The sequence below is a fragment of the Leptospira mayottensis 200901116 genome (assembly GCF_000306675.2).
Classification (GTDB): Bacteria; Spirochaetota; Leptospiria; order Leptospirales; family Leptospiraceae; genus Leptospira; species Leptospira mayottensis.
In genome coordinates this window covers 3,060,001-3,105,000 of sequence record NZ_CP024871.1, presented here as the reverse complement: position 1 = coordinate 3,105,000, position 45,000 = coordinate 3,060,001, and the positions used below count along the sequence as shown (strand labels likewise).

General features: G+C 40.1%; 35 protein-coding genes, 2 tRNA genes, 1 pseudogene and 1 CRISPR repeat array. Of the genes and pseudogenes, 17 read left to right on the top strand and 21 right to left on the bottom strand.

What is annotated here, in order from left to right; all coding sequences use genetic code 11:
- Positions 1-533: 533 nt before the first annotated feature.
- The 5 genes from LEP1GSC190_RS14135 to LEP1GSC190_RS14115 form a co-directional block, all read right to left on the bottom strand.
- Positions 534-606, bottom strand: a tRNA-Ala gene (locus LEP1GSC190_RS14135).
- Positions 607-621: 15 nt separating this feature from the next.
- Positions 622-695: transfer RNA gene (locus LEP1GSC190_RS14130), tRNA-Ile, on the bottom strand.
- A gap of 73 nt (positions 696-768) precedes the next feature.
- Complete coding sequence (locus LEP1GSC190_RS14125; RefSeq protein WP_002748786.1) at positions 769-2,118, bottom strand: YncE family protein; 1,350 nt, start codon at positions 2,116-2,118, stop codon at positions 769-771.
- A 15-nt stretch (positions 2,119-2,133) separates the two neighbouring features.
- A complete protein-coding gene (locus LEP1GSC190_RS14120) occupies positions 2,134-3,306 on the bottom strand; it encodes an acyltransferase family protein (RefSeq protein WP_002748791.1) in 1,173 nt (390 codons plus the stop codon).
- Positions 3,303-3,917, bottom strand: a complete 615-nt coding sequence (locus LEP1GSC190_RS14115; protein ID WP_002724079.1) for a Crp/Fnr family transcriptional regulator — start codon at positions 3,915-3,917, stop codon at positions 3,303-3,305. Before LEP1GSC190_RS14115 ends, LEP1GSC190_RS14120 begins: the two co-directional genes overlap by 4 nt.
- A 707-nt stretch (positions 3,918-4,624) precedes the next feature.
- On the opposite strand from LEP1GSC190_RS14115, the gene LEP1GSC190_RS14110 reads away from it, so the two are divergent.
- The 5 genes from LEP1GSC190_RS14110 to LEP1GSC190_RS14090 all read left to right on the top strand — a co-directional run bounded on the left by LEP1GSC190_RS14110 (position 4,625) and on the right by LEP1GSC190_RS14090 (position 10,300).
- Positions 4,625-5,800: an acyl-CoA dehydrogenase family protein gene (locus tag LEP1GSC190_RS14110; protein ID WP_002760390.1), complete on the top strand. Its 1,176-nt coding sequence runs from the start codon at positions 4,625-4,627 to the stop codon at positions 5,798-5,800.
- Between the two features lie 20 nt (positions 5,801-5,820).
- Positions 5,821-6,861 (top strand): phosphotransferase family protein, encoded by a 1,041-nt coding sequence (locus LEP1GSC190_RS14105; protein ID WP_002748819.1) that lies wholly within the window; start codon positions 5,821-5,823, stop codon positions 6,859-6,861.
- Positions 6,851-7,246 (top strand): DUF6285 domain-containing protein, encoded by a 396-nt coding sequence (locus LEP1GSC190_RS14100; protein ID WP_002748826.1) that lies wholly within the window; start codon positions 6,851-6,853, stop codon positions 7,244-7,246. The genes LEP1GSC190_RS14105 and LEP1GSC190_RS14100 overlap by 11 nt, the downstream gene beginning before the upstream one ends.
- A 6-nt stretch (positions 7,247-7,252) precedes the next feature.
- Positions 7,253-7,987, top strand: coding sequence for a histidine phosphatase family protein (locus LEP1GSC190_RS14095; protein ID WP_002748813.1), 735 nt, complete (start codon positions 7,253-7,255; stop codon positions 7,985-7,987).
- Positions 7,988-8,167: 180 nt separating this feature from the next.
- The gene (locus LEP1GSC190_RS14090; RefSeq protein ID WP_002748837.1) at positions 8,168-10,300 is read left to right on the top strand and encodes an ATP-binding protein; all 2,133 of its coding nucleotides are present in this window, start codon (positions 8,168-8,170) and stop codon (positions 10,298-10,300) included.
- Position 10,301: 1 nt separating this feature from the next.
- Here LEP1GSC190_RS14090 and LEP1GSC190_RS14085 read toward each other — a convergent pair whose 3' ends face one another.
- Positions 10,302-10,958: a glutathione S-transferase family protein gene (locus tag LEP1GSC190_RS14085; RefSeq protein ID WP_002748815.1), complete on the bottom strand. Its 657-nt coding sequence runs from the start codon at positions 10,956-10,958 to the stop codon at positions 10,302-10,304.
- A gap of 111 nt (positions 10,959-11,069) precedes the next feature.
- Positions 11,070-11,216, bottom strand: a complete 147-nt coding sequence (locus LEP1GSC190_RS19865; protein ID WP_162882175.1) for a hypothetical protein — start codon at positions 11,214-11,216, stop codon at positions 11,070-11,072.
- 795 nt (positions 11,217-12,011) lie between these two features.
- Here LEP1GSC190_RS19865 and LEP1GSC190_RS14075 point away from each other — a divergent pair.
- Complete coding sequence (locus LEP1GSC190_RS14075; protein WP_002760461.1) at positions 12,012-12,332, top strand: DMT family transporter; 321 nt, start codon at positions 12,012-12,014, stop codon at positions 12,330-12,332.
- A 434-nt stretch (positions 12,333-12,766) separates the two neighbouring features.
- A complete protein-coding gene (locus tag LEP1GSC190_RS14065) occupies positions 12,767-13,918 on the top strand; it encodes an acyltransferase family protein (protein WP_002748920.1) in 1,152 nt (383 codons plus the stop codon).
- A 250-nt stretch (positions 13,919-14,168) separates the two neighbouring features.
- A CRISPR array of direct repeats spans positions 14,169-14,684; the repeat unit is 29 nt; unit sequence CGGTTCAACCCCACGCATGTGGGGAATAG.
- 29 nt (positions 14,685-14,713) lie between these two features.
- Here the strand turns inward: LEP1GSC190_RS14065 and cas2e are convergent.
- The 9 genes from cas2e to LEP1GSC190_RS20605 all read right to left on the bottom strand — a co-directional run bounded on the left by cas2e (position 14,714) and on the right by LEP1GSC190_RS20605 (position 24,511).
- Complete coding sequence (gene cas2e, locus LEP1GSC190_RS14060) at positions 14,714-15,097, bottom strand: type I-E CRISPR-associated endoribonuclease Cas2e (protein ID WP_002760379.1); 384 nt, start codon at positions 15,095-15,097, stop codon at positions 14,714-14,716.
- Positions 15,078-15,962, bottom strand: coding sequence for a type I-E CRISPR-associated endonuclease Cas1e (cas1e, locus tag LEP1GSC190_RS14055; RefSeq protein WP_002748836.1), 885 nt, complete (start codon positions 15,960-15,962; stop codon positions 15,078-15,080). Before cas1e ends, cas2e begins: the two co-directional genes overlap by 20 nt.
- 592 nt (positions 15,963-16,554) lie before the next feature.
- A complete protein-coding gene (gene cas6e / locus LEP1GSC190_RS14050; RefSeq protein ID WP_002748804.1) occupies positions 16,555-17,355 on the bottom strand; it encodes a type I-E CRISPR-associated protein Cas6/Cse3/CasE in 801 nt (266 codons plus the stop codon).
- 272 nt (positions 17,356-17,627) lie between these two features.
- Entirely contained in the window at positions 17,628-18,374 is a 747-nt protein-coding gene (gene cas5e, locus LEP1GSC190_RS14045; protein ID WP_002748744.1) for a type I-E CRISPR-associated protein Cas5/CasD, read from the bottom strand.
- Positions 18,375-19,448, bottom strand: coding sequence for a type I-E CRISPR-associated protein Cas7/Cse4/CasC (gene cas7e / locus LEP1GSC190_RS14040; protein WP_002748722.1), 1,074 nt, complete (start codon positions 19,446-19,448; stop codon positions 18,375-18,377).
- Positions 19,445-19,981, bottom strand: coding sequence for a type I-E CRISPR-associated protein Cse2/CasB (casB, locus tag LEP1GSC190_RS14035; protein WP_002748855.1), 537 nt, complete (start codon positions 19,979-19,981; stop codon positions 19,445-19,447). Before casB ends, cas7e begins: the two co-directional genes overlap by 4 nt.
- Positions 19,982-19,986: 5 nt before the next feature.
- Positions 19,987-21,588, bottom strand: a complete 1,602-nt coding sequence (gene casA, locus LEP1GSC190_RS14030; RefSeq protein ID WP_002748861.1) for a type I-E CRISPR-associated protein Cse1/CasA — start codon at positions 21,586-21,588, stop codon at positions 19,987-19,989.
- Positions 21,589-21,599: 11 nt separating this feature from the next.
- A complete protein-coding gene (locus LEP1GSC190_RS14025; protein WP_036048465.1) occupies positions 21,600-24,392 on the bottom strand; it encodes a CRISPR-associated helicase/endonuclease Cas3 in 2,793 nt (930 codons plus the stop codon).
- Positions 24,389-24,511: a hypothetical protein gene (locus tag LEP1GSC190_RS20605; RefSeq protein ID WP_272914454.1), complete on the bottom strand. Its 123-nt coding sequence runs from the start codon at positions 24,509-24,511 to the stop codon at positions 24,389-24,391. Before LEP1GSC190_RS20605 ends, LEP1GSC190_RS14025 begins: the two co-directional genes overlap by 4 nt.
- A gap of 1,821 nt (positions 24,512-26,332) precedes the next feature.
- Between LEP1GSC190_RS20605 and LEP1GSC190_RS14010 the strand changes: the two genes are divergently transcribed.
- The 9 genes from LEP1GSC190_RS14010 to LEP1GSC190_RS13965 all read left to right on the top strand — a co-directional run bounded on the left by LEP1GSC190_RS14010 (position 26,333) and on the right by LEP1GSC190_RS13965 (position 35,548).
- Entirely contained in the window at positions 26,333-27,712 is a 1,380-nt protein-coding gene (locus LEP1GSC190_RS14010) for a DUF389 domain-containing protein (protein WP_002748825.1), read from the top strand.
- 594 nt (positions 27,713-28,306) lie between these two features.
- Positions 28,307-29,074 carry a Fe-S cluster assembly ATPase SufC gene (sufC, locus tag LEP1GSC190_RS14000; protein WP_002748907.1) on the top strand — a complete coding sequence of 256 codons (768 nt, stop codon included), beginning with the start codon at positions 28,307-28,309 and terminating at the stop codon, positions 29,072-29,074.
- A 7-nt stretch (positions 29,075-29,081) separates the two neighbouring features.
- Positions 29,082-30,278, top strand: coding sequence for a Fe-S cluster assembly protein SufD (sufD, locus tag LEP1GSC190_RS13995; RefSeq protein ID WP_002748904.1), 1,197 nt, complete (start codon positions 29,082-29,084; stop codon positions 30,276-30,278).
- Positions 30,275-30,586, top strand: a complete 312-nt coding sequence (locus tag LEP1GSC190_RS13990) for a non-heme iron oxygenase ferredoxin subunit (protein WP_002748898.1) — start codon at positions 30,275-30,277, stop codon at positions 30,584-30,586. Before sufD ends, LEP1GSC190_RS13990 begins: the two co-directional genes overlap by 4 nt.
- A 5-nt stretch (positions 30,587-30,591) precedes the next feature.
- Positions 30,592-31,833, top strand: a complete 1,242-nt coding sequence (locus tag LEP1GSC190_RS13985; protein WP_002748817.1) for a cysteine desulfurase — start codon at positions 30,592-30,594, stop codon at positions 31,831-31,833.
- Entirely contained in the window at positions 31,817-32,251 is a 435-nt protein-coding gene (gene sufU, locus LEP1GSC190_RS13980; RefSeq protein WP_002748731.1) for a Fe-S cluster assembly sulfur transfer protein SufU, read from the top strand. Before LEP1GSC190_RS13985 ends, sufU begins: the two co-directional genes overlap by 17 nt.
- A 455-nt stretch (positions 32,252-32,706) precedes the next feature.
- On the top strand, positions 32,707-33,030 hold the full coding sequence (locus LEP1GSC190_RS13975) for a metal-sulfur cluster assembly factor (RefSeq protein ID WP_002748767.1): 324 nt from the start codon (positions 32,707-32,709) through the stop codon (positions 33,028-33,030).
- A 462-nt stretch (positions 33,031-33,492) separates the two neighbouring features.
- Positions 33,493-34,641 carry a TauD/TfdA family dioxygenase gene (locus LEP1GSC190_RS13970; RefSeq protein WP_036034706.1) on the top strand — a complete coding sequence of 383 codons (1,149 nt, stop codon included), beginning with the start codon at positions 33,493-33,495 and terminating at the stop codon, positions 34,639-34,641.
- Between the two features lie 4 nt (positions 34,642-34,645).
- Positions 34,646-35,548 (top strand): bile acid:sodium symporter family protein, encoded by a 903-nt coding sequence (locus LEP1GSC190_RS13965; protein WP_002748778.1) that lies wholly within the window; start codon positions 34,646-34,648, stop codon positions 35,546-35,548.
- Between the two features lie 4 nt (positions 35,549-35,552).
- On the opposite strand, the gene trhO is transcribed toward LEP1GSC190_RS13965, so the two are convergent.
- Complete coding sequence (trhO, locus tag LEP1GSC190_RS13960) at positions 35,553-36,656, bottom strand: oxygen-dependent tRNA uridine(34) hydroxylase TrhO (RefSeq protein WP_002748824.1); 1,104 nt, start codon at positions 36,654-36,656, stop codon at positions 35,553-35,555.
- Between the two features lie 311 nt (positions 36,657-36,967).
- Positions 36,968-37,291: pseudogene (locus tag LEP1GSC190_RS13955) on the bottom strand (hypothetical protein).
- Positions 37,292-38,044: 753 nt separating this feature from the next.
- On the opposite strand from LEP1GSC190_RS13955, the gene LEP1GSC190_RS13950 reads away from it, so the two are divergent.
- Positions 38,045-39,541 carry an ABC-F family ATP-binding cassette domain-containing protein gene (locus LEP1GSC190_RS13950; RefSeq protein ID WP_002748868.1) on the top strand — a complete coding sequence of 499 codons (1,497 nt, stop codon included), beginning with the start codon at positions 38,045-38,047 and terminating at the stop codon, positions 39,539-39,541.
- Positions 39,542-39,951: 410 nt separating this feature from the next.
- Here LEP1GSC190_RS13950 and LEP1GSC190_RS13945 read toward each other — a convergent pair whose 3' ends face one another.
- From LEP1GSC190_RS13945 to LEP1GSC190_RS13935, 3 genes are all read right to left on the bottom strand, one after another.
- On the bottom strand, positions 39,952-41,100 hold the full coding sequence (locus LEP1GSC190_RS13945) for a hypothetical protein (RefSeq protein ID WP_002748916.1): 1,149 nt from the start codon (positions 41,098-41,100) through the stop codon (positions 39,952-39,954).
- 1,114 nt (positions 41,101-42,214) lie between these two features.
- A complete protein-coding gene (gene trpS / locus LEP1GSC190_RS13940; RefSeq protein WP_002748926.1) occupies positions 42,215-43,183 on the bottom strand; it encodes a tryptophan--tRNA ligase in 969 nt (322 codons plus the stop codon).
- Positions 43,180-44,997 (bottom strand): hypothetical protein, encoded by a 1,818-nt coding sequence (locus tag LEP1GSC190_RS13935; RefSeq protein ID WP_002748800.1) that lies wholly within the window; start codon positions 44,995-44,997, stop codon positions 43,180-43,182. Before LEP1GSC190_RS13935 ends, trpS begins: the two co-directional genes overlap by 4 nt.
- Positions 44,998-45,000 lie beyond the last annotated feature (3 nt).

Below are 45,000 nucleotides of genomic sequence, written 5' to 3'. Positions count from 1 at the left end.
TCTACATATACACTGCCTGGAAATGATCGAAAAAAGACATCGACTTGATTGATCCACGAGCCGTAAGTCGACGTGAAATGAAGTATCAGTTCTTGTGTCGAGCATCCGTTCTTTTACTCGTTGCGCTTTGTGGGTTGAAAGATTATCAAGAATAATATGAATCTCATAATCCGCGGTTTACCCGCCCGTCTGTGAAACAAATCGAAATTTTCAGGTAAGTTTCTAACTCAAAGGAACGATTTCCGATTCTTGCAGATATTCTATTTCGGGTGATTGACCATTAGAACTTTTGAATTCGTTTTGTCGTGAACGGTCGTAATGGGTTTTTCTTTTAAAATTTCGGGTCGGACCTTTGTAAAATCCGGAAACAGACAAATATAAGTCGATTCCGATTGAAATGACTTTTGTATTTCTACTTTTCGATAGATAGATTCAAAAAATGGAATATATTTGAGAAAATCAAAAGTGGTGCTCGGATTTATATTTTAAAAAAAGAGAAATTGCTACCGAACCTAAGTAGTAGGAATTCGGTATGGAGCTTGTCGGGATCGAACCGACGACCTTCTGAATGCAAATCAGATGCTCTCCCAGCTGAGCTAAAGCCCCTTGTCAATACCGGATTGGGCCTGATGTGATTTGAACACATGACCCCACGCTTATCAAGCGTGTGCTCTAACCAGCTGAGCTACAGGCCCGGTAAGAGACATGTTTTTGGCTGAATTTCCAAATGCAACAGTTTTTTGTTAAAAAACGTTTTCTGGTCCGGAATTAAAAACCGTCTCTGCGGTAGACTCGAATCTGATGATCTAAAAAATCCGAGATTACTAAGTAGCGGTTGTCAGGTGAAATATCGAGACCTGTAGGTTGATTTCCCGCTTCCCAGAATTCTTTTACAGTGTCGGTTGTCGTATCGATTACGTACACTCTTCCGAGAACCAATCCTTTTTTGAGATACCCTTCGGTGGGATTATTTGGACCTCTGCAAGAAACGTAGAGGTATTTACCGTCCGGAGAAAGAGCAATCGTATTCGGTTTATCGAATACTGGGATCGTCTTCTGAACTTTTCTTTCTTTTAAATCGTAAACTTCGATCTTACTACAACACATGTCTGAGACGTATATTTTATTTTCCGTGTTGCCCGAAACGATATGGCGTTTGTTGCCAGGAGGGCCGATCGTATCGATCAGTTTTTCTTTTTCCATGGAATAGATTCCGAGCCTACCGCCTCCGGATTCCTGATTGCTCGCGGAAAATTGAGCGATGTATAATTCTTTACCGTCTTTGGAGAGAAGAAGACCTCGAGGTAAACCGATCTTATCGGTCTTTCGAATTTCCACTTTTGTTTTTCTATCAATGACGGAAATATCTTCGCTGATCCAATTCGAACAATAGACTAAATCTCGGATCGGATCGTAAAGAAGAATCTTAGACCATTTTCCTGTAAGGTCGATGCTCGTTTTATAAACGAGAGTTTTTAAATCGAAGACGTGAACAGCATTCGCCTGCATCTGGCTAACCCAGAGTTCGTTGTGTTTCGGAATTGCGATCGTTTCTACAAAACCCAATTTCTTTTTGTATTTTTCGGGAGGAGAGAGCCGGACCGTTTCGCCGGTTTTTATATCCAAAACGTCCATCCCTTCGTCTTCCAAAAGAGGAATTGCAAGTCTTGTGTTATCGATAAAACGGACACTTTTGGGTTGTATTCCGGTTTTGAATCTTGCAATAAAATGATGCGTTATGCCTTCTTTGTCGAGTGCAATTAGCTTATCGTTCAACTCGTTCGCGTTTTTTACGTGGAAAAAGGAGCTTTGGAAACCCGGAGAAGAAAATTTCAACTCGATACCGTTTTTGTAAATAGGCACTTCCATTTCTACGAGGGCGATGTTTTTATCAGTTTCTATAACCCTGAAAGGAATGGTCTTTTCTTCCGATTGGATCACGGTTCCTTTGTAAGGATGGACATTGAATTTAACAGTTGTAGTTTCGCTTTTTTCTTGGTTGGAGGGAAAGGAAATTAAGGGGGAATTTCCGCTTTTGCAACAGATAAGAAACAGAAGGATTGGAATCAAAAGTATTTTGTTTGGTTCGAAGAGTTTTTTTTCGGAATTCGAGTTCAAAGAGCGCTCCTAAAGTTATAAATTCTTTTTCGTATATGTTTGGTTTCCGAGAATCAAGTTGACCCAATAAAAAGGACGTATTAGAAAATGATAAATTGCAAATGTGATTCCGAACACAAGAAGGAGGTGCAGGAGAAATTTTTCGGCAAGTCCTAAGGAAGTATGAACCACGAAGTAACCCGTTAAAAGCGAAACAGGGTGGTGCACTAGATAGATCGGAAGACTCGCGGTCCTCATATATTCGGTTCCGTTGTTTTTAAAATCGAAAAATTTTTGAAAGAGTCCGATCAAAAGACGGATCATCAGCCAACCGGCGGCGCATTTGGAAAGTATGTGAAGGATTCTTCTCCAATCTCCCGTATAACCGAAGTAAGACCAGAACGGATCGATTCTGCTGATCTCGTAAAATCCCCAGAAAGTGAGAAAAGCGAGCGGGGCCCAAATCCAGAAACGGTTTGATCTAGGTTCCAAAAGGAGAATTTCGTTCGAAATCAAAAGACTTCCACAAAAAAAGAACGTGTAGTTGTAGATAAAGTTTACTGGTTCGATTGCAAACCAGGATTCGTCTTTCATAAAGTAAAAATTGATCATACAGGTTCCGACAAAGCTGATGAAAGTAAAAACGGTGATTGTCTTCCATTCCTGAGCGAAACCTTGTTGATCCGGTTCCTTTTTTAAAAACGCTGTTAATAAAAGAGTGATCTTGCGGGTAAAAAGATGCAGGATCGTGAATAAGATTAGAAAGTAAAGGAACCAGAGATGAGAAGGGCGAATTCTTCCATTTAAGAATATTCTAAAGTAGAAATCGAAATAAGAAATTTTCTCTCCCGTTTGTAAAAGAGAGATGTAGGATTGCATTGGTGCGAAAAGTAAAATCCCTACCACAGTCGGAATGAAAATCCTGAAAATTCTCATCCTCAAGAATTCTTTCAGAGTTTTGGCGCGAAAAATCGCTTCCGTGAAATACCCGGAAAGAAAGAAAAAAAGAGGCATTCTAAAAACGTGTACCCATTCTCCGAATACGTCGAAAAACTCCGATTTTTGTTCGTTTTGAAGAGGGTATTTGATCTCGGCGGCATAAACGATCGCGACATGAAATACTAGACCGATTAAAAGAGCAAAGGAACGGAGATTGTCTAAATAAAAAAGTCTTTTTCTGGTTTTTGATAAGATTGGTTTAAGGCTCAAGTATCCACCGTATATTTGAAAAGAGAGTCTCGAATAATCAGGGTCGAAGGGTCTTCTTTTATTTGTTCAACCATTTTATCTTTTACTAATAGTCTGATCGAACTCACTAAGTCTTGGTGTTCCAATCCGACTCTAAGGATTGCCCATTTGATGAAATGATTCAGAGGAATTCGATAATTACTTCCATCTTGTTGTCCGTTCGCTTGAGAGAAATTGATTAATGCGGAGGTCACTAAATTCTTTTTATCCGCTTTCAAAAGAGTGGCGATCGTCTTGTTGGTCTCTCTTAATCTTGAGGTGAGAATTTTAACGATCTTCATGGAAAATCCGGGATTTGTTCGTATCAGATTGAAAAATGCATCCTTATTGATTGCTATGAGTAAAACGTCCGTCCTTGCAACGGCCCTCGCACTTCGAGGCGTCTTATCAATGAGTGCCATTTCGCCGAACATATCCCCCTCTTTCAATTCTACGAGGAGTTTATAGGCTTCTTTCACTTTTTTATGAATCCCTACTTTTCCTTTGGCGATCAGGTACATCACTTCCGCTTCCTGATTTTCCTCAAAGATAATATCGGATTCTTTGAACTCGACGCCCAGCTTATGGGTCATAGATTCTGTTATTTCCATAATTCTTAACGGACCTTAATTGTAATCTTCCAAGGATTTTGGTTGTTTTTAGGGATCTAAGATTACTTAGAAAGTCTACACCAGATTCAAAGCTTTGGAAATCGGAATCAACTAAAATCTGAAGGCCAAATTCTAAGGTGATTTATAAAATTCTAAGTTTAGAAAAAGAAGGAGTTTCTACTTTTTTTCAAGAAGGAACGAAAAGGAGCGTGCAGTTCCGTATTCAAACAGCTTTGGAAATTGCTGTTGACTCACATCTTATCTAAAATAATTCTTCGAGGTCATTAAGAAATGAAACATAGGTTGAATGAGTCGGGTTCTTGTAGTTTTTTCATTTTGAGTTTGTTTGGGATTGTTTTTTATATTTCTCCTATCGAGGGGTATTTCCCCCAGAGGCCTATGCTCTAATTCGTTGTCTCGCTTTGAAATCTCTGATCTCAAGATTGTCCAGATTTTTCTGGCGATTCGTTTTGCTTTTGGATGAGAATGCGATTTCGCTTCGAAGTTTTCAGGAACCGACTGTGGAGAACATCTAAAGGTGATCACTTCTGTAAAGTATAAGAATGAATTTCTCTATTTGGAAAGGATCATATTGGGAAATACAAACTGGGATCTCTGAGATTGTCGAAAAATACGAGAAGAAAAAAAATTATCCCGTAAAGTTCAATGCTTTCGGGGAAGGAAAAAATATGGATTTTACGATACCTAAGGAAGTTGAAGAAATTAAAAAAAGAATCCGAGACTTTGTCGAGAATGATGCGATTCCGGCGGAAGTTCATTACGACTATGATCATGGTAGAATGCCTGAGAAAATCACCGAGGAACTCAGAAAAAGAGTGAAAGAACTAGGACTTTGGACCCCGCATCTTCCTAAATCTGAAGGTGGTCTCGGACTCGATATGGTTGGAACAGCAATCATCTTTTCTGAACTCGGACGCTCTCCGATTGCTCCTTATCTTTGTAACTGCGATGCACCTGACGAAGGAAATATGCATCTCCTTCATATTGCGGCAAATAAAGAACAAAAAGAAAAATACTATGATCCGCTGATTCAAGGGAAAATTCGTTCCGCTTTTGCGATGACAGAACCTCCGCCGGGAGCAGGGGCAGATCCTCAAACTCTTACTACCAATGCGGTAAAAGACGGAAACGAATACGTAATCAATGGACAAAAATGGTATTGTACGGGTGCAAACGGTGCGAGCTTTTTGATCGTGATGTCTAAGGTCGCCGATTCTTTTCGAAGGACTACGATGTTTCTTGTGCCAACGAATACGCCTGGTTATACTATGGTGAGAGAAATCGGAGTGATGGGTTCTCATGGTCCCGGAGGGCATTGCGAGTTAAAATTCGAAAATGTTCGGGTTCCCGAGTCCGCAATATTGGGAAGAGTGGGCGAAGGATTCAAATGGTCTCAAGAGCGTCTCGGTCCTGCAAGGCTCACGCATTGTATGAGATGGATCGGACTTGCGAGAAGATCCATGGAGATCGCAAGAGAATACGCACTCAAACGGGAAGTGTTCGGACAAAAACTTGCGGATCATCAGGGAATTCAATGGATGTTTGCAGAGTCCGCGCTTGAAATTGAATCTGGATATATGCTTACTTTGAAAGCTGCACATACTTTGAGAGCTGGAGAAGATGCAAGACATATCATATCGATGGCCAAGTGGCAAGTCTCCGAAACTCTTTGTAAAACGATCGATCGTGCGATTCAGATCTGCGGCTCACACGGATATGGAAGGGATATGAAACTCGAATTGTTCTACAGGGACGCGAGGGCAGCCAGAATCGCGGACGGACCGACCGAGGTCCATAAGATGGTGATCGGAAGAAATCTGATCAGCGGGAAAAGCGATTTTTAATATTAGAATTAAGGAATGTTATGAACGATACGGAATTAAAGAACGTTCTAGAAGGATATCTTTCCGAAAGATTGAAGGGAAAAACTGAGATACATTCCATGGTGTCTCTCAGCGGAGGAGCCTGTCAGGAAAACTTTGCCGCGCTAATTCAAGTATTGGACGGACCGGAAAGTGGTTCTTACGATACGGTCTTTAGAACCGATAAGGGGGCGGCGCTTCTTGAGTCTTTGAGTCGAGAGGACGAGTTCGGAGTTTGTGATCTTGCTTATAATGCGGGAGTCAATACGCCGAAACCTTTCTGGTTGGAGACGGATCGTGGAGTCACCGGAAGTCCTTTTTACTTTATGCAAAAAATTTCCGGAAAAGCGATCGGAAGATATGTCGTCAAAGATCCTTCGCTTAATAAAGTAAGAAAACAACTCACTATTGATCTTGCTAAGAATCTTGCCAGACTTCATTCTATAAAACCTTCCGATTGTAAAAACGAAGCGTTAAGAAAAACACTTTGGATGGGACAGGATTCGAACGATAAGACCGTCGCAAATGGATCGATTCGCTCTTTGCGATTGGAGTTGGAAAGAATGAAAGATGCCTATCCTGCAATGGAGATGATTCTTAATTGGTTGGAGAAGAAGGCGAAACCTTCCGATGATGTCGTATTAATACATGGGGATTTTAGAACCGGAAATTTTATGGTAACTCCTGAAGGGTTGCAGGGAATCGTAGACTGGGAGTTTGCCCATTGGGGCGATCGTCATGAGGATCTCACGTGGCTTTGTATGCGGGATTGGAGATTTGGTAAGTTGAATAAGGAAGCGGGAGGGTTTGCAGATCGTAGCGAATTTTACGAGGAGTATGAAAAGGTTTCGGGTGTCAAACTTAATCCAGAAATGGTCACGTATTGGGAAGTGATGGGAAATCTCAGGTGGGCGATCGGATGTATCGGTCAGGCGGAGCGACATCTTTCCGGAAAGGATAAGGGAATAGAGCTCGCGGCGATCGGAAGACGAGCTTGCGAAATGGAATACGAAGCGATGAGGATCATAGAAAATGCAGGATAAACCAACGTCCGCAGATTTGCTCGAAGCGATTCAGGATTTTCTAATGAAGGAAGTGTTGCCGCAATTTAAGGATAAGGAACTACTTTCCTATAAAACATTAGTAAGTTGGAATATGTTAGGGGTTGTTTCCCGGGAGATCCGTTTGGGAGAAGAGTTGCTGGATAAGGAATTGGGCCGTCTTGTTGAGCTTCTTAATAAGAATTTAGTAATCCCTTCCACACTGAACGAAAAGAAAAATATAGCTCATGCCTGGAATATAGAGCTACGGGATAAAATCCGTAAAGAAAAACTTTCCTCGGAAAATTCGCGATATTGGAATCATGTGAAGGAAACCGTAAAAGAAAAAGTCGAGGTTATAAATCCGAGATTTACCACGGAACGTTAGCTGCTCATGTCTTTCGTTCATCTAATTCGTCACGGTCAGGCAAATTCCCGGGGTGAAAACTACGATCTCTTAACACAACACGGAAAGGATCAATCTTTCGCGCTCGGAAAATTTATGGCGCAAAACGGAGAACTTCCCGATCGGATCGTAACCGGAACTCTTCGAAGACATATAGAAACCGCGGAATCTTTTATGCAAGGTGTAATTTCAGTTAGTGGAGACCGTGAGAAATACAAAGACGGCTCTTTTGTCCATCAAGATGCGGGTTGGGACGAATTTTCGATGGAACTCTGGAGCGCTTATTCCAAATTGCTTGCTTCCAAAAGATCGGAGTTTGCAAAGACACTTTCTCAATACGGCAAAATTCGAGTCAGGGGCGGGATCAGATCTGCAGCCTTATTTTTGAGATTGACAGAGGAAATTCTGAGATTCTGGAGAGAGGGAAAAGAAACTCTGGAAGGAATCGAAACGTACGAAAATTTTGAGAATAGAATATTCCATTCTTCTAATGTTTTGTTTTCTTCGGCAAATCAGGAAAGGACTTTCATTTTTACCTCGGGAACTCCGATCTCGTTGGTACTGAATCGTTTTTTACGTCAGGATGAAGACTGTTTTGCTTGGATGCCCTGGATTTGGAATACTTCTTTAAATACGTTTCGGTGGGTAAGAGGAAAGTATTTGCCGGTATCGATCAATGGAGTTCCTCATCTCCCTGACAATTTAAGTCGAACTCTACTCTAAGCGAATCATACAATGCGTTCGATCGTGTACGGCTGAATTCTGACGATCCGAATCGGATCGACTCCTTTCGAGATTTTTGAAAGGAGTTAAGAGGACCTGCTTTGAGAATTTTAAGAACGAGAAAAAGGTCGACGAAATGGGTGGCTAACGTTTAAACTGGTTGTCGTCTGTGCACGGTTGATGACAAATTTAAAAAATCATTCGCGATTTTCGGTTTCCGATTTGGGATTCTTGGTATTTTGGATCAGCGTGATTTTGGTAATCGCGTCTTTTTTTGGGAATTATTATTACGAAGAAAGACATATAGACAGACTTATAGACAACATTCACTGGACCGTTTCCTATTTATGTGCGGCTGCTCTCGCCTGGTTCGGTTATTTTTCTGTCGAAGGCGGAATTCATCGTTTTAGACTTTGGTTCGCGCTCGGTCTCACGGCAAATGCGCTCGGACAACTCTCCTGGGCGATTCAAGTTTATCTTGATTATTACATAATTCCTACTCCGAGCGATTATCTTTTTCCCTGGGTGGCTCCCTGTTTTGTCATTGGATATTCTATTATAGTTATTGAATGTGATCGAAGTAGAATCCGAACGGCTGTGTTGGATGCACTGGGGCTTATCACTGCGATTCTTACTTTTTCTCTTGCATTGTATCTTCCTCAAAGGGAGGGGGTTGGAATTCCTCAACTTCTTCCTTTGATCAATCATCCGGTTTCTTTTTTAACCGCGGCGGCTCTAGGAGTTTTACTCATTCCTCTTTTAAGATTACAACCGGATAAGTCCTGGTTTTTTTTCATACTCGGTATGGGAGGAACGGGACTTTGTTGGCTGTTATGGAACGCGTTTTTTATCGTGCAGATTCCTCCGGATGGAACCGTGCTCAATGCGGGTTTTTCTGTTTCCGCTTTAATTTTGGGGTATGGAGCCTTGACCTGGGAACCCAAATTCAATGACCACCCGGTTTGGGGAAGAAGGTTTGAAGCGGCGCTTCGTTTATTACCGTTATTTGAAGTAGTTGCAAGTTCGATTACGATCGTACTTGCGGGAACTCTCAGTGGATTGCCCGAAGGAGTTCGAATTATAGCGTGGACTGGAACCACGATCGTGGTTGTGATTGCGAGTGCGAGACAAACCTTTCTCGTAAAGGAAATGACGAATGCGGAACAGGAAATCCGTTTGATCAACGAAGGACTTGAGGGGATCGTCGCCAAAAGAACGGAAGAGTTGAGGACCGTAAATCAATATCTCACTTCTAAAAATGAACAAGTGATTCAGACAATCGAAGATTTAAAAAGCACACAAAAACAACTGATTCGCTCCGAGAAGATGGCCGTCCTCGGACAGTTGGTCGCCGGAATTGCACACGAACTCAATACACCATTAGGCGCCATCGTTTCTTCGAACGAAGGGATTCGGTCTGTATTGTCTAATTCTTGGGAAGGTCTTTTAAGAAATTATTCGAGATTTACGGAAGAGGAAAAAACGATTTGGGAAAAACTTTTTTCCAAAGGAATTGCCCTGAGGGAATTTTATGATACCAGAGAAGAAAGAGTCAAAAGAAAAAAAATTGCGGTTTTGTTAAACGACTTCGGATTTTCCGAGGTTATGCGTCTTGCGGACATGCTCACCGATTTGGGAATTAGTCCCGACTATGTTTCGGAAAATTTTAAGGATCTGCCTCAAAAAGAAAAATTGGTTATGATCGCACAGAATGCTCTTTCTCTTTCCGGTCTTGCCCGGGCGAGTTTTACGATCGAAAAGGCGGCGGAAAAGGCCTCCCTTGTAATACAAGCTTTAAAGGAATATGCATATAAAGATCCTGCTGAAACGACGATGGGGCCTGTGGACGTACGTAAGCAATTGGAAACCGTATTTACACTTTATTATTCGAAATATAAAACTCAAGTGGAGATCGTTCGTGATATGCCTGAAACTTCCTGCGTTTGGGGAAATGCTGAATCTCTGACTCAGGTATGGATTAATCTGATAGGGAATGCGCTTTATGCGATGAATTATAAGGGGAAAATGGTAATCTCCTGTAAGCGGGCACCGACCGGTTTGGAAATTGCGATCAAGGATAGTGGAAACGGAATCGAAGATACGATACGAGACCGCATCTTCGAACCGTTTTTCACTACAAAACCTTCCGGTGCGGGAACCGGTCTAGGTCTGGATATATGCAGGAGAATCATAGAAGATCATAATGGAAAAATCTTCTTTGAAACTTCGGAACAGGGAACCACGTTTTTCGTGATCCTTCCCGTTGCCGAATCGTCTTCAGAAAAATTAGAAAATTCTACTTTATTAATATAGACTAAACTTTCTTTTTGACTTCTTCCGCGTTGTTTTTATGATCTTTTTTGTTCGGAATATCCTTCCCTTTGATGAAAGCCGGGCGTTTTGCGAGTTCTTCGTTCCAACGTTTTAAGTTCGGAAATTCGTCTAAAGAAATTTCCACCCAGTCGTGTATGTTGACCCAAGGCCAGGTTGCTATATCGGCGATTGATAATTCTTTTCCGGCTAAAAATTTACTTTCACCGAGCCTCCTATCTAAAACGGAATACAAACGTTTTGTTTCGTTTTGGTATCTGGAAATCGCGAAAGGAATCTTTTCGGGAGCGTATTTTAAGAATACTCCGGCTTGTCCTTGCATTGGGCCGACCCCGCCCATCTGAAACATAAGCCATTGGAGTGCGATACTTTTTTCCTTCGGATCATTTGGTAAAAATTTACCGTTTTTTTCCGCGAGATAGATCAGAATTGCTCCCGATTCGAACACGGCAAAGTTTCCATTGTCCTTATCGATGATCGCAGGGATTCTACCGTTCGGATTAATTTTCAGAAACCATTCTTGTTTTTGCTCCAGTTTGTCTAGATCAATCGGGTGAATCGTATAAGGAATTCCTAATTCTTCCAGCATGATGGAAACTTTTCTTCCGTTGGGTGTGGAAGCAGAATATAACTCGATCAAAGGTTTGCTCCTAAAAGTTTTTTAAGTCACTTATTTTGGAGATTAGACTTTTCCCCTTTTTAAAAGGTAAATAAAAAGTTAAAATTTTTCGGACAATTTTGACTGAAAAGTTCAAACGATGTATTCTCTTTTTTCCGTAAGATAAAATAGGGAAGGAATATAAATCAAGGTGACGAGTAGTTCCAGAGCACGACCTCCGACGATCACTGTGACGAGAGGCCTTTGGATGACGGCGGCTTCAAGCACGGATGACTTCAAATCCTTGTTTTGGTTTTTCTAAAACATATGCAATAATCTTGATATGAAAAGAACTCCGGTCATATCAGTGGAATTACGAATTGTAGACGGGAAACCCCTGTGCAAATTTTCGAATTGTCCTCCCCAATGTTTCGATCCCTTCCGGGATTTTGATTTTTTTGGCCACCAATTCTTTGGCTTCGGTCGCAAAAGGTCCCTTTCTCTTAGGATGGGCTTTGATGAATTCGAAGGAAGAATTGAAACTTCTTTTGTTTGATCTGTTGCTTTGCGAGTAAAAGAGATAAACCGAAATTATAAGTTGTTTTTGGGTGGGTTATAATCTCCTTTATGGTTGGAATTACTTAAGTGCTTTATTGATAGGATATTTTTCTTTCTGGAAAGTTTCAATCTTGAGAATCTCATCCAGGAGAAATCATAATATAGCGCGCCTGATAGAACCGAATTTATCGTATTTGCGATTTTCTTTTGAACGATTCCCGAAGTTACAAGTGTGTTTTGGATCGGTTTTTATTGGATTTTTACGGTTTCGATTAATCATTATAAAATTTTAATATATTTCAAAATTTGTAAACGAGTTTTCTTGTGCAAATAATTAGTGTTTGTCTGGATTGAAGCATTCATAGAAACGATTTAATCCTGAACCATAAAACTACAGATTCGTTTCCGCTTATCGGAAAGCGGAGCGATTGGATAAAAATCCGAGTTTATCATATTCCTTTTGCGATAGTATGAAGACAATGATCGGGATTTGTTGATAATGAGTTGATATCCATTTAGAGTAAAAGAGTGTGGGCTATGGCTTGGATTTATCTTATCATCGCTTCTAGATTCGAGATCGGATTTACGACTTGCCTCAAGTTATCCGATAATTTTACTAAACCGACATGGATCGGGGGCTTTGTAGTTTCTTCGGTTTTTAGTTTGGCGTTTCTGAACAAGGCAGTTCAGACGATTCCTATGGGAACTGCTTACGCGATTTGGACCGGTTTGGGCGCGGCAGGAACTATACTTGTTGGTATTGTAATTCATGGAGAACCTATTGATTTTTGGAGAGGATTCTTTTTATCTACGTTGATTCTTTCGGTTTTAGGCCTTAAATTTTTAGTTTCGGAATAAAGGAATTTAAAAGCCTATTCCAAAATCTTAAAATAAGTCAGTTGTATACGGTAAGTCTGTAACAAAACGTAGAGTTCTCACGGGTTACGACTCCTTGGTAATTTATGGGCTTTTTCGTTGTTCAATTTTCGTAGTAGTTCTTACATTCTAAGGTTTTGAAATAGGCTTTTAAGTTTGCGAAAAAACTGGCCCCATCGTAGATGTTTGCAAAAAGAATATCTCTGAATTGAATCTAAAACCGATGTTGTAGCGTCGGGAAAGAATTCGAAACGGAGTTCGAATTGAAATATGCTTGAGACCGGATATATAAATTTTTTGGAATTCAAAAATTGAATTCGACGAAAAATGGTATAGAGATCTGAAAGATCGATTTGTATGCGATAGGAAAGCGGTGTTCTCACGAATGAAAAAAAGAAAAGCTCAAAGGTTGTCGTTTGGAAAAGAAATCGACTCAAAATAAGGAACGGATTTTATCTTTGGATCTATTCCGAGGAATGACTGTAATCGGGATGATACTCGTAAATAATCCCGGTTCTTGGTCTTACATCTATTCTCCCTTGAAACATGCCGAATGGAACGGTTGTACGCCGACGGATTTGGTGTTTCCCTTTTTTTTGTTCGCGGTGGGAGTGTCGATTCCAATTTCATTATATTCTAAAAATGGAATTAATCGAAGTAAAGTCTGGATTGGAATTTGTATAAGGAGCATTAGTCTAATATTGCTCGGGCTGTTGTTGAATTTTTTCGGAGAATGGTCTTTTGCGGAGCTCAGAGTTCCCGGAGTTCTACAGAGAATCGGATTCGTGTATTGGACCGTTGCGAGTTTGTATCTTATCTTTCCGGGAAAGAAAGTGTTGATTTTCTTAATTCTGGTCTTACTCGTTCATACTTGGATTTTAACCCACATCATCCCTCCTGGAGAATCGACGGTATCTTTGGAGCAGGGGAAGGACATTGGAGCTTGGATTGATCGAATGATTATCGGGGAAAAACATCTTTGGAAATTTTCCAAAACCTGGGACCCGGAAGGACTTTTAAGTGGAATCGCATCGATTGCCACTTCTTTGTTCGGAGTACTTTGTGGTTTTATCCTTTTTTTGAGAGAAGGTGTAGGAAAAAATAGGGTTCTCGGAATATTCGGGTTGGGTTTTTTATTCACATTTGTCGGTTTGTTATGGGATCAAAGTTTACCGATGAATAAAAGTCTTTGGACTGGAAGTTACGCAGCATATACGGCAGGGCTCTCTTTTTTTTGCATAGGATTTTTTGAATATTTGAATTTGTTAATTCTTCTAAAAGAGTGGAACAGATTGAACTTGAAAATCCTTTTTCAACCGTTACTCGTATTCGGTAAAAATGCGATTTTAGTCTTTGTAGGCTCCGGAATACTCGCGAGGACTCTCAACCTTTGGACAATCATGTCAGAAAATGGAAAATCGATTGGGATCAAAACCTGGTTTTTTTCTAAACTTGTTTTCATTGCAGATCCGTATCTTGCATCGTTGTTATACGCGGTTCTTCATTTGTCTGTTTGGTGGGGAATCTTAAGTTTCTTAGATAAAAGGAAAATTTATATTAAAGTTTGAAACAATTCAAGAAATCTTTAAAGGAAATAATTTTTATAATTAGATTCAGATTCCTTGTATGTCTTCTGGATTTGTTCTTCTGCGATACGTTTCGTTATGATTTTTTCCAGCTTATAATCTTTGAGCGGATTTTGCGGACCAAGTTACTTGTACAATCGTTAAAGTTAGTAATCCACGTGTAAAAAATTTGATCCTCTGATTCACCTTACATATATAAAAAATAGAAATCCGACACCGGTTAGGAATTGAAAGCTCAAACCCCACGCATGTGGGGAATAGTTTTCTTTCTCTTTATTATCAATTTTATTATCGGTTCAACCCCACGCATGTGGGGAATAGGGAAATTTAATTTTCAGTTCTGCCCGTATTGCCGGTTCAACCCCACGCATGTGGGGAATAGGTCTTCCAGCCAAGAAAAATTATTTCAGGTGTCGGTTCAACCCCACGCATGTGGGGAATAGCTAAGATAACTTTTGGATTTATATCGACCTCACGGTTCAACCCCACGCATGTGGGGAATAGTCCGTTTCAACTTTCCAGTAAACCGAGAATCCCGGTTCAACCCCACGCATGTGGGGAATAGCCCTTCCGTTCTGATGGGCGTGGAATCGGTAACGGTTCAACCCCACGCATGTGGGGAATAGACGAACTCATGGGCGACAATCATGGTGTTTTGCGGTTCAACCCCACGCATGTGGGGAATAGGCGCTCAGTAGTCGCGGGACGTGTCGCTCCTACGGTTCAACCCCACGCATGTGGGGAATAGGCTAAAAGTTTGTATAGGAGTCTTAAGAATTATGTCTGTTCTTTAGATTCATTAGGATCATCTGCTTCTAAAAGAAGGGAGTTTGCCTTTTCGTTGAAAAAGCCTTTAAGATCTGAAAAAGGAGAAACTTCGTCTTCGGTAACCTTAGAAAAATCGGAAACACTCATGATTACTTTCTGATCGTGTTTAGAATCGGGTTTGGACATTAGAAGTAAACCGTCAAAGTCCATAATCTCGCGAGAAGGATCGCCGTGAGAGCGGATGCCGTAACCCTGTTCCGAGTTGCTCGAATACAACATGATCGCGTCCGATTTCCATTCTTCGGAAATTTTTTTCCAAATTTGATCTCGAACTCTAGCGTTAATGGAAGCTACAAAAACGCCCGGCTTCAGTTCAATGGCTAACCGCGACATCTCTCCCCTCTGAGAAGTCTTCACTCTCTCCAAAATCAAAACCACCATAAATCAACTCCTTGATATCCGGAATAATTCTTTTAAGTAATTTACTATGTTTGAATTTATCTCTACAGGCCAAACGAACCCTTCTTTCTACGTTAGTCGTATTTTCAGCAGTAATTTCGAAGGCCAAAGGGATCGTAATTTCAGCTTTATAAAGATCTGCAATATCGTACACGAAGGACAATTGTTTGCCCGTATGAACAAAACCAATAGCGGGAGAAAAACCAGATTGAAGAATCGCCGCGTGAACCACGCCGTAAAGACAAGCGTTTGCGGAAGAAAGAGCGCGGTTGATCGGGTCGCTCCAGTCCCAACTGTTTTGGTCGTAAGATCTACTCTTCCAAGGAACTCCGGAATTTTCAGACCATTCCCTGTAAATTTTTCGAACTCTCGCCCCTTCCAAACCACGAATTTGTTCGATGGTGGCGTCCGCGGGAATCTCGTCCGAAAAACGGAACTGATACATTCTACGGATCACCGACACCCTTTCCTTCGGATTACCGTAAGCTTCCACCTGACGAAGTAAGTTTCTAGCGGAATAAGTACCCGTATAACCGGCGGAATAAAAACGAACCCCACCTTCGCCCGTCCAAGCGAGAAGACATCTGCTATCCGAAATCCTTTTGATTGCTTCGTGAGTGATCGAGGTTCCCGGGCCCAATAAAAGAAGTCCGATCGTTTCGATCGGAATCGGAACGACTTTGTCCAGATAATGAAAACCGATAGATTTTTGAAATTGGTCAATTCTACCCTTTTCAAAGTATAAATGCGACCAATTGTCTTCGAATTTTGGAAGTTCTTGAAGGTTTCTGTTTGGCATAACGAATCGATTATCGGATTTCTCAACTAAAAGGATAAGCGCAAAAAATAAGTAACTGCGTAAAATATTATAAATTAATAATATTATATATAATAATAAAATTTATATATTATGTTTTTATGGATATGATGATATTAGATAATTAATTTAAATTATAGAGTATGAATAAATTGAATTGCTCAGTGGGATGGGAAACGAGCCGGAGAGGAGCGATCGAAAGACAAACGGTTTCGAAAAAAAATGAGCCGCAGAACGGTTTCAAGAAACTTGGATATAATCTTATGAAAAAACTTAAAAACTTGTTTTAAAACCTAAAGAAAAATTGCGGTTATGATTATTAAGTCGCCGGAAACAAAACGTAGTAGTTCCCGCAAATACGTCTCTTTCGGAAGTTTATAGGTTTTTAAAATCACCTTTTCACTGTTAAACTAATAGTAGTTTTTGAAATTCTAAAATTTTGAGACAGATTCTAAAACCAAAAGCGATTCAAATATCCGAACTCAGCTGAAAGAGAAAAAAGTGCAATCATTCCTAATTAAATGATACACATGCTCAAATCCAAAAAGTGAAATGAAACAATCCAAATCGATATTTACGTTTTGGCTAATAATAACATGCCGCAGCCGAAAGCTTTACTAGGACCGATCCCTTTGGAATAAGCGAGCTTGAATTTAACCGGATCGGTGATCTTAAGAATACCAGAAAAGGTGACGGTATGAATTTTAGGAATGGATGGGGAGGAAGAACCTTTGATCTTGTTCGCGGAAATATCGGATTGAAATTCTACGACTGCGTTTAGGAGAGAGAAACCGCTATCGTTTCCCTTTTTGCTCAACCAATCTAATAATCCCTTCTTGTGATAAATTCCAATTCTTTTCGACTTTAATTTTTTAAATTGGTCCTTAGTAAGAGTTTTTTTCAGATCTTCCAGTTTGGATTTTCCTTCCAAAAAGGAAACACGATCGGAAGGATCGAGTTTGTCAGGGAAACCTTCAAGTTCTTTCTTAAACAAACTACGGTAGTCCTTACGTTTTTTTGTGGGGTTTGCAGTAAGGGAAAAGCGCAGAACCGTGCCGACTTGAATAAAAGTCGGGGAAATTTGTTTGATTTGATTCCCGACTGGGATTTCCGTAAGAACCTTAAATTCTTGAAAGGCTCGTTCCCAGTTCGGTAATTTTTCGGAAAGCACGAGGATCCTTGGAGAAATTTTACCGGGATCGGAATTATAATCCAATTGAAAAAGGAATGGAGAATCTCGAAGTTTGTCTTTCGACGAATATTCGGGAAAAGCCATCCATAATCTTTGATGGATATTATAAGGATTTTGAATCCAGTTAAAAACGATTTTATTATTAATATTAAGAGTATCTAATTTAAGTTGTGATAAAAACATATCGGTTTTCCTTTTGGTATCTGACGTTCGTTTAAATATATCCCGAAATCACCTTTCTCGACAAACGTATATTAGTTTTCCGGAAAGGAAATTTTGAGATGACCTGAATGTTCAAAGCTTGAATTAAGCGAAATAGAACCTAAAAAAGTTGGAGCTGGTCCTCGCTTGAATTCAATGTCGTTCTCTATGGATTGCAGCATAATAATCGCTTTCGTGTTTGATCGACTGAAACATGAAAATAAAATTCGTATTTGAGGACAATCATACTCGGATTAAGCTTTGGACACACTTTTGAAAAACTCCTTTCTGTCTTGGAATTGCCATCTTTTTCGACTCAGGACTGTGTCTCTCCGAGAATGGATATGGTCCTGCTCTGCCAATTCTATTGCCGGATCCTCCCAGAGAAACAAGTTCGCAGACGATTTGGAAAACAAATCCGCCAAGGGATCCTTGTAATCCGCGGATTCGTATTTTTTCATAAGAATTTTATTATATTCCTCGAATGCGTTTAGAAGCGAATCAGAACTCAAAATCTCGGGGCACATAGGAAGAGCGATCGGACAAGATTTTCTGCCTAAATAAGGAGTATAAATCGGACTCAAGAGAGCGTTTTTAATTTCCTTCAGTGAGTAAGAGGTTCGTTTTTTTTCCGAGAGAGCGACGTCGTAAACGGCGTCCACTCTATAATCTCTACTTGAAAGAATGGTCTCAACGTATTCCGAGTCTAAAAGTTCGTCCTTTCTAGTGAGTAAAAACCGTTTAACGTTTCCGGGGCTTTGGATCGTATGATAATCCCGTAATAGACTTCCGGGAGTGAACACTTTGGTCGCAAAAAAAACGCTTTCAACGAGTTCCGAAATTTTTCCATCCTCCGAGCGATCGAACCCGAAAGACGCCGAGATCAAACCGATTATTGCGGATTTAGTCGGAAAAGAATCGCTGGGACGATATTCGCCGACTGCTATATTTCCCCAAGAAACGAGGGGACCGTAGAGACGAAAAACCAAATAATCTTTCATCTAATCCTCTTGAGCAAATTCTAATATTTCTTCTAAGGAGCCGTTTCCGGAGTCCACGTTGAAAGTTTTAAAACCCCCGGAAGCGCAGGAGCCATATACTTTTTCGAAGTTTTGTCTACTGGATTCCAATTTCAAAATCGCCGCGTTCAAGATTCCTCTATCTTCCACGGAGTTCAGAAACGCGGAATGTAGGGATCTGGGTTGTTCGTTCCCTTTTTCTGTCATACAATACAAAGCTCTCGCTCTGGAAGCGAAACTGTTTTGTTTTCCCGTGGGAGAAATCGTAGATGATGTTTCGACTAACGCTCTTATCGTTCGTTTGGCGAGATCCTTATTACCGTTCAGATTGTTAAGAAGTTGATCCCTATTGACACAGATATAAAGATAAAAAAGACCGGAACCAAATTCCACGTCTCCTAAATGACCGGCTCCTACGTCCTCGATTCCGCTGTTTAAGTCGTCTACTGCCGTAAAAAAATCGTCTTCGATCGCAACCTTATGAACTGTAATCGCGTGAGCAACTTGAACGGCCGCTTCAATGTTAAATGCGGGTTTGGAAGCGAGCATTCTACCGAACATAGCAATATCCGAAGAGGAATTTTCTTTTTTTAAAAGATTCAGATCCTCGTTGGAAGGTTCTTTTTTGGTATCGATCAATTTTTGGATTAAGGAAGAAATCGCCTCATTCTCTTCTTTGTTGAAATGGGAAAGCTGTTCTATTTCCAGATCCAAAAGAGGATTTTTTTCCAATTCTTTTTCCGAAGGATTTTTAAGTTTTCCGAATATACCCGCAATCGACTTACTCCAAGTTCTTGCGTTTTTTTCGGGGATTTTCCCATCCAATAATTTCTGATAAATTTCTTTCCCCTTTTCTTTGGTTCTGGTTCCGATATGACCGGATAACGTTTCCCGAAAAAGATCCGAAGTTCTCCAGGCTCTTTTTAAACTTTGAGAGGATATTCTAAGTCTGTTTGCCCCTCCCAGAATCGCGGTTTTGGGTCTTCCTAAATCGTCCCGGTTCAAGTTGGAGGGAGGATAAGAGGTAAGGAAATGGATTTGGATGAAACGGTTCACTGGTTTTCTCCTTGAGGATTTTCTAAATTGTCGAGATCGTTTTCGCTTGTTGGGGTTCCGTAATAATCGTACGCCCAGTCTTTTCTGGTTTTTTGATTCCAAGAGTAAATGGAAAGGGAAAGGTCTGAAAGATTCGCTTTTTTCTTCAGGTTTTTGACGATCCGGATCATATTTTGGTAGAATAGTTCTTCCGAAAGTATATCCGAATATTGTAATATTTTTCTGAAGCGGATCTCGTTTATGACCGGCTTTTCCCCCTCTTTACGCGCCATGCTGCGTGCAAATGGAGTGGAAGGATTGTCCTCTTCGATATGAGAAAGAATACCTGCGATCGGACCGATTTTATCCGGAAAAAATTGAAACCCTTCCTGAAAGAGTTTGGAGATCAGTCTATGGGTATAAGGGATCAACAAAGTGTCTAATCCGTTGGAACATCTTCTCAGGGCGGCTCTGTCTCCCGTCTGAGATCTCAGATCAGTCCACCAATTTATTATAATTTCCTTATATTTCTCTTTGTTTTCGTAAAATCTCATTGTCTTTATTTTTTACTCCTTTTAGAGGTTTTTTCAGGCACGATTAGCCCGAGTATAATTCGAGTTTTCGAACCGAGATTAAAGATTTTCAAATTTTTCCTCGCCTCTACGATTCTTTCAGGGTCTTCGAATTCGAAAGAACCGGAATCCGCGTACTGATCGAAAAGTTTACAAGCGGACTTGTTTAAAAGTTTAAGCCATGTTTCTTTCAATGCTGCAAAGTCCGCTACGCCTGAGATCAAATTTTCTTTAACGTTTCTAATCAAATCGTAGAAAGAATTTTCCGTATCTTTCAAAAAAGAAACGTCTAAAAACGCCAAATCCCCTTTGGTATCCTTATTCTTGTCGAACCAAGCGTTACGCACCGCTTGGCGAAGATTTTTTTTGATCTCCGTACTTGCATTTAAAATTTGCGAAACTTGTTCTTCGAACTTTTCGATTTTATCGGAAGGGATATTGAAAAACGGAATCTCGGATTCGTACCAACATCTGGCTTTCATATTGTCCATATCGTAACCGAAGGTTAAAATCGAAGTTTGTTCTCCCGGAATTTTCCGATTTAAAAAACGGCGAACGACCAAAGCGGCTTGATCTGCTTGCTCCTTACCCAAGGCGATCGTCTGCCAATAGTGATAGAGGATTCCTCCCGGTTGAGGATGATACGGAAGCCAACTCTCCTTGGATTTATAATAAGGGCTGAAAGGATGGATCCAACCTCCTTCCGAATAACTCAGACCATAGGTTTTTGTATGATAGGAACGGACTAAAACGAAGGAAGAGCGGTTACAGACATCACAGATACCGTTTTCTGCTTCCTTACGCATAAGGATTCTTCTCGGATAGGACCAATAGACGCTCAACGGATGTAGGTCATTGGTAGTGGTCGTTTTCCCTTTCGATTGAAGATCTTCGATTTTCGGATTGGTCCAAGGAAAGACGGATTGAAACGGAATCTTTTTTTGGCCGTTGACTTGGAAGTACGATTTTGGGAGAACGTTGAGCCAAAGTTTCGACCAAAGAGAGTTTTTTTTAGGATTTTTTAATTTAGAAGTTACGAATGTGCTCAAAGGCCCGCCTCCTCGAATGGATGTTAAGTGCCCTTGCCCTCCGGAAGGAGAGTTGGTTTGAAATGAAAAAAGACCGATTCCTGCACATTTTTCGCAGATCTGAGAAATTGAATCTCTTTTGATAAAAAAATCCTTTTTCAGTTTGATCGTATTCTCTCCGGGGGATTCGATAAACAGTGCGGAAATATCAAAGACCGTATCCTCTTCGTTCAGGTTCGTATCCTGCATAAATCTAGGACCGTCACCAAACAGCTCAAAGGCGGACTCTACTTTTTCCATCGCTTCTTTTAGAACCTTGGGAGAGGGAGGGTTTACGAAAAGGTCTTCCCATTCGGTTTCGTTTTCGGGAGGAAAAACGGCCTGCAAAAGTCCGATCAAAAATTGGAGCAACGCGCCGTTAAAGTCTGGTCTAGGAGCGTTTAAGGACACGATCGGATCCGAGTCATTCTCGATTTGGGAAGTGATTTCAAATGGGGAGATCTCTTCTAATTTTCCGGAAAACCTTTGTGTCGGAATCCAAACGTCCTTGATTAAATTCATAAAGTTCCTCTTTATTTCTCTTTTCTAAAACCGAATCTTTCGTCGTAAATAAAAGATACGACTTCGTTATTTTTGTTAAGGGCCTTGCCTCTCCAAGAATTGTTTGTATAGAACAAGGGAAGTAAAACGCAATGTTTGCCTTTATCCGGTAGATTTATTTTACAGTTAGAGATAACTTCGGCAATATTCGAGTTTTCGAATATAAATTCTTTTTCCACAAGATAATTTGGAACGGGAAGTTCGCTATTTTGCCAGTTTCGATTTGTGTCGGAAATCCAAGGAACCAAACGATCGGAAACGAACTTGGCCAGAACTACTTTTGAGGAATTGTCTATGCCGTATCTTGTGGAAAATTTAGAATCGTCCCAAGAAGTTTCGTTTAAGGCGGAATACCCTAGTTCCAAACGAATCGTACTTAAAACGGCGGAGCTTTCCTGTTTTTTCTTATCGTTTTTTACTTTGGATTGATTTTCTTGAAAGGACTGTGGAACCTCTACGTCGATCCCATACACGGACTCTATTAGATTTCTTGCATCTTCCGGCATTTTCCAACCTTTTCGTTCTTGGAGAAGCCTTGCGGTGAGCCAAAGTTTACCGTGATCCGAATAAACCATTCCTCCGCCTCGACTGAATTGACTGAACCAATCCGATTTCGGATCGTCGATCGGTTCGGGAGAAAAGATCCATAATAATGGTTCCCCTCTTTCGTCTAATCCTTGTTTGACGTTTCCGGATATGTCCCTACAATGTCTATGGAGTCTACCGGCTCTTTGTAAAATTAGATCGATCGGAGCGAGATCTGTGATGATATAGTCGAAATCCAAATCTAAGGACTGTTCCACAACTTGGGTTGCAACGACTATTTTTCCCTTTCTCGATTTTTGATCGCTTCGAATTCCGAAGTTTTCCAAAATTTGAGATTCTATGTTCAGTCGATCACCCATTGCAAACCTAGAATGGAAAAGTACAACCTGATCGCCTAACTTGGAATGGAGAAAAGAGAATGCCTGGGAGGCGTCTGAAACCGTGTTTCTGATCCAACAGACACAACGTCCTTGATTCGACATTTCTAATATTTTTTGCAGTACTGGTTCTTGCTTGAAAAGGAACTTTACGTTCAATTTTCTACTGACTTCTTTTCGAGTGGGAATTGGAGTTTCTTCCACTTCGGACCGATCGGAGATTAAAGAAACAAGAGGATATTCCCCGCTTTTTATATTTTGAAGTTCCGTATCCAATCCTAAGGCAAAGGATTCGGAGAATGTTTTACGAAGGATTTTCGGTAAGGTTGCGGAGAGAAGAATCACCGAGGCGCCTATTTTAGCTTGAGTCTTTAAAAGACAACAGATCAGTTCGACCATATAGGGATCGTAAGAATGAACTTCGTCCAAAATGAGAACCTTTCTGGAAAGACCGAACATACGAAGGGATTGAAACTTAGTAGAAAGTACGGAAAGAAGAGCTTGATCAATCGTGCCGACTCCTGAGTCCGCGAGAAGACTTTTTTTCTGATTGTCCGAGAGCCAAATGTTGCAAATGGCACTGGCGCTTTCTTCCGGGTTCTTATCGGATTGGAGAGAATAATTCCGATCTGCAAGAATTGCGTTATCCGAAATCACGGAACTTTGAAAGGAATCGGATAAATTCCGAGCGCCATGTGCGAGGACCAAGGAGGGTAGGGATTCTTTCGTATATAAGTTTCTATATACTCCGCTCATTCTTTGATACATACCGTTTGCGGTGGCCATTGTTGGAAGACCCACATAAAAACCGGAGTAGGCGTTTTTTTGCATAAGACGATGGGTTAGGATTAGGGCTGCTTCGGTTTTCCCGGAACCGGTGACGTCCTCTAAAATGAAAAGGGAAGGAGAATCGGGCAAAACCACTTCCGAGCAAAATTTCTGCAAAGGGGTTGGTTCCTGTAAATATTCAAAAATACCGAAGTGATTTTCGTTAAAAGCGATTTTGGAAGGTAAAATTCCGGATTTATTGACTGCCTTCAATGCGTTATTTAAGGAAATTTTTGTATAATATTCTTCTAAATCAATTGGTGTTGTGTGGTACTTGAAAATTTCAGCGTTGGAACCGATCCAATCGCACAAAACGGAAAGTCCGGCAAGCCAAAAGGAAATTTGGAACATAGAATCGTATAATGTTTTTAAATCCCCTTTGAAATTCAGGTTTGGAGATAAGATGCGATTTGCCTCTTTAGAAAAATCCAAAGCAGCCAATCGGTCGGCTTCGGTAAAGTGAGAATCCAGACTGACCGCCGTTTGTCCCGAATATCCGTTTTTAGAGGGAGGACGTCCGTGATGTCCTGTCACACAACGGATCAAAACGTCCGTAAATTCCGTAAAATAACTTTTGTCCTTTGGAGATTGTAATTCGTTCCAACCTAGCCAATTCTGTTCGGTTAAAAATCCGCTGTAGTTTCCAAATCTTTCGTCTTTCAGAATACATCTTCCCCAAAAAATATAACCCAAACTGTCGTGTCGTATGGAATAAGGTCCGATTGGAGAATTCGAATTACCTAATGCATTTTTGATGTTCGGAATAAGGGACTGGAAACAATCCGAGAATTTGCCCAGATCGTGTAATATCAGAAAAAAAACAAAAATATTTTTAAAAGTTAGGAGATCGATTCCTAGTTTCTGAGAAAAATGGACGCATAGAGTTTCATTTTGAGATAAATAAACTTCTCCGACTGCTGCAACGTCGAAACAATGATAGACCAGAAGATGATAGTCGCCTTTTTTATTTGCTTTCCCCCAATATTTGTAATATGATTTTTCTTCGGCCTTCATTGATTCTCTATGTTTCGAATGACGGATTGATTTTTCTTTTTGCAATGCAGATTCATTCCTGCGGTGGCGACTGTACCACCGCGTGATTTGTTTACATTTTTAAAAGATTTCGAATTCAAGATGTCTCATCTAGGAATTTGATTTCAATAGTCGTAGTTTTGGTGGATATTCAGTATCACTTTTGGGAAATCCATTCGAATGATAATTTTCCTCCTCATAGAAATGGTGGGTCACGTGCAATAAGCTGCTTTGATTATATTCCGTGCAATGTTGTGAATCTGAATTTTCCATTATTTGTGTTCTTTGAAATTCTGTAGTTTGACAGCTGTGAAATTTTTTTCTATTTTTGGTCATAAGTGACCTCCATATTTTTTCATAAAATAGGCGTGACCGTAAAAATGTCAATTAATAAGCGTAAAGTTGCTCAAAAGGATAAATCCTATTTTAAAAAATAGTTTTTTTCAATGCCAAAAAAAGTCCTCTTTAAAAAAGTAAACAGCAACATTCCTCCTATAAAGGGGGTTGAACCGCGTAAAGTTACACAAAAAATTCAGTTTTGAGATTATTTTCCCCACACGTGTGGGGTTTAGCACAACTCGTATTTTGATTCATTTGTAACATTTCTACCATTTGTTTTGGAATATAATTCTTACTTTCCTCGAAAAGCTCATTTGCAATCTGATCGGGAATCATTTCCCAAAAACGAGCGTGAAAATTCTTTTTTGTACCACACATTTGTTTTAATTTATTTAGTATATAATAATAAATAAATATAGAAATTTATTTTGTTTTAAATGTATCGGAAACAATTTGAAAAAATTTTGAAAATTATGAACTCAGTTTATAAATAGAAATGTTTTTATTCAGATCGTTTCAAAATGTTTGAGGAGGAAACTATTGAGTGTTTGTTTTTGGTTTAAAAGATGCAAATATGGATTTGATGAGTGGCATTGGGAAATACTTGGAATGGAAAATATTTTTTAAAAAATAGAATATTGGTATATTCAAATATAATTTATAAAAGCATTTGGATTTGTTGCGTTTTCTGAATTGAAATTTTAGAATGATGATGTGTTTCTTTACTTTCGTAAAATCGCAATTTGTCTTAGCGCTTATCTTCAGGTTTTTAGGAACGGCACAAATTCGGCATAAAGTATTTTTCGTTGATTGAAAACCGTCCTAAAGGCTCGTTGCTTTGTCTTGGAGTTTTATTTCGCCGTATTGTAAGTTATTTTTTAAATAGATTTTAAAACTTATCCCAAATTTTGAAGAGAAATCGGCAGGCCATTTAACAAGTTCGTAACGAAGCGCTGTAGTTTCCACAGCTTGGATTTCCTTGTGTAGATGTTTATAGACTTTCCTGGTATTGGTTCCGTGTTGTTAGGGGATAAAATTTGATTTTTATAACCGTTACTTTGGATTTTATTGTAAAGAAAGCGTTAAAAACTTTCACTTTTATTATATTGAATTATACATTCGTAAGGGAGACAAATTTAAGAAGTTTAAAAACAAATCTTGACAGGTCCTGCATTCTATCAAAATAGAGAAGTCGAAAATTTACATCCGATAAAATTCCAAAGTGGATATTTTCAGAGAATGAAAAGTCCGCAAAAACAGAAATGGAATTTGGACGAAATCTAAGAATCCGTTTCAAAAGGCTTATAACAATGTAAAACGGGAAATCGGAACGAATATTGATCTTCAAGATAGACTTGAGCTTTATTCTTTTAAATCGATAAAGTTAATATGTCTAAACCTTTTTAGTGGACTACAAGCTCTAAAAAGGCTAAACTGTCAGGGCTGAATTTTGTTGACAAAAAAGTTTTATGCTTCGGCTCATAAATTCATTCGGAGAAAACTTGAGCTGAATAGAAATAAGCCCTAACATCGAAGGCAGGTCCGATTTACTTAGAGTCTGTTTTTAATAGGAGAAAAATACTATGCAAAAAAAAACATCTCGTGATCAGAAAACCAACGATCAACAACCTAGTTTTTGGGATTTATTGAGTCCATTGTTTGAGTTTGTCGATTCCTTATTTCATATCAGTAATGATACAGATGAGAATGGGACTATCGAATCGATCAAACGGGGAGTTAATTTTTCCGGTTCCGCTTTATGGATTTTGATTTTCGCGATCTTCATAGCATCAATCGGCCTAAATATCAATTCTACTGCGGTTATCATAGGAGCCATGCTCATTTCTCCTTTGATGGGACCAATTATGGGTGCGGGTTTGGCGCTTGGAATTTACGACTTCGAACTTTTGAAAAAATCCCTACGCAATCTTGCGGTAATGACACTTTTAAGCCTTTTTACTTCCGCAATATACTTTTTGATTTCCCCGCTTTCCGACGCTCAATCCGAACTTTTGGCGAGAACATCTCCTACCATATACGATGTGTTGATCGCATTTATCGGAGGTGCGACCGGTATTGTGGCAGGTTCTCGAAAAGATAAGATTTCGAACGCAGTTCCTGGAGTGGCAATCGCCACCGCTCTTATGCCTCCACTTTGTACTGCGGGTTACGGACTTGCGAATTGGAATTTAAAATTTTTCTTCGGCGCTTTTTATCTCTATCTGATCAACAGTGTTTTTATCGGAATCAGTACCCTAATTTTCGTACGTTATTTGAAATTCACTCGCACTGTTTATACGGACCCGGCGGTTGATAAAAAGATTTATCGTTATGTATATTTGGTATCCATCTGTTTGATTCTTCCTAGCCTTTATTTCGCCTATGATATCGTAGTCGATTCCTCGTTTAAGCGAAACGCGAAGAGTTATCTAGAAAATCATTTCTCGTTTGAAAAAAGTAAGATCCTCTCCGCAAACGTAGTAAGAAAAAGCGGCGAAAAAAAAATCGAAGTTACGATAATCGGTGAAACTTTGTCCGAAGAAGTTCTTTCCCAGTTGAAGACTCTTCTTCCTAGATATGGTCTGGAGGGAACTGAATTGAAGATTATCCAGGCTGGGGAAGCGGAGCACAAGAAGCCTGGAAATCTTTCTCTTGAAACCGGAGTTGGTTCGAAAAACCAGGAAGAGAAGATTCAACTTTTGGAAAACGAACTTCGAACTTTGAAGGATAAAAATCATTTGGTTCAATCTGTGGCGAAAGAGATCAACGTATTGTTTCCTTACGTGGAATCGTTTTCTTTCGGAGATTTTTTGGTCCAGAATGTTCAGGATTTTACCTCCTCGAAAGAGGTTACGATACTCGTAAAATGGAAACGTCCGATCAGTGACGTGGAAAAAAAACGACTGGAACTTTTTTTGAAACTAAGAATAGGAGTGGAAAGTTTAAAGGTCTTGGATCTCTGAATTTGATTCGGAAAAAGAACCGGCGGCTTAAAAGTAGAGATCTCAAGTATTTGCCACTTCCGAATTTGCGGTCCGTTCTAATTTTCGATCTAAGAGTTGGCCTTAAAATCGTATAATAGATAACGCCGGTTTTCGATAGATTATAAGAAATGATCGCTGATTTGCTGATTCTAACATGAACGGGTATTTGTATAATATTAGATTTAAAAAATTAAATATTATGGATTTCAACTTTTGGGATGGTTCGACTCTTTTTCGGGTAAATATGGAATCAGCTTTTGAGTTTCGATACAAAGACCCGTTTGGGGAGTTCCAGTACAATACGATGGTTCTTTGGAACGTGTTTGAGTCTGACATCTCGAAGGTGCACTAATATCCATTGAGTTTTGGGTTGTTGAGCTTAGTTTGGGTTTCTTTCCTATTTGATCTCTTTCTACAAAAAAAAACACTGGTAGAATAAGGGTCAGAGAAAAGAACCAGGAGCGGTTTTTTCACAGAGAGACGAAAACTTTTATGGGTCGGTAAATTCAAATCGACCGTAAATTGCTCCAGTCCTTTCACATCCCATAACTTTCTTCTGATAAGGGTGCTTTTGTGACCGAGATTTTAAAAATCCAGGACCTCAGGGCGGGAATTCAGACTGGCGATTCTGGAGAAATCAAAGAGATCGTAAAGGGAGTCAATCTCACGATTCGATCCGGAGAGATTCATGCCATTATGGGACCGAACGGCTCCGGAAAAAGCACGCTTTCCAACGTCATCATGGGCCATCCGAAATACCAAGTTTTGTCGGGTGATATTTTATTCGAAAAAAAATCCATTTTGGATCTTCCGACGAACGAACGTGCACGTCTCGGAATCTTTCTCTGCTTTCAATATCCTACGAGCATACCCGGAGTTACGATCGGAAACTTCCTAAAAACCATTGTAAAGTCCGTAAGAGGAAAGGAACTACCAGTCAAAGAATTTAGAAAAGAACTCAAAGAAGCCATGGCTGCGCTCGATATTCCGGAATCGTTTATCGCTCGTTATGTGAACGACGGATTTTCCGGAGGAGAGAAAAAGAGGAACGAAATTCTCCAAATGGGTTTACTCAAACCGAAACTTTCCGTATTGGATGAAACTGATTCGGGACTAGACATAGACGCGCTTCGAATCGTAAGCGAGGGAATCAACAGGAACAAAACTCCGGAAAAATCCATTCTACTCATCACACACTATCAAAGAATGCTAAATTACATTACACCCGATTTTGTTCACGTGTTTGCAAAGGGAAAAATCCTGAAGACCGGAACGAGAGAACTCGCGTTGGAATTGGAAGAAAAGGGATATGACTGGGTCCTTGCGGAATCCGGAGACTGAGACGAAAATGTCTTTAGAAACTCAGTTTGAGAATCTGCTTTCTCGTAGTGGAGAACCTCAGACTCTGAAAGATTTTCGCGCTAAGGTTTTTGCAAAATTTCGAACTCTGAAAATTCCGGGATCGGAAAACGAATCCTGGAGAAAAATTCCGCTTTCTAATTTTCATCCGGAAGAATTTACCGAACCCCCCGGCACGGACGCGGTTTCTTGGAAGGCTCCCGATGGAGTCAAATTTCAAAGAGCGGACTCTCTTTCCGGAAAAGAACTCGAATTCTTTTTAAACAACCTTGAAAGTATATTCCAAAAACGGAATGAAGAATGGTTTACGCTTTACAGCCTTTCCAACTTTACTCACGGGATCTATCTCGAAGTGGAAAACGATCTCATTCTCAAAGAAGAAATCGAAATCAAGTTTCGACTTGAGAAGGAAAATAAAATTCTCCCCATCTTTGTGGTAAAAATCGGAAATCACAGCAAGGCGTTTATCGCGGAACGATACGAATGCCCGGAAAAGAAAGACTTCAAACTCTTCCAAGGTCTTACCGTGATTTACACGGGAGCCGAATCCAGGGTTTCTTATGTCGGAATCGAATCCTTTGGTTCTTCCGTATTCCATTTTCAGAATCTGTTCTCTGATCAAAAGGAGAACTCAGACGTTAAGATCGCAAAAATCACTCCCGGGGGATATAAGGGCAAAAATCTTATAGGCGTCGAACTTTCCGGCAAAGGTGCGAGAGCGAGAGTGATCGGTTTGGCTCCGATGGCGGCGAGAGAATTCCAGGACTCTGAGGTGAAGATTGTTCACAAAGAAAGTCATACGGAAAGTTCGATTCTTTACAGAGGCGCTTTCAAGGATAAGGCACATCATATTTTTACCGGAAATCTTCATATTCCAAATTCCTGCAAAAACGTAAATGCGATTCAAATCAACAACAACCTTCTTTTGAGCCGTTCCGCTAGGGCGGAATCGATTCCGAAGTTGGAAGTGTATGCGGAAAACGTAAAGTGTGAACACGGGGCCACCGTCGGAGAGATTGACGAAGAACAGTTGTTCTATCTGGCTTCTAGGGGAATTGATGAGGACGAGGCCAGAAGGATGATCGTGGACGGGTTTTTAGGCCAAGTCATCGGTGAAATCGAATCCGATTCTATACAACAAGAACTTTTTGAGTTGATTGTATACAAAGTAGAAGGTCCGATATGAGCTTTCGTAAACTCGCAAATCTGTCCGAAGTCGAAAACGGGAAAGTCAAAGTAGTTGAAACCAGATATAATAGGATCGGGATCACGAGTTTGGACGGTAACCTTTACGCATTTGAAGACGTCTGTACACATGACGGAGAGGCTATATCTGAGGGGGAATTGTGTGGAGACGTAATCACCTGCCCGAGGCATGAAGCGCAGTTTTCCATCAAAACCGGAAAGGCGCTTTGTATGCCCGCTGTGGAAGATCTCCCCGTGTATCCCGTGAGAATCGTAGGTGACTCCATTGAAGTGGATTTGGAGGATTGAAATACATGAATTTCTCAGCCGAAAGAATTAGAACTGATTTCCCGATTTTGGGAACAATGATGAACGGGAAACCTCTCGTCTTTTTGGACAGTGCGGCTAGTTCTCAAAAACCCTTTACGGTCATCGATAGAATCGAAAAGTATTATAGAGAAGAGAACGCAAACATACATCGTGGAATTTATTATCTTTCTCAAAAGGCCACGGAAAAATACGAATTGAGTAGAATTCGTCTTTCTAAATTTATTGGGGCCCAGTGCGCGAAGGTTTGTATCTTTACGAGAAACGCGACCGAATCGATCAACTTAGTCGCTCAGACTTGGGGAAGGACTCAAGTCAAAGAAGGAGACGAGATTGTACTCAACGAACTCGAACACCATTCCAACATCGTACCTTGGCAAATTCTCGCTCAGGAAAAAAAAGCGGTATTAAGATTCATTTCTTTGAACGAAGACAGCACGTTGGATCTGAGCAATTTGAACGAGATCATCACGACTAAGACAAAGTTAGTCGCCGTTGCTCAGATGTCGAATGTGACCGGAACGATTCACGATCTCGCTCCGATTCAGAAAAGAGCGAAAGAAGTAGGGGCCAAGGTTCTTGTGGACGGGGCTCAGGGGGTTTGTCATCTACCGGTGAATATGAAGGAAATGGATTATGATTTCTACGTATTTTCCGCGCATAAGATGCTCGGCCCAACCGGAGTCGGAGTTCTTTACGCAAAAGAGGAAATATTAGAAGAGATGCCTCCTTGGATGGGAGGAGGGGATATGATCGCTCACGTTTATAAGGAAAGATCCACGTATGCGGAACTTCCTTCCAAACTTGAGGCGGGAACTCCTAACATCGCGGGAGTGATCGGTTTCGAGTCTGCGATCGAATATCTTGAAACGATCGGAATGCAGGAAGTCAGAAATCACGAAGTGGAACTTCTCACTTACGCGCTCGATCGACTGGACGATTTCGGCGGATTAGAACTTTACGGAACGAGAGATTTATCCAAAAGAGGAGGAGTAATTTCTTTCAACTTTCCGGGAGTGCATCCGCACGATGTCGGAACCATTCTAGACGAAGAGGGAATTGCGATCCGGGTCGGACATCACTGCGCTCAACCTTTTATGGCGTTTAAGAATATACCGGGAACTTGCCGAGCGAGTCTCTATCTTTACAATACAAAAAGCGACATCGATCGGTTGATAGAGGGTCTAATTAAGGTGAAGGAGATATTCTCCCGTGTCCTTAAGCGATAGTCTTTATAAAGAAGTTATACTTGATCACTATCAAAATCCGAGATTTCGAGGTAAGCTTGAGCCTGCGGATCTATCTGAACATGGGATCAATCCTCTATGTGGAGACGAACTCGAACTTACGATCAATCTTGACGGAGATAAAATTGCAGACGTTCGTGTAATGGGAAAGGGATGTTCGATTTCTCAAGCCTCCGGTTCCATGATGGCCGAATCAATTCGCGGAAAAACAGTTTTCGAAGCGGAACATATTCTTTCCCGTTTTAAAAATATGTTCCTGGAAGACAAAGATCCTAAGTTTGACGAAGAATTGGAAGACTTAGAATCGATGGAATCCGTGAAAAAAATTCCTGCAAGAATCAAATGTGCGGTTCTTCCTTGGAATACTTTAGAAAGGGCGCTCTCTCGAATCGAAAAGTAGCGGAATTTACTGTAATTGAATAGAAATTTGTGGGAACTCCATGCTTTAGGATCAGGGATTAAAGTTTGCTGATTTTGTCTACAAATGATACATAAAAAAAGATTCTAGTGGTCAGTTCGGTTGAAAACGTGGGGAAGTTCCTGCAAATTTCGGGCGGTTCCGCTTCGCGGACCGGGCTCGCAGCTCCGGTCGATCCATTGAGTTGTCATTTTGGAGAAGCAAATTTTTCGGATCGACCCCGCTTTGATCCCTACCGCGGGGAGAGATCAGATTGTGGGCTGTAAATTGGGAGTTCCCACAAAAGTTTTACGAAGAAATAAATCTGCCTTTACAACATGTCGTAAATGGAAGTTTCTTTTACAGAAATATTGAAGTTGTAAGGTTCTTGCGTAAGCTCTAAGAAGTTTTATAATCAATAGAAGGTAAGAAAAAGAGATCAGAGGAGGAACATGGAAATGTTAGAAGCTCCTACAAACACATTGGAAGGACAGATCTACGAAGAAGTGAGAAAAGTGGAAGATCCCGAAATCGGAATTTCCGTCGCTGAGCTTGGACTCATTTATAGGATTAAGGTAGAAGGTTCTAAAGCGAAGATTGATATGACTTATACTTCGATGGCATGTCCGGCTGGTCCTCAGATGAAACAACAGATCAAGGATCATGCACTCCGAGTGGAGGGAATCACCGATGCTGAAGTGGAAGTTGTTTGGGTCCCTAAATGGGACCCGAGAGAAATGGCCACGGAAGAAGCCAAAATGGATTTGGGGATTTTTGATTGATTCGAATTTTCGAAATTTGTTCGTTCAGTAAAATAAATGAATTTTATTTAGATCTGTCCCAAAACGGTTCAATATCCTATAGGAATTGAATAACAAAAAAGTCTGTTCGAAATCTATAAATTTGCACCAGGGGTGTAGTTTATGGGAACTCCAGCACTTTGAGGGTAAAGGTTAGAATGAATATACAAACTAATAATATTGTTTTGGGCTTTGAAACACGGAAAGACCCAAATTTTATTTGTAGAAAAAATTAGAACGTTCTCTACGCGAACGAACTCACCTTAAAAGACAAAAGCAGAAAACTCCGACGAGTTTTGGCGAAATTAGTTCATTTTTTCAGCTTATTGGATTTTTTGTTCGCTATATCAAATATTCCTTGCATCAAAAATAAGAATATTTTCCATCTACCCAAAAGGCTTTTTCCGGACCGATTCCGCGTCTGGAAATCTTTTGGGGATTTTCATGGTAGCTAAAACTTTTTCTAAGGTAAAAAACAAAACACACTCTAAAACAAAGACAAAAGCCGCTTCCGTAAAAAAGACAAAATCGAAAGTTGCTTTTGCTTTATCAAAGGGATTCATCGATTTTAAAAATCCTCTTCCCCTAGTCTATCAGCCGGATTCTGAGGAACAAAAAGGTAAACAAAAGCTGATCCAATGGATCAAAAGCAACAAACATACGTTAGTTGATGATCTCAAAGAATACGGAGCTATTCTTTTTAGAGGATTCGATGTGTTTTCTCCTCAGGATTTTGAAGATGTGATTATTAATGTGGACTCCAATCTAAAGAACAATTATCTCGGAACGTCTCCAAGAAATCAGGTGACTAAATATACATTTACCGCGACGGAACTTCCGCCCGCATATCCAATCATGCAACACGCGGAGATGAGTTTTTTGGATTCTCCTCCTAAAAAACTTTTCTTTTATTGTAAAAAAGCTCCGGAAAAGTTCGGAGAAACTCCTATCACCGATCTCAGAAAGGTTTTGAACGAAGTTCCTGTCTTTATTCGTGAAAAATTCGAGAAAGAAAAAATTCGTTACTCCAGAGTTTATGACGGCCCTTCGAATCGATCTCGTTTTCAGTTTTGGAAAACAAAACGTTGGGACGAGATGTTTCAAACAAAAGATAGAGAAAAGGTAGAAGAGATTTCTAAAAAACAAAACTTTAAGGTGGAATGGTTCGGTAAGGATAACTTGAGATTGATTAACACTACATTAGCGATTCGTAAACATCCGGAATTCAAATCGTTAGCTTGGCATAATCACTCTCAAGTGTTTCATATCGACGCGGCTCGTAAAGAATATTGGAGAATCTTTGCTCACCAGAAAACGATTCGTAGTTTTTTAGTAGGAATCACACTTGAAATTCTTACTTTTATAAAAAAGATCACGACTAAAAAAGAATACTTGGACACGCACTGCACTTACGGCGACGGTCAAGAAATTTCAGGACAGGAACTGAAAAGAATTCAAGACGCGTTTTGGAACAATATCTCTCTTTTTTCTTGGCGAGAGGGAGATATACTCATAATTGATAATTATTCGGTTTCTCACGGACGGCATCCGTTTACCGGTCCGAGGGAAATTTTTGTGGCTTGGGCAGATTAAGATGATGTCGGAATTAGATGCGGTTCGAATTAATTTCAACGAAAGTGGTTTAGTTTTTTTAAATTTGCTTTTAGGATTGATTATGTACGGGATCGCCTTGGAACTTAAATTGGAGGATTTTAAATTACTCTTCGATAACCCTAGAGCGTCCATTACTGGTATCTTGTCGCAATTTATTCTTTTCCCGTTTGCGACTTATCTTCTTCTTTGGATTTTAAATCCACCTTCGGGAATCGCGCTTGGGATGCTTCTTGTTGCTGCCTGTCCTGGTGGAAATATTTCTAATTTTATCACTCTTCTTGCAAAAGGGAATACGGCTCTTTCGATTTCGCTTACCGCCTTTTCTTCGGTTCTTGCTATTTTTGCAACTCCGTTCAACTTCTTTTTCTGGGGGAATTTGTATCCTCCTGTTCAAGCGGCTCTGAAAGAAATAACACTCAATCCTTGGGATGTCTTTAAAGCGATCTTAATCATTCTAGTGATTCCAATTTTTCTAGGTATTTTGACGAAGAGGTATTTGCCGAAAAACGCGGTAAAATTGACGAAACCTCTCAAAGTTCTTTCTGGTTTTATCTTTATTGCGTTTTTATTGATCGCACTTCTTGCCAATTATCAGATATTTTTGAAAGTGATTCACAGAGTATTTCTTTACGTTTTTCTAATGAATACTACCGGTTTTTTATTGGGGTATTACTTTGCGAAACTGATTCGTTTAGACGAAAGGGATGCTCGTTGTATTTCCATAGAGACCGGAATTCAAAATTCGGGATTAGGACTGGTTTTGATTTTCGCGTTCTTCGGAGGTCAAGGAAGTATGGCGATCATTGCGGCGGTTTGGGGAATCTGGCACGGGCTTGCTGGTGTAAGTCTTGCTTGGTTTTGGTCTAGAAAAAAAATTTCTTTTTAAAAGTTCAGACGGTTTCGAAGGGCTTTCGATTCTGATAGAGTTCCGAAATTTTCGGACGGATTTTCGACTTCGTGAAGAAACGATTTTCGTTCGATTTTCCCTTTCGGATTTCTTTTTGTTTTTCTTTCGGGAGATGTAAGACGGTTCTGCATTCTTCCGTGCAACATCCTTCGAATTTTTCGGAACAGTCGTCACACTGGATGAAAAGGATATGGCATCCTGGGTTTGCGCAGTTTACGTGACGATCGCTTTTCTTTCCACACTGATGACAAGTGGAAATGATCTCGTTACCGATCGTTTCTTGAAGACGTCCGTCGAATACGAAATTTTTTCCTCTAAACTTGGATTCCAGTCCTTTTTGGGAAATTTCGTGCGCGTAAGAGATGATTCCGCCGTGAAGTTGATTGACATCCTTAAATCCGTGATGTTTGAGCCAGGCGCTTGCTTTTTCACAACGGATGCCTCCCGTGCAGTACATTAAGATTTTCTGATCTTCTTTTCCATTTAGTAACTCCAGTAAGATTTGAAGCTCTTCCCGGAAGGTGTCGGATTGTGGAAGAATGGCGTTTTCAAAATGACCAATTTCACTTTCGTAATGATTTCTTACGTCGATTACGATGGAATTTTTATCCTCCATATAGTGATTGAATTCTTCTGCGGAAAGGTGCTTTCCAACATTAGTCACATCGAATGCATCGTCATTCAATCCATCTGCGACAATTTTATTCCGCACTTTTAAATCGAGTTTTAGAAAGGACTTGTGATCATCTTTCACGGCGATTTTAAAAAGCATGTCCTTGAATTGAATTCTAGAATTCAAATTCTCCTTAAAAGAATTCAGATTGTGAGAAGGAATTGAAAGTTGGGCGTTGATTCCTTCTCTTGCTACGTAGATTCTTCCCAGAACTCCGAGGGCTTCCCATTCCACGTAAAGCTGGTTCCTGAGTTCTTGTACATTTTCTAAAATGACATAACGATAAAAGGAGATAGTTGTTCTTGGAAAGTTTTCGGTCTCAAGACGTTTTTTCAGAATCTCTTTCCCGTAGATATTGTGGAGAGGACGTTTTTTAGCGAGGGTCTTTTTTTGAAGATCGTCCCGATTTGCCATACATTCTTAACTTTGAAATGGAGACTTTTCTTGACAAGTCTTTCTTACGGGATTCGTCTTTCGGAGCGCAGATGTTGGAATCTCCTCTTTTTGACTCGATGTCTTAAACATTGTTATTCATTTGGTAACATAGATTCGATTTTGAGAATGACCTGTTCAAAACCCTTATTTGCCGTACATGTACTTTCGAAATATTGAATCTATTTGGTGCTTTTGCCGATTGTATCAACGGAGTGTTCTCCTTTCCTTGAATGAATTTTCGGATAAAATTCTATGCTTTCGCCGAATGGATTTCAAAATTTTTTGTCCCATCAGCAACGGAATAATACAATCGCAATGATTCCAAGAGAGTAGATGCGGGTCTATATCCCATCACAATAGCTCCCGTTATACTTATGATCATTCCAAGCGCCAGAGAATGTTTGAGAGGCTGATCCGGTGCGAGAGGTGTAGTAACGTAACTGTTTAAGATTCCAAATCTGATCTGCAAATACAAAGAGAGAGTCTGATATAACAACACCTAACTATGGATAAACGCCGGTCTCGTGTAGGATCGCATCTACAAGGGCGGAAAAAATTCCGATCGTTAAAACCCAGCGAATACCACTCCTATTCTCTTGTTTCTTTGGATTGATAGAGCACGGTAACAGAGAGTAGAGTTGTCTTCTAAAGTTATCTCTGTCGGCTATTTAATGCATTTCCGGAATACCAAGACTCGTCGAATGCTTCCATGGCGATGATACGTTCCGAACAGATGATCTCTTGGTACTATACTATCCGTTCCCATATTTCTTCCGCCTTTATTGCGTCATATACAGCGAAAAGGCCATCCACTTTTAAATCGATATCACAAACAATCAGAACTCCTTCGAACCATTTTTCCGTAACTCTCTATTTTTCATTGTATAAGGATGGCTCGTCTTGCCGAATCTGCAAGTACGACAAATTCGGCATCAAGGCGCTCTACTTGTTGGTAAACAATTCATATTTTATATAACTAATAAGCTGATAGGAACTTTTTTTAAATTCTCTTTCTTATAGTTTCTTTTTGTCTGTGGGATTTATTGGATCTTGGGATTGAAAAATAATTTATGATCGTCAGATTCGGGGAGGATAGGATGAGAAAATGATCCGTTAAAAATCGGATCCCTCATGGAGTATTTAAAAATGATTTCGATCAATTTTGGAAAATTTGATGAGATACTTTAAGAAAATATTATATTATTAACGTTTGAAAGGGGACCTGATTTTTTAGGATCGTGGTTACACTTTTTCTAAATTCAAAATAAAGGCGGTCTTTGAACATTAGGCGTCGATCGTATTAATTTTTAAGTGAAATATAAACCTTTTTTGAAAATCTGGTTTTAGAAACTTAGAGCACATCGATTATGATTAAAATATCCGGCCTAAACAAGGCTTTTACAACCAAAGTTCTTTTTGACGACTTAAACTTGAGCATCAATCGAGGAGAAAAGATCGGCCTGGTCGGTCGAAATGGCCACGGAAAGTCCACACTCTTTCAGATGATTCTTGGAAACGTTGAACCTGATTCAGGTATAATCTCGGTTCCTAAAGGTTATAAAATCGGTCATCTTCAGCAGCATCTTCATTTTACCAAACTTACGGTTTTAGAAGAATGTGCTCTTGGTCTTCCCGAAGGGGAAGAATACGAAACCTGGCAGGTTGAAAAAATTCTTTCCGGCTTGGGTTTCTCTGAACAGGACATGGAAAGAAATCCGAATGAATTTTCCGGAGGTTATCAGATCCGGATGAATCTTGCGAAACTTCTCGTTTCAGCTCCCGACATGCTGATGCTTGACGAACCGAACAACTACCTCGATATCGTTACCATTCGTTGGCTTGAAGAATTTTTGCGAGAATGGGAAGGCGAAATCATATTAGTAACTCATGATAGAGGATTTATGGATGCAGTAGTCACTCATACAATTGCGATCCATAGAACTAAAGCGATCAAGGTCCAAGGCGATACGGATAAACTTTACAACCAGATCAATCAATCCGAAGAGATCTACGAGAAGACTCGCTTAAACGAGGCAAAAAAACGTAAACAAGAGGAGATATTTATCGCAAAGTTTAAAGCGAAAGCGAGTTTTGCTAGTCGAACTCAGTCCAGAGTCAAAAAATTAGAAAAACAAGGAGAGATGAAAGCTCTAGAAAAAATTCAGGATTTAGAGTTATATTTTAATAGCGCTCCTTTTGCCGCCAGTCAGATGTTGTCCGCAGAGAATCTTTGTTTTTCATATGATGGAAAAAAACCGTATCTCATCGAAAACTTTTCCATCGGTGTGGGGAATAAAGAAAGAATTTGTATCATCGGTAAGAACGGAAAAGGGAAATCCACTCTTCTTAAAATTCTCGCGGGGGAACTCGAACCTTCCCAAGGAACGATTAAAAAACATCCGATTTTGAAAGAAGGTTATTTCGGTCAGACAAACAAACTTAATCTCAATGAAAATTCGACTGTGGTCGAAGAAATCATGGTTTCTGATCGATCTTGTACGGAATGGCAAGCTAGAACGATTGCGGGTGGTCTGATGTTTTCTGAGGATCAAGCACTTAAAAAAATTAAAGTCCTTTCTGGTGGTGAAAAAAGTAGAGTGCTTCTCGGAAAAATTCTTGTGACCCCTTGTCATCTTCTTTATCTTGACGAGCCCACGAATCACTTGGATATGCAATCTTGTGATTCTTTGATCGAAGCAATCGATGAATTCGAGGGTTCCGTCATCATGGTTACTCACGACGAACTTCATTTGCGTGCCGTCGCAACAAAGTTGATTGTATTCGATAACGATACGATTCGAATTTTTGATGGTTCCTATGATGACTTTCTAAACGAAGTAGGTTGGTCGGATGAAGATTATTAATAAATTCGAATATTTTATATTTTTTATGTATTTTTCCCGAGCATCTTTCGGTTATTTTAAGGCTTTATTTTGGGATTTTAAAAAGGGCTTGCAAAGTCTATGTTTGATTTTCGAAGGATAAGACGTTCAGCTTTGGATATCCAGTCCTTCTCTCTCTGGTTTGGATAAAAATTTTTCGGATAACTCTATTCATTTGAACGAGGAGGTTTGTTTTTAAAAGATATTTTAAGATTGTTACGTTCTGAAACTTGTAATTTATGTATCAAAAAATAGGGAAACAAATCTCAATCTCATTAAGTCTGTTTCCTATTTTGTTTTGTTGTCGTAATTTTCTTACACTGGGCTTTGAGTGAACTATTTCGACTGAAAAGTACCCCCGCCGTAAAAGAAATAAGCGGTGGGTATAACTCTTAGTTTTCAGTATAGAGTCCGAAGTGTCTGGAAGAAGCGGCTGTACATCCGCCCGTCGAGCAGGCGACCATAGCTACCGTAATCTTACCATTCACCGTGCGTGCGATCAGAACTAAATTATCGTTTGCGGCCAGTGGTATTCCCCCTCCGCCATTTCCAAGTGTCGTAGAGGCCGAAATGCCGTTTGTGAATACAGGAACATTAGTAGAAGAGTTACCATTGTTTTGGGCTGTTAGGGTTCGAGCATCTATATTCACTCCGTTACAAGCCCCATTTAAACACGTGAACTTGCCACTGACAAAGGAATCAATGGTTGCCGCATTGGCTCCTCGTAGATTGTCAAAACCGAGAAGTGTTTTGCCGTTTAGAATTCCTGAGCCGTTTAGGTTAACGTCTTTGGCTAAACCGAAAAAACCACCTTTATCCGTTCCCATATCTAAAATAAGTACACCCGTTGAAGAAACGAATGCAGTTTCACCGGTAGCCCATGCAACTTTACCATCGGTACAAATGCCGTTATTAAGGTTTACTGCGGTACCCGCACCACCCAAAGTTGTGATTGTTCCTGCAATGAATTTCTGGTTTGTTCCGGTGATGGTTAAGGTGCCATACCCACCTTGAAACGCGCCGACCGCATTCCCGAACATTGCTTGAACCATATTAAACGTTCCACTTACGTCAGAGCAATTCGAGCTTTTTTCCGTGTACACCTCTGCACGCATTGCAGTTACGGGCGCTCCACCCGCGTTTGAGTAACCGGAAATTGGTGTAGCCAGAAGTCCCACTCCTGCGATGGGAATGGCGAATCCGCCTTGTGTGTAGGACGGTGCGGACAAAAGAGCTATGAAAGGGCTCGCTGAATATGTGGCTACCTGTCCGGAGATTTTTTCATTCGTTGTAAGATTCGTGAACGAAAAATTCCCATAATTGGCTTTCACCATATCTCCGGTCATAACGTCACCCGGGCTTTTTGTACCGCCATAAGAAACGTTTGAGCTATTCGTTGTTGAAGTCCCGGCTAGTAAGGCCGCTACGGCTAAGAGAATTGAAGAATCATCTTTTTCCTTCTTGCAGTTCAGAACTGTCATACTGAGAACCACAAATGAGGTTAAAAGACGAGTAAAATGCGATGTGCAAAGGTGATTCATAAAGTGGCAGAGTCGGAAATGTTATATAAATGGCAATCATTAAAAAGCCTTTTAGTAAAATTAAAATGATATTTTTCTCTGTTTGTTGGCCGAGCGTTAGATGTAAGCTTTGTAAGCTGTAAAACCTCGTATGTAGATGTGTATTTATAAAGAGTCGGCTAAGTATGTCCGTTTAAAACCATTCGTTCCTATATAATAAAGTATCTTTTGCATTTTCCATTCAGGCGGCAGAAGATCCGAACGCTCAAGATTCTATCTACGGAAAATCCTGGAAAAAAATCTTTCATCCTATTGGTTTCACAAATTGAATTGAACTTGGAAGTCTGGATCGAAAACGAAAACACAGTAAATGAGTAAAACCAAATCGGATTCCGATTTCGCATATCTTTCTTATGTAAGATTTTATCGATATGGTTCCGATGGTGACAGAACGGAATTCAAGAAGTAAGGTAGGTCGTCTGCCATTTCAATCAGAAATTAAAACTACAAGAAATGGATTGTGCGGAACAGTCTAAAGTCCTTCTATGAAGTGAGTTATACACTTAGAGAAGAAACGGTTCGCGGCTTCAAGAAGTTAAATCTAAAAGAATATTTTGCCGGACATATAATCTCGTATATAAAAGAGGTAAATGACTTTCAATACATATATATTAAAGTCTCCAAAAAATATCAAAATATTTGAAATATAAATCTAAAAAAATGCCTTATAAAAAATCCTTTGATAGAGCCGCGATTTTCAAACGATAAAAATACTGTTTATAAAGGTCTTTGGGGCGTGTCTTTTTTACTTGGACTTATATGCCGTTTCCGAAACTCCTTATGAAAATAAAAACTTCAAGAAATTGCAAAATTAAAGGATTGTAATATGCAGATTTGGATCAATCTGATCAAGAAAGGGAAAAATGTTTGGGGCCAGATGATCGATTGGACGCTTCCCTGACGTCTTGAAAAAATGGAACGAACCGTTCTATGCTCTGTATGTATGTGATTAAAAGAGGTAAAACAAAATCGAATTAAAATAGCAAAAGGACAGCGCTGAGCTGAATCGGTTCGGAGGGAAAAACGGAAAGATGAAACGATTCAATTATTTAATAAAAACGGAATATTCTAGATTTTAAAACCGATAAATCCCCAATTCTTTGCGGGTTCGATCAAGGACATTTGTGATCGTATTTCGGGCTTTTTCTTGTCCTTTTTTGAGAGTTGCTTCCACAAAAGATTTGTCTTCCCCGATTTTTTCTCGTTCCTTACGAAAAGGAGCAAAGTAATCCAAGGTATCCTGTAAAAGTTGTTTTTTAAGATCTCCGTATCCAGTTCCGGGGATTAAGAACTTCTGTTTGAGGGCTTTTCTTCCTTTTTCATCTAAAAACAAGGAATGAATCGCATAAATATTACTTTTGGAAGGATCTTTGACTTCGTCGATTCCTGCGGAGTCGGTTGTGATAGACATTATGGATTTCTTAAGTTCTTTTTCGGAATCGAAAAAGTTGATCGTGTTTCCGTAAGACTTAGACATTTTCTGTCCGTCAGTACCGGGAACCAAGGCCGTTGTTTCGTCGATTTCCGGTTCGGGGATTTTAAAAACGGGACCGATTTCCCGATTGAAATTCGAAGCGATATCTCTTGCAAATTCCAAATGTTGTTTTTGGTCTTTACCGACAGGGACCCGATCGCTGTCGAAACCGAGAATATCCGCCGCCATCAAAACCGGATAGAAAAAAAGCCCGCCTCCTGGATTGAAACCTTTTGCAACCTTATCTTTGTAAGAATGCGCCAAGCTCAACTGATTGACGGTGATCGAATGACTCAGATACCAGGTAAGTTCGGTAACCTCCGGAACTCCAGATTGTAGCCAAAACGTACATTGATCTGGATCGATTCCCAGGGCTAAAAAATCGCAGACCGCGTTGAATGTATTTTCTTTTTGTTTTTCTTTCGAAGAGAACGTAGTTAAAGAATGCAGGTCCGCAATGAAACAAAATAAGTCTGTCGAATCCTGATATTCTTTGAGCTTTCGAATGACAGAGAAAAAATTTCCTAAATGAAGCTTGCCGGAGGGTTGGACTCCTGTGAGAATCCTCATGCTTCCTCCATTCGCTTTGTCTCATAAGGTTTACCGGAAAGTCTCTCGTATTCTTTCGTCAGAGATCCGAGTTCCGCGTCTAGTTTTTTATGTAAGGTTAATTTGGTAATTGTGGATTTATCCTTATAAATCACCGCATAGTTATAGAAGAGTTTCGTCATCTCCAAAAAGGCGAATTCTAACGTTTTCCCGTTCAATCGATTTCCCGAAACGATGGTCGAATCACCGTAAGGGATAAATCTGTGAAGAATTTTGATTTCTTCGATTACTTTCTCTTTGGAAACCAAAACTCTTTCGTTCAGTTTGCCGGAAGCCTCGTATTGTTTTGCGAGTAGATGATTTTCAACAATGATATTGATTTTCTCCGCAAATTTTCCCATAAATGCAGCAGCATCTCCGAGTAACTTCAAAAGATTCTGGGTAATCTGATCTTCCACTCCTACCGTTGAAGTCGTATGTTCGTTGTAAGTCGCGAAGCTGTATTGAAAGCTAGGATATTTTTTATTAAACGCGTCTAAAAGGCGGAGTAGATTGTTGATTTGTTCGATATCACTTTTAAAAAGACCGGGATGCATAATAATTACGTCTTTACTCTGATTTTTGGTACCTATCTTAACGGTCCCTTCTAAAATCGGAGCATAGGAAGCTTGGAGATCCCTAAGCAATAAATACATCAATTTATGAGGAGTCCCTTTAAAGGCAGATTTCATGGACGCAGACTGCATATTTTCGGGAACGTGATTTTCAAAATAATCGTCTACGATCAGATTCAGAAAGTCGAAGTTCATTCTTCCTTTATCGTCGATTCGGAAATATCTTTCTCTTAGGCTTTGTAGTTCGTGCTTACGGTTTAGTCTGGTTTGGATATCGTCCGCAAGACGAAGCAGAGTTGTTTCCACTTCTTTTATGATGTCAGGAGAACCCTGAAATTTAGTTTCATTGATCGGAGGAACGTTGAGTTGTTGAACGATTTCGTTCCAAGTGATCATTCGTTTGGTCGCGACGATATGGAATGCCCGAATCGCGTCAGACATTTTAGGTCTTCCGCTTTCAAGGTTCAATCCGTAAGAAAGTCCCGCCATAATCTGAGGCATTTTTGGAACCAGTTTTTCGTCCTTACGCACCAGTTCGGGAACCTCCGTCATGATGATATCTTTGCAGTCTTCTCTACTTAAATGTCTTGCATAATAAAGTTCTAATTTAGTCGCGCGATTCAAAAAAATTTCCGGAGAGATCTGATCTATAAATAAACTGTCCAAAGAAATGATGCTATTGAGAAGTTTATTAAAATTTAATACTACATTGTATATGAGAGGCTTCCAATATCTCCAGCCTTGTTGTTCGCAGAATCGAAGCGCTTGGATCGTAGCGATGATTTGGTCTTCCTTTAAGAATTTGAACAAATTGTGAACACCGCCGGAAACCTGTAGTTTTCTTCCTAAAAAACCTACATCGATCGTTCCGGATTCTTTTGCAAATTTGTTGATCGCGGGATTTCCACCGAAAAGGTTCGCCAAAAATCCGATACCCGCCCCTCCGGAAGAATTGGATTCCATTCTTCGAGCGGGTTTGGGGGTGGCTTTTGTGGAGGTCGCCGAATTTCTTTTAGGTCTATCTTCTTCCGACTTTTTGTTTTCTTCCTGTCTTTTTTTCTCGAACTCTTCGTCGATTTTTCTCATCAAATCGATTCGAATAAAGATATCATTCGACTTTTGAATGACTTCGTCGATCTGCTCCTGATGTTCGGGACTTCTCTGTTTTCTATAGAGATCCGCGAATGTCTTATGGGCGTCAGTCCTTGAGTTTACAGACAAGAG

Bases quoted from the DNA above. Each gene is read 5' to 3' on its own strand.
- LEP1GSC190_RS14115 (WP_002724079.1), bottom strand. From the start codon at position 3,917: ATGACCCATAAGCTGGGCGTCGAGTTCAAAGAATCCGATATTATCTTT.
- LEP1GSC190_RS14110 (WP_002760390.1), top strand. From the start codon at position 4,625: ATGGATTTTACGATACCTAAGGAAGTTGAAGAAATTAAAAAAAGAATC.
- LEP1GSC190_RS14105 (WP_002748819.1), top strand. From the start codon at position 5,821: ATGAACGATACGGAATTAAAGAACGTTCTAGAAGGATATCTTTCCGAA.
- LEP1GSC190_RS14100 (WP_002748826.1), top strand. From the start codon at position 6,851: ATGCAGGATAAACCAACGTCCGCAGATTTGCTCGAAGCGATTCAGGAT.
- LEP1GSC190_RS14095 (WP_002748813.1), top strand. From the start codon at position 7,253: ATGTCTTTCGTTCATCTAATTCGTCACGGTCAGGCAAATTCCCGGGGT.
- LEP1GSC190_RS14090 (WP_002748837.1), top strand. From the start codon at position 8,168: ATGACAAATTTAAAAAATCATTCGCGATTTTCGGTTTCCGATTTGGGA.
- LEP1GSC190_RS14075 (WP_002760461.1), top strand. From the start codon at position 12,012: ATGGCTTGGATTTATCTTATCATCGCTTCTAGATTCGAGATCGGATTT.
- cas2e (WP_002760379.1), bottom strand. From the start codon at position 15,097: ATGTCGCGGTTAGCCATTGAACTGAAGCCGGGCGTTTTTGTAGCTTCC.
- cas1e (WP_002748836.1), bottom strand. From the start codon at position 15,962: ATGCCAAACAGAAACCTTCAAGAACTTCCAAAATTCGAAGACAATTGG.
- cas6e (WP_002748804.1), bottom strand. From the start codon at position 17,355: ATGTTTTTATCACAACTTAAATTAGATACTCTTAATATTAATAATAAA.
- cas5e (WP_002748744.1), bottom strand. From the start codon at position 18,374: ATGAAAGATTATTTGGTTTTTCGTCTCTACGGTCCCCTCGTTTCTTGG.
- casB (WP_002748855.1), bottom strand. From the start codon at position 19,981: ATGAGATTTTACGAAAACAAAGAGAAATATAAGGAAATTATAATAAAT.
- casA (WP_002748861.1), bottom strand. From the start codon at position 21,588: ATGAATTTAATCAAGGACGTTTGGATTCCGACACAAAGGTTTTCCGGA.
- LEP1GSC190_RS14025 (WP_036048465.1), bottom strand. From the start codon at position 24,392: ATGAAGGCCGAAGAAAAATCATATTACAAATATTGGGGGAAAGCAAAT.
- LEP1GSC190_RS14010 (WP_002748825.1), top strand. From the start codon at position 26,333: ATGCAAAAAAAAACATCTCGTGATCAGAAAACCAACGATCAACAACCT.
- sufD (WP_002748904.1), top strand. From the start codon at position 29,082: ATGTCTTTAGAAACTCAGTTTGAGAATCTGCTTTCTCGTAGTGGAGAA.
- LEP1GSC190_RS13990 (WP_002748898.1), top strand. From the start codon at position 30,275: ATGAGCTTTCGTAAACTCGCAAATCTGTCCGAAGTCGAAAACGGGAAA.
- LEP1GSC190_RS13985 (WP_002748817.1), top strand. From the start codon at position 30,592: ATGAATTTCTCAGCCGAAAGAATTAGAACTGATTTCCCGATTTTGGGA.
- LEP1GSC190_RS13975 (WP_002748767.1), top strand. From the start codon at position 32,707: ATGTTAGAAGCTCCTACAAACACATTGGAAGGACAGATCTACGAAGAA.
- LEP1GSC190_RS13970 (WP_036034706.1), top strand. From the start codon at position 33,493: ATGGTAGCTAAAACTTTTTCTAAGGTAAAAAACAAAACACACTCTAAA.
- LEP1GSC190_RS13965 (WP_002748778.1), top strand. From the start codon at position 34,646: ATGTCGGAATTAGATGCGGTTCGAATTAATTTCAACGAAAGTGGTTTA.
- trhO (WP_002748824.1), bottom strand. From the start codon at position 36,656: ATGGCAAATCGGGACGATCTTCAAAAAAAGACCCTCGCTAAAAAACGT.
- LEP1GSC190_RS13950 (WP_002748868.1), top strand. From the start codon at position 38,045: ATGATTAAAATATCCGGCCTAAACAAGGCTTTTACAACCAAAGTTCTT.
- LEP1GSC190_RS13945 (WP_002748916.1), bottom strand. From the start codon at position 41,100: ATGAATCACCTTTGCACATCGCATTTTACTCGTCTTTTAACCTCATTT.
- trpS (WP_002748926.1), bottom strand. From the start codon at position 43,183: ATGAGGATTCTCACAGGAGTCCAACCCTCCGGCAAGCTTCATTTAGGA.